Source organism: Streptomyces qaidamensis (assembly GCF_001611795.1).
In the GTDB taxonomy this organism is placed as follows: Bacteria; Actinomycetota; Actinomycetes; order Streptomycetales; family Streptomycetaceae; genus Streptomyces; species Streptomyces qaidamensis.
This window is the reverse complement of record NZ_CP015098.1, coordinates 3,707,697-3,765,367: the sequence shown is the minus strand read 5'-3', so window position 1 is coordinate 3,765,367 and position 57,671 is coordinate 3,707,697. Positions and strand designations below refer to the sequence as shown.

The following is a 57,671-nucleotide window of genomic DNA, read 5'->3' as shown; positions in this document are numbered from 1 at the left end:
CGACGAACTCCGCGGCTTCCTCTCCAACTCCATCCGCTACGCCGGCGCCACCGAGGAACTGCTGACCTCCCTCCAGGCCGACCTGGAGAACCTCCCCGAGATCAGCCCCCGCTACAAGCGCCTCAACGCCGAAGAGCCCTACCGGCTCAAGGCCACCTGCATCCGGCAGAAGCTGGAGAACACCAAGAAGCGCCTCGCCAAGGGCACCCCCCACCGCGACGGCCGCGACTACCTCGGCACCAGCGAACTCCTCGACGACCTGCGGATCATCCAGCGCTCCCTGCGCGAGCACCGCGGCGGCCTCTTCGCCGACGGCCGCCTCGCCCGCACCATCCGCACCCTCGCCGCCTTCGGCCTCCAGCTCGCCACCATGGACGTCCGCGAACACGCCGACGCCCACCACCACGCCCTCGGCCAGCTCTTCGACCGGCTCGGCGAGGAATCCTGGCGCTACGCCGACATGCCCCGCGACTACCGCGCCAAGCTCCTCGCCAAGGAGCTCAGGTCCAGAAGGCCCCTCGCCCCCACCCCGGCCCCCGTCGACGCGCCCGGCGAGAAGACCTTCGGCGTCTTCGGCACCGTCAAGCGCGCCCTGGAGGTTTTCGGACCCGAGGTCATCGAGTCCTACATCATCTCCATGTGCCAGGGCGCCGACGACGTCTTCGCCGCCGCCGTCCTCGCCCGCGAAGCCGGCCTCATCGACCTCCACGCCGGCTGGGCCAAGATCGGCATCGTCCCGCTGCTGGAGACGACGGACGAGCTCAAGGCCGCCGACACCATCCTCGAAGACATGCTCTCCGACCCGTCCTACCGGCGCCTCGTCGCGCTCCGGGGCGACGTCCAGGAGGTCATGCTCGGCTACTCCGACTCCTCCAAGTTCGGCGGCATCACCACCAGCCAGTGGGAGATCCACCGCGCCCAGCGCCGCCTGCGCGACGTCGCCCACCGCTACGGCGTACGCCTGCGCCTCTTCCACGGCCGCGGCGGCACCGTCGGCCGCGGCGGCGGCCCCACCCACGACGCCATCCTCGCCCAGCCCTGGGGCACCCTCGAAGGCGAGATCAAGGTCACCGAGCAGGGCGAGGTCATCTCCGACAAGTACCTCATCCCGTCCCTGGCCCGGGAGAACCTCGAACTCACCGTCGCGGCCACCCTCCAGGCCTCCGCCCTGCACACCGCCCCCCGCCAGTCGGACGAGGCCCTCGCCCGCTGGGACGCCGCGATGGACGTCGTCTCCGACGCCGCCCACGCCGCCTACCGACGCCTCGTCGAGGACCCCGACCTGCCGACGTACTTCCTCGCATCGACGCCGGTGGACCAGCTCGCCGACCTGCACCTGGGCTCCCGGCCCTCCCGACGCCCCGGCTCCGGCGTCTCGCTCGACGGACTGCGCGCCATCCCCTGGGTGTTCGGCTGGACCCAGTCCCGGCAGATCGTCCCCGGCTGGTTCGGCGTCGGCTCCGGCCTCAAGGCCCTGCGCGAAGCCGGCCTCGACACCGTGCTCGACGAGATGCACCAGCAGTGGCACTTCTTCCGCAACTTCATCTCCAACGTCGAGATGACCCTGGCCAAGACCGACCTGCGGATCGCCCAGCACTACGTCGACACCCTCGTCCCCGACGAGCTCAAGCACGTCTTCGACACCATCAAGGCCGAACACGAACTGACCATCCGCGAAGTCCTGCGCGTCACCGGCGAAACCGAACTCCTCGACGCCGCACCCGTCCTGAAGCAGACCTTCACCATCCGCGACGCCTACCTCGACCCCATCTCCTACCTCCAGGTCGCCCTGCTCAAGCGGCAGCGCGACGCGGTCGCCGCCGGCGAACAGCCCGACCCGCTCCTCGCCCGCGCCCTGCTCCTCACCGTCAACGGCGTGGCAGCCGGCCTGCGCAACACCGGCTGAACCGGCCCCGCACACGACCGTGCCCCCGGACCTCGCTCAGGTCCGGGGGCACGGTCGTGCCGTACGTCAGCCGCGGCCGGCCCGCCGGCGCCGGACCACCAGGAAACCGCCCGCCGCCAACAGCGCCGCCGCGACACCCGACAGCACACCCACCGGGGCCCCATTGCCCGTCTCGGCAAGGTCACCGTCCGTACCGCCCTGCGGGGACGGCGACGCGGACGCCGGCCCACCCCCGCCCACCGACGAACTCGGCGACGCCGACCCGTCCGGCTCACCCGACGGCGCCTCGGACGCCCCCGACGAGGACGACGGCGAAGCCGACCCGGACGGCGTCGCACCACCCGGCTCCTGCTCGTCCTCACAGTCCGTCCAGAACACCTTGTGCTTGGCCGAGCCCTTCTCGCCCTCGAAGTTCCAGAACAGCTTGTAGTGCCCGTCGGGCAGCGACAGGTCCCCACTGCGGCCGTGACCCTCGGCGTCCAGCGTCAGCGCACCGGACTTCACCGTCTCCCCCTTGTTCTCACTCGGAGGGATCGCATCGATGTGCCAGTCGACCTCCTGACCACCGTCGAAACCGAAGGCATCCAGGTAGAACGTGCACACATGCGGCTCGTTACGGCGCAGCTCCTCGCCCGTCGAGGCGTCATGGATCTTCACCGTCCCGTTGTCACCGGGAGGACTGGCCTGAGCGGCCGGAGCGATCAGAAGGACCGCGGAAGCGGCGGCGCACACAGCGCCGAAACGCGAGAGGGTTCGCATGGGGAGGTAGTCCATCTTCGAGAAGTGAGCGGGAAGATGTGGAGGGGGCGGCTCAGCTTCCAGCCTCGTCCGCCGACACGTCAATCACGAACACACAACGCTCGCCCCACCACGAAGAAGAGAACGACCCAACCCCTCAAACGGCTACGAACGCCGCCGTCAGCAACGCCACCCCCGACAACGCCAGCACCCACGCCGCCCGCGTCCGCAACAGACCACCCGCCACCACGACCGACGCCAGCAACAGCGCACCACCCAGCGGAACCCACGCGTACAACACCCCCGCCGGGCCCGAACGCACCGCGTCGTCACCGCCGGGCTTCACGACCACCGTGTAGGTCCGGCCCTTCTCCACCGCGACCGACTTCTCCAGCACCACCCGCGACCGCGGCTGCGACCCCTCCGACAACGGCGTGAACCGCCCCCAGCACGTGTCCGGCCCACACCGCGCCACCTCGACCGTGCCCCGCTCCCGGCCCTTCGTCAGCATCACGTGCTGCGCCGTACCCCACGACGCCCACACACCCGCGATCAGGATCAGCACCGCGACCGTACCCATCGCCGCGAACCGCCCGAACCGCAACACGACGGCCGAGGCCGGGGACGAAGACGCGGCATGGGCAGGCATGGCCGGGATCATTGGCCATGCCTGAACGACCCGTCAACCTCGCCGGGGGACAAGTCAGGAGTTGTACGTGCTTTGCGCCCGCTCCAACCCATCGATCACCAACGACTCCACCGCATCCGCCGCCCGGTCCACGAAGTAGTCCAGCTCCTTGCGCTCCGCCGACGAAAAATCCTTCAGCACGAAATCCGCCACCGGCATCCGCCCCGGCGGCCGCCCGATCCCGAACCGCACCCGGTGATAATCCGACCCGAACGCCTTCGTCATCGACTTCAACCCGTTGTGCCCGTTGTCGCCACCACCGAGCTTCAGCCGCAACACCCCGTAATCGATGTCCAACTCATCATGAATCGCCACCACATGAGCCACCGGCACCTTGTAGAAATCCCGCAGCGCGTTCACCGGCCCACCCGACAGATTCATGAACGACATCGGCTTCGCCAGAACCACCCGCCGGTTCGACGGCCCCGGCGGCCCGATCCGGCCCTCCACTACCTGCGCCTGCGCCCGCCCGGCCCGCTTGAACCTCCCCCCGGCCCGGTCCGCCAGCAGATCGGCCACCATGAAACCCACGTTGTGCCGGTTCCCCGCGTACTCCGGCCCCGGATTGCCCAGCCCCACGATCAACCAGGGAGCGGCCGCATCGGTCGTCACGTCCATGTCTCCTTCATACGCGTCGGCCGCTGCCCCGCACGGGAACAGCGGCCGACAAACGACGACGCAGAGGATCAGGCCTCGGCGGCCCCGTCCTCAGCGGCCTCCTCGCCCTCCGCGGCCTCCTCGGCCTGCGCGGCCAGGACCTGAAGGACGACGGTGTCCTCCTCGACGGCCAGGGTCGTGCCCTTCGGCAGCGTGATGTCCTTGGCGAGGATGGAGTCACCGGCCGCCAGACCCTCGATGGAGACGGTCACGGACTCCGGGATGTGCGTCGCCTCGGCCTCGACCGGCAGCGCGTTCAGCACGTGCTCCAGCAGGAAGGCACCCGGGGCCAGCTCACCCTCGGTGTGGACGTAGACGTCGACGTTGACCTGCTCGCCGCGCTTCACCAGCAGCAGGTCCACGTGCTCCAGGAAGCCCTTCAGCGGGTCACGCTGCACCGACTTCGGAATCGCCAGCTCGTTCGCCTTGCCGTCGATGTCCAGCGCGATCAGCACGTTCGGCGTACGCAGCGCCATCAGCAGGTCGTGACCCGGCAGGGTCAGGTGCAGCGGGTCCGAACCGTGCCCGTACAGGACACCCGGAACCTTGTCTTCACGACGGATACGGCGCGCGGCACCCTTGCCGAACTCGGTGCGCGTCGCGGCGGAGATCTTCACCTCGGACATAGTCACTCCTCGAAGTCAGAAACCAACGTGGTCACCCGGCCACGAACGGCCTGCTACGAAGAGCGCGTCGATAACGGACAACCGCATCCCGAAACGGAAACGGCCTCCCTCGCCGAGCAACTTCAGCAGTCTACTCGGAAAGGGAGGCCGCACCCAAAACGATCTACACAAGCCCGACCAGGGGTTCTTACTGGTCGTCGAACAGGCTCGTCACCGAACCGTCCTCGAACACCTCACGCACCGCATTCGCGATCGTCGGCGCGATCGACAGCACCGAGATCTTGTCCAGGTCCGCGCTCAGCTCACCCGGCGTCGGCAGCGTGTTCGTGAACACGAACTCACTCACCCGCGAGTTCTTCAGGCGATCGCTCGCGGGGCCCGACAGCACACCGTGCGTCGCCGTCACGATCACGTCCTCCGCACCGTGCGCGAACAGCGCGTCCGCCGCGGCACAGATCGTCCCACCCGTGTCGATCATGTCGTCCACCAGGACACACACGCGCCCCTTCACCTCACCCACGACCTCGTGGACGGTGACCTGGTTCGCCACATCCTTGTCACGCCGCTTGTGCACGATCGCCAGCGGCGCACCCAGCCGGTCGCACCAGCGGTCCGCCACCCGCACCCGGCCCGCGTCCGGCGACACGACCGTCAGCTTCTCCCGGCTCACCTTCCGGCCCACGTAGTCCGCCAGCAGCGGCAGTGCGAACAGGTGATCCACCGGACCGTCGAAGAAACCCTGGATCTGGTCCGTGTGCAGATCCACGGTCAGGATCCGGTCCGCACCCGCGGTCTTCATCATGTCCGCGATCAGACGCGCCGAAATCGGTTCACGCCCACGGTGCTTCTTGTCCTGCCGCGCGTAACCGTAGAACGGCACGATGACCGTGATGGAGCGGGCCGACGCACGCTTCAGCGCGTCGATCATGATCAACTGCTCCATGATCCACTTGTTGATCGGAGCCGTGTGGCTCTGGATCAAGAAGCAGTCCGCGCCACGCGCCGACTCCTGATAACGCACATAGATCTCACCGTTGGCGAAGTCGAAGGCCTTCGTCGGGACAACCCCGACACCCAACTGCTGGGCGACCTCCTCCGCAAGCTCGGGGTGGGCGCGGCCGGAGAAGAACATCAACTTCTTCTCGCCGGTCGTCTTGATCCCGGTCACAGCACTGTCTCCTCAGAGGTGTCGCAGCTGGGTGGCGAGAGACCTCGCAGCCGGCTTGCCGGAGGCCGTCTCAGCTGGTGGGGGTGCGGGTGTGCACTTATCACCGTACGCCGTGTTTGAGGCATCGGTTTCCGGTCAGCCCTCGCCGGCCGACTCCCGGGAAGCCGCCTCCGCCGCCTTCGCGGCCGCACTCCCCGGACGCTTACGAGCCACCCAACCCTCGATATTCCGCTGCTGACCACGGGCCACGGCCAGCGAACCGGGCGGCACATCCTTCGTGATCACAGACCCCGCAGCGGTATACGCACCGTCCCCCACCGTGACAGGCGCCACAAACATGTTGTCCGAGCCCGTCCGGCAGTGCGAACCGATCGTCGTGTGGTGCTTGTCCTGCCCGTCGTAGTTCACGAACACGCTCGCCGCACCGATGTTGGTCTGCTCACCGATCGTCGCGTCACCCACGTACGACAGGTGCGGCACCTTCGTCCCGTCCCCGATCGACGCGTTCTTCGTCTCCACGTACGTACCGATCTTGCCCTTCGCACCGAGCCGCGTCCCCGGACGCAGATACGCGTACGGCCCCACGGTCGCCTCCGGACCGACCTCCGCGCCGACGGCCACGGTGTTGTCCACCCGCGCACCCGCACCCACACGCGTGTCGGTCAGCCGGCAGTTGGGCCCGACCTCCGCACCCGCCGCCAGATGCGTCACCCCGAGCAGCTGGGTGCCCGGGTGAACGACGGCGTCCTGCTCGAACGTGACCGTGACGTCGACGAAGGTCGTCGCGGGATCGATGACGGTCACACCCGCGAGCATCGCCTCCGTCAGCAACCGGTCGTTCAGGATCCGGCGGGCCTCGGAGAGCTGTACACGATTGTTGATCCCGGCGATCTCACGGTGGTCGCCGGCCCCGGACGCCCCGACCCGGTGCCCGGCCTCGCGCAGGATGCCGAGCACGTCGGTCAGGTACTCCTCGCCCTGGCTGTTGTCCGTCCGCACCTTCTTCAGCGCGTCCGACAGCAGCTGCCCGTCGAACGCGAACACACCCGAGTTGATCTCACGGATCGACCGCTGCGCGTCGGTGGCGTCCTTGTGCTCCACGATGGCGGTGACGGCACCCGTGGCGTCGTCCCGCACGATCCGCCCGTACCCCGTCGCGTCCGGCATCTCGGCGGTCAGCACGGTGACCGCGTTGCCGTCCGCGGAGTGCGTTTCGGCGAGGGCCCGCAAGGTGGCGCCGGTGAGCAGGGGAGTGTCCCCGCACACGACCACGACGGTCCCGTCGACGGCCCCGCCCAGCTCCTCCAGGCCCATCCGCACGGCGTGCCCCGTACCGTTCTGCTCCGCCTGCACGGCGGTACGGACGTCGGGCGCGATCTCACCGAGATGCGCGGTGACCTTCTCACGGGCGTGGCCGACCACGACGACCAGGTGCTCGGGGTTCAGCTCGCCGGCGGCGGCGAGCACATGCCCCACGAGACTGCGGCCGCAGAGCTCGTGCAGGACCTTGGGTGTGGCCGACTTCATACGGGTGCCCTCACCCGCTGCGAGAACGACGACGGCTGCCGGGCGGTTGGCGCTCACGGGATGCCCTTCGGCTGTGGATGGGGTGGGGTGACATCCGCAGGATACCGGGGGGTTTTGTGGGGGGCATGGGTGCGGGTCCTGACCGATGGGTTGTGGGTCAGGACCCGAACTGAGGTGAACGGTTCTATGGGCTCCCCCGCAAGGATTCGAACCTTGTCCTGCTAGATCCAAAATCTAGTGTGCTGCCAGTTACACCACGGGGGACAGCGCCTCAGACCTTACCGGAGACGTGCTTCGGCATGGGCCACGATGCCGCTCCACCAGCCCTCGATGCGCCGATACAGCTCCGCGCTACGTTGCACCGTGAGTACTAGGCATCCCCGGTACTCATCACCGGTGTTCTTGCGCACCGTCTTCGGGTTGTGCCGCTTCACTGTCGTCTTGCCGAAGGAGTCACGGTGCGCCTCTGTGATCTCTGCCCAATACGTCTCGGCCGCCTCGATGTCAGCCGACTCGTGGATCATCACTCGGTAAGTGATGTGGGAGCGATCGACTTCGAGCAGGTCGAGCCAGGCGAGGAACACGCGAATCATGTTCGGGTCGCTGTTGACGAACGTGACTCGCTCGCGCCGCGCATGGGGTTTGTCCTTGGTCCCCTCGGCCCAGTACAGGCCGACCCCCAGCAGGAAGAGTTCACGCTCCGACAGTTGGCCGACCTCTTCAGCGGCCCTTCGCTTGGTCCGCTGTCGCGCGTCCTCCCGTACCGCTAGTTCGTGCTCCCATCGCTTTCGTGCGGCCAGCTTCGCTTGCTCCGTCGGGTCGCGACGCTCCGGCTTCGGCAGATCCCGCACCCACAACGAGATCGAACTCTTGGAGCACCCCAGCTCCACCTGGATCTGGTCGTACGTCCAGCCCTGGAGACGAAGCTCCCTCGCCCTCTCCCTGAGGTCGTCCTTCGCCCGGGGGCGCTTCGTCCAGGCCGGGGGCGGTTCGCCCTTGACCAGTTGGTTGAGGATGTCGTTGTTGAAGATCTTCAGCTCGTCGCGGATCTGGCGGAGGCTGAGGCCCTGCCGGCGTAGCGCCACCGCCCTCTCCCGTAGTCGCTCGAAGTCCGCGTACTTGCCGGGTGCATGTGTCATACGCATACCGTCCGGGCGGAATGACGGGTTCCAGGGTCGAACGGTGAGCGATTCAGCAGTTCGAGGGATATCGGGTGGTTTCGCAGCCGAACGGTCACCCTGTGTGGTGTAGGTCAGTCCGGGAAATGCGCCGGAAAACCCGCGGGGGGCGCCTTTAGGCTGGGAGGCATGACCGCGACGGGGGAAGAGCATGTGACGGCCCGGGGAGGGCCTTGGTGGTGGGCCAGGCGGCGTAGTGCCGTGTTCGATGTGAGCCTGGCCGTGGTGTCCGCGGTGGAGTGCGCGCTGGAGGGGATCCCGTTCGCCCGGGAGGCGGGGATCCCGGTGGCGGCGGGGGTCGTGTTCGGGTTGCTGGCCGGTTCCGTGCTGGTGGTGCGGCGGCGGTGGCCGATCGCGGTCGTGCTGGTGTCGATCGCCATCACGCCCGCCGAGATGGGCTTCCTGATGGGCGTCGTCGGTCTGTACACGCTGGCCGCGGCCGAGCTGCCCCGGCGGATCATCGCGTCGCTGGCGGGGATGTCGCTGGTGGGGACGCTGATCGTGACGTTCGTGAAGACGCGGCAGGACATGTCGCGGGGGGACCTGGACATAGGGGACTGGTTCGTGCCCTTCGCAGCGATCACGATGTCGCTGGGCTTCACGGCGCCTCCGGTGCTGCTCGGGCTGTATGTGGGGGCGCGGCGGCGGTTGATGGAGAGTTTGCGGGAGCGGGCGGACAGTCTGGAGCGGGAGCTTCAGTTGCTCGCGGAGCGGGCGGAGGAGCGGGCCGAGTGGGCCCGGAACGAGGAGCGGACGCGGATCGCGCGGGAGATGCACGACGTGGTCGCGCATCGGGTGAGTCTGATGGTGGTGCATGCGGCGGCGCTGCAGGCGGTGGCCCGGAAGGATCCGGAGAAGGCGGTGAAGAATGCCGCGCTGGTGGGGGACATGGGGCGGCAGGCGCTGACGGAGCTGCGGGAGATGCTCGGGGTGCTGCGCAGCGGTGGGGAGGGGCGGCGGGAGCGTGCCGCGTCGGTGCCGTTGGTGGCGGTGGGGGTGGCTGCTGCGGCGGCGGCTTCGCGGGCGGCGGATGACGAGGGGCCGTGTCTGGCGGAGATCGAGGAGCTGGTGGGGCAGTCGGCTGCCGCGGGGATGGTGGTGGCGTTGTCGGTGGAGGGGGATGTCCGGTCGTATGCGCCTTTGGTGGAGCAGACGGCGTATCGGGTGGTGCAGGAGGCGTTGACGAACGTCCACAAGCACGCGGCCGGGGCGAAGACGTATGTGCGGTTGGCGCATCGGGTGTCGGAGATCGCGATGCAGGTGGAGAACGAGCCGCCGGAGGAGGCGGGGTCCTCGGCGCGGTTGCCGTCCGGGGGGAACGGGCTGGTGGGGATGAAGGAGCGGGTGTCGGCGTTGGGCGGGGTGTTCGTGTCGGGGCCGACGGATGCGGGGGGTTTCCGGGTGTCGGCGGTGATTCCGGCGTCGTAGCCCCGTTGCGGGTGGGGGCCCTGGGTCAGTCTGTGGTGAGGCGTGCGGGTTCGGTGCCGGTGATGAGGGTGGCCAGGGCGTGGTCGATGTCGGGGCCGAGGTACCAGTCGCCGGTGTGGTCGAGGGTGTAGGCGCGGCCGTCGGTGTCGATGGCGAGGAGGGCCTGGCTGTCGGTTTCGGCGCCGAGGGGGCAGACGTCGGTGCCGAGGGCGCGGCCGAGGTCGGCGAGGGTGCGGGCCATGTGGAGGCCGTGCAGCGGGTCGAGGTGGAGGTTGGCGGGGGCGACTTGGCGGCCGGGGCCGGTGGGGGTGATGTGGAGTCCGCCGAATTCTGCCCAGGCTTCGACGGCGGCGGGGAAGACGGTGTGGCGGTGGCCTGCGGGTGAGGCGTGGTCGCGCAGTGTGTCGGCCCAGATTTCGGCTTGCTTGATGTCCCAGCGTCCGGGTTGCCAGCCGGCGGCGCGCAGGGCGGCGTCGACGGGTACGGCGAAGCGGGTGGTGGAGGTGCGGTCGGTGTGCATCTGCCCTTCGTCTCGTCGAGGTCATGGCGCGCGTGAGGGTGCGCCGTGCTGCCGTGGTGCTGGGGGGGGGGGTGGGCGTCAGCCGTTCTGGGACGCCGGGTCGACTATGCGGACCCCGAAGTGGGCGCTGAGCGCGGTGCAGGCGCGGCAGGGGGTGGCGAAGCTGCCGTGGAGGGGGTCGCCGTCCTCGCGGATGCGTCGGGCGGTGAGTTTGGCCTGCTTGAGGGCTTTGCGTGCCTCGCCGTTGGTCATGGGTTTGCGTGCGGCGCGTTTGCTGCGGGCGGTGTCGGCGGCGGCGATGTGGCGGGAGATGAGGATGGTTTCGGCGCAGCGGCCGGTGAAGCGGTCGCGTTGGGCGCTGGTGAGGGTGTCGAGGAAGTCCTGGACGAGGGGGTGCAGGGTGGGGGGTGTGTCGCCGCGGGCGGCGGTGCCGGTGAGGGTGGCGCCGCGGACGGAGAGGGCGGCGGCGACGGTGGGGAGGATGCCGTCGCGGCGGTGCCGGAGGGCGGGGGTGGGGGCCGCTTCGGTGGTGCTCCAGCCGATGCGGGGGTCACCGCTGCGGGGGGCGGTGGCTCGTGGGTCGCCGGCCAGGGGGCCGGTGTCGCGGGCTGCGCCTCTGGGGTCGCCGTTTCGTGGGTCGGCGGACCGGCCGGTGTGTGGTCCCGTCTGCGTGGCGTTCATGATCGTCTTCCCCTCCGTGCATCCCCCCGGGGGTCACAGACTGCCAAATGCCGTGGCTGGTGCGGAAGCTGGGGCGCGGCGACACGCCCGGAGCGGGGGGTGCCGTCACGGTGGGGTGACGGCTGGTCACGGAAGCGGAGGGGGTGCCGACCGGCGCCGGTGACCGGTGTCGTCGTACCGCATAGGCTGTCGGCACCGCGGGCGATGCGGTGATCCGTTCGGGGTTCGATGCAGTGAACCGGAGGGTGATCCGCGGGGTCGGGGCGTGCAGTGAGGTGCGGTGACGTGCGCCGAGGTGCAGTGGAGTCGAGAAACAAGACGTGACAGTCGATACGGGTCGTAGTGTGCCGAGGGTGGGCAATACGGGTCGTACAGAGTGCCGCAGGGGGCAACCGCCATGACGACAGGTCGGCTCGGGCAGCAAGCCGCGCCGCCGAACGCGGCCTACGCCGGGCAGGTCGTGCATTTCCCGGATCCGGTCCGGGCGGCGCGTCACCCGAGAGGGGTACGGGTCGATGAGCATGGTTACCCCGACTTCTCGGCTTACGCGCGTGCGGCCGCGGAGATCGCGGAGCCGCCGGAGGGTTTCGGCGTCGACGAGTTGCGGCTGACGGACTACGTGTCGGCGAACATGGCGTTGTCGGCGTCCGGGCACGAGTTGTGGGACACGGTGCCGGCGGTGGCGACGCCGCACGGCTGGACGTGGCATCACGTGGTGGGGTCGCGGCGGCTGGAGCTGGTGCCGGTCGAGGTGAAGGCGCTGCTGCGGCATCACGGGGGTGTGGCGACGTCGGGTGTCGACCACTCCAAGCGGGGGACGCGGCCGTTGCAGGAGACGCGTCCGGCGCACTTCGGGCTGCCGAAGTCGGGTGTGGCGGTGACGGAGTCGCAGGTGCAGGGCGTCGAGGAGGAGCTGGGCTATCGGCTGCCGGGTGCGTACCGGTCGTTCCTGAAGGCGGCGGGTGGCTGTGCGCCGGTGAGTGCCGCGCTGGACGCGGAGCTGGGGCTGCTGGTGGACCAGCCGTTCTTCACGGTGCGTGACGAGGCCGCGGTCAATGACCTGGTGTACGTCAACAAGTGTCTGCGTGACCATCTGACCAAGGACTACCTGGGGGTCGCTTTCGTCCAGGGCGGGCTGCTGGCCGTGAAGGTGAAGGGCGAGCGCATCGGGTCCGTGTGGTTCTGCGCGTACGACGACGCGCGGGACGTGGACCCCTCGACGCCGCCTGCGGAGCGGGTGGAGCGGCTGCTGCTGCCGTGCGGGGACGACTTCGATGTCTTCCTGTCGCGGCTGGCGGGCAATCCGCCGGAGTTGGAGACGGTGGCGAACCTGATGGTGGACGGCGGGTTCGCGCGTGTGGTGCCGGTGGGCGCGGTGTCGTCCTCGGCCGTGGGGGAGTGAGGTCGGCGATGGTGACCTTCGCGCAGGCGCAGGAGCGCGCGGAAGAGTGGATCAACGGGGATCTCCCGGCGTACCAGCATCGTGAGGTGCGGGTGCGCGAGTTCGATCTCGGGTTCGTGGTGTGGGCCGAGGACCGGGCGGACGGGCCGCGGTCGGACGGTGGTGCGCAGCGGCTGGTGATCGCGCGGGACAGCGGTGAGGCGACGTTGTGGCCCGGGCTGCCGGTGGGTGAGGTGATCCGCCGGTACGAGGAGGAGTACGGCCGTCCGGACGCGGCGGAGGAGCCGGCACCGGCGGCGTCTGCCGCGCGGGTGGATCTGAATCAGACGTCTTTCCTGTTGACTCCGCCGGAGTGGTTGCAGGATGCGGCGGACAAGCTGGGGATTCCGGATCGGCGGGGTGCGGGGGCCGGTGAGACGGGTTCGGCTCCGGCGGCTCCTTCGGTTCCTGCGTCTCCCGCGGCCTCTGCCGGTGTCGCCGGTGGTCCGCCTTCTTCCGGTGGGCCGGCTTCCGGTTCCGGTTCCACTTCTGGTGCCTCGGCCGGGGGCGCTGCGACCCCCGCCCAGGGGGCTCCCGTGGCGCCGGGGAGCGGTACGGCGTGGCCGGCCGCCGGGGGGAGTGACCCGGAGGCGGGCGACGGCTCGGCCGCCGGCCCGGGTGCTTCCGCCGCGCCGGGTGTGCCGGAGGGAGCGACGCCCTGGGCCGGTACGGACACCAACGGAGATGCCGGTGACGACCGTTCGGTATCGCTGCCCGCCACGGTCTTCGCGCCGCCGCTGAGCGAGGCCGACGGTGCCACGCCGCCGCCCGCGACGCCGCCCGACGCGCACACGGCCCTGATGTCGGGCGGCAGCCGGCTTCCGCCGACCGCGGTGACGCCGGCGGTGGACGGTCCGAACGCCCCGGGCTCCGGCCCGGCGGGTGGCCCGGGCTACGGCTACCCCTCGGGTCCGGCCACCGCGCCCGGTGTGCCGGGGACGCCGCCCGGTGGGGTGCCGCAGGGCGGTACGCCTGCGCCGGTGCCGGGTGGGCAGCCGTACGGCTATCCGCGGGGGGCGGGTGGCGGGGCCGCCGGTCCCGCCGACCCGGCCGGTCCGGGTGTGCCGGAGCGGCCGCTCGCGCCCAACGCCGGGGACATCGCCGACGCCGCGACCAGCAAGGCGGCTCCGCCGCCGGGCCGTGGGCGGGGCACGGGTCCGACCACGCCGCCTCCGCCGGGTGCTCCCGGTGCGCCGGGAGCGCGGCCGGGCAGCACGCCCCCGCCGTCGGGGCCCGGGGCTCCGGGTACTCCGGCGGGCGGTTACGTGCCTACGCAGCTTGTGTCGGCGCTCGGCCCTGACGGGCCGGGAGTTCCGGGAGCGTCTGGAGCGCCCGGCACGCCTGGAGGCCCTGGTTCCGAAGGTCCCGGTGTGCCCGGTGGCCCCGGGGGTTCTGCGGGGGCCGGTTCTCCGCAGGGGCCGAGTGCGCCGCTGCCTCCGCAACAGCCGACGGGGGCTCCGCATGCGCCCGGCGCGCCGCAGCCGCCTGGTCCCCCCGGCGCGCCGCAGCCGCCCGGCGCCCCCGGTGGTACGCCTCCGGGGGGTGTCCACCATGCCGCCACGATGTTTGCCGACCCCGGCCGGATGGGCCCGGGCGCGCCGCAGCCTCCGCAGCCGCCCGGTCCTCCTGGAGCGCCCGGCGCCCATCATCTGCCTGGCGCGCCGCAGCCGCCCGGCGCCCCTGGTGCTCCGGGTGTTCCTGGCGGCCCGGGCCCCGTGCATCATGCGGAGACCATGCTGGCCACACCGCCGGCGGGTGGCCCCGGCGTGCCTCCGCCGCCGCAGGCTCCCGGCGCGCCGCCCGCCGCGCCGGGAGCCCTGGGAGCACCGGGAGTACCTGGCGGGCCTGGTGGCCCGCCGCCCATGCCGCACGGCGGGGTGCCGGGGGCGGTGCCTCCAGGTATGCCGCCCGGCGCGATGCCTCCGGGCGCGATGCCGCCGCCGGGCCAGCCCGTCCCCGGGCAGCCGCCGGCGTACGGCTATCCGCAGCAGCCCACCGGGCAGCCGACGGTCGGCCCCGGCTACCAGGCCGTGCTGCGCTATCGCGCGCAGGACGGGTCCGAGCAGCAGCTGATCCGGCGTTCGGCGCCGGGCACTCCGCACCCGGAGTGGCAGATCTTCCACGAGCTGCGGGCCATGAACGTGCCCCCGGACCAGGTGCTGGAGCTGCACACCGAGCTGGAGTCGTGCGAGCTGCCGGGTGCGTACTGCGCGCGGATGATCCGGGAGCAGTGGCCGCAGGCGCGCATCACGAGCATCGCGCCGTACGGCACCGACCACGCGAGCCGGCAGCAGGGCATGCAGCAGCTGCTGGCCCACCAGGGCGAGTTGCACCAGGTGGCGGACGGCCCCGCGCGTCCGGCTCCGGTGCGCGCTCCGCTGCCGCCGGTGCAGCCGGTGCCGCCGATCCCGCCGGAGGCCATCGGGCAGGAACTGGGGGCCGCGTTCGGGCCGGGGGTGTTCCGGTTCGAGCAGGCCGCCGTGTCGCGGCAGGGTGTGCCGCCGGTGGTGGCGCACACGCTGGTGGCGGCCGGGCTGCCGATGGACATGGGCCCGTTCTTCTGGGCGCAGGCGCAGCCCGGGCGGCCGGTTCCGACGCTGGCGGAGCTGGCGGCCGAGCGCGGTGTGCAGCCGGCCTCGGACGCGGGCTCCTATCTGGTGATGGGCAGCGACTTCGGCAAGGCGATCTGCGTGCAGTACGGCACGGCGAACATCGTCGCCGTGCCGGTGGAGGCGGGGCCGGGCGGGGCGCCCGTGCCGCCGCAGTTCGTGAACACCGGGCTGCCGGAGTTCGCCCGCTGCCTGGCGCTGCTCGGGCGGATGTGGCGGCTGCGGTTCGGGCTGAACCAGGAGCAGGCGGGCCGCTGGACCGTCGACTTCCAGGCCCAGCTGGCCGCGCTCGACCCGGCGGCACTGGGCTCGCCGGAGAGCTGGTGGTCGGTGCTGCTGGAGCAGATGTGGGACGGACTGCTGTGAGCCGTCGCCGCTGAGGTGCCGCAAGGAGCCGGGTTCGGTCGCTCGTAGGACCGGGCCCGGCTCTTTTCATGCCCGTGCCGAAGATTCTTCGCGCGGGGCTGTCACACCTCCCTCCGCCGGTCCGTCAGTGCAGTGACAGCGACGCACGACGCACCGCCGACACAGGAGGCAGAGATCATGCAGGCACGGATGACGAACCCGGCGTACGTCCTTTCCGGCGCGATGAAGGGCATCGGCACCCTCTTCCAGGCGATCGGGGAGGGCGGCCTGGCACAGGACGTGGCGGAGATCGTCGGGCTGCGCGCCAGCCAGATCAACGGCTGCGGTGCGTGCGTGCACGGGCACGTCGCCAACCTCCGCAAGGCCGGGGTGAGCGAGGAGCGCATCGCGGCCGTCGCCGCCTGGCGGCACGCGCCCTTCTTCTCGGACGCCGAGCGCGCAGCTCTGAAGCTGACGGAGGCGATGACGCGGCTCTCCGACCTCTCGGGCGAGTCGGTGCCCGACGTGTTGTGGGACGAGGTGGCCGACCACTTCGACGAGAAGGAACTCTCCGCGCTGATCCTCACCGTCGCGGTCACGAACATGTTCAACCGCATCAACACGACGATCCAGGAGCCCGCGGGCACCACCTGGGGCTGACCATCGCCGCCCGTCCGGCCGCGAGGCCCTGCGCTCCGAGCGGAGTGTCGCGTTATGAACACTTCCGTCTGATCCACCAAGATGTGCGCTGAATCATCCCATTTCTGACGCGACTTCACGCGACTTCACGTCACTGTGGTGGAGAGGGGTCCGGATGAGCGGCGCGACGGCGTCACCGCACGGCTTCACGGCCGTGCGGGGGCGTGGCTACCGTTCCGAGCAGGTCGACGAGTACGCCGAGGCCCTCTCCGCGGACCGGGACGCGGCCTGGGAGAGAGCCGCCCGCCTGACGGTGCTCGCCCGGCGGATGGACGAGGAAGTGGCGCGGCTGCGCGAGGTTGCGACCCGGCTGGCCCCGCAGAACTACGAGACGCTCGGCGACCGGGCACGCCGGCTCTTCGAACTCGGCGAGCAGGAGGCCGCGGCCGTACGGGAGGGGGCGCGGGAAGAGGCGCGCCAACTCGTGGACGGGGCGCGGGCGTCCGCAGCCGGCGTGCGCGAATCCGCTCGGGCGCATGCCGAGGCCGTACGCGCCGACGCCGACGAGCGTGCCCGGCAGCGGCTGCTCGCCGCGCACGCCGAGGCCGACGAGACTCTGGGCGCGGCCCGGTGCGAGGCGCAGGAAGAGCGGGGCGAGGCCCTGGCCGCCTTGCGGGAGATGCGGCAGCGCACCTCCGGGATGCTGGCCGAGCAGGACAAGGAACGCGCCGAGCGGTGGGCGGAGACGGAGCGGGAGGAGGCCGCCCGCGAAGCGGCCCTCGACGCGCACCACGACGAGGCGGTGGCGCGCGCCGAGGCAGAACTGTCCGAGGCCGAGCGAACCTTCGCCGCCGCCGAGGACTCCGCCCGCGATCTGGAGGAAGAGGCTCACGCCCGTGCGGCGGAGCTGGTCGCCCGGGCGCGGGAGCACGCGGACGCCGCGGAGGCGGAGACGGACCGGCTCCTCCGCATGCACGCCGGGCAACGAGACGACGCCCTCGCACACATCGACCGCGTCCACACCAGCCTTACGGCGTGGGCGGGACGGGCGGCGGCGGAGTGACACCGTGGGCGGAGTGACACCGCCGACGGGTGCACACCTGCCGTTCGGCGCGCGGTCGGCGCCGCTGCCGCCCGTCGCCGCCGTCGCCGGTCCCGGGTGACGCGCCGGCGGCCGGGGTTCCGCCTCAGTTGTCCCTGCGTACCGCGCCCGCCAGGATCCAGCCCTCCACCGCCTCGTACTGGTGGCGCTGCTCCTCCGACTTCCGGCGGCCGGAGGCGATCGTGCCCAGCCAGCCGCAGGCGAAGCCCAGGGGTATCGAGAGCAGGCCCGTGGTGGTGAACGGGAACCAGTTGAAGTCGGCTTCGGGGAAGGCCGAGACGGGTGAGCCCGAGACCAGGTTGGTGCCCGGCATCAGCACCAGGACGGCCAGGGAGCCGCCGATGAGGGTGCTGAGCAGGCCCGTTCGCGTATAGCGGCGCCAGAAGAGGCTGTAGACCAGCGCGGGCGCGATGGCCGAGGCGCCCAGGCAGAAGGACAGCGTGACCAGCGGTTGCAGGCTGCGGTGCTGGACCTGGGTGGCCAGGAGGATCGCGGGGATGCCCACGGCCAGGGCCGACAGCCGTGCCACGGTCATCTCGCGCCGCGGCGACATCTCCTGCACCCGGGCCGCGAACACGTCGTGCGCGAGGGAGTTGGCGCAGGCCAGGATCATGCCGGCGACGGAGGCGAGCAGTGTGAGGAACACCGCCGTGGTGACGGTGGTGAACAGGAACGTCTCCGCCGACGACACGTCCCGCCCGAACGCGGCCTGCGAGCCCAGCAGATACGCCGTGTTGCCCTGCGGGTCGACCTGCGCGATCAGCTTCCGCCCGATCAGCGCGGTCGCGCCGAAGCCGACGACCGTGATGACCAGCACGAACAGGGCCACACCCGACACCGCCCAGGACATCGAGCGCCGCACCTGCCGGGCACTGGAGGCCGTGTACATGCGCATGGTGACGTGCGGCAGGACGCCACCGCCGAGGACCACCGTCAGCTGCGCGGTGATCATGTCCAGGTCGGGGCTGGGGCCGCCCGCGAACTGCAGGCCCGAGGAGAGGAACGCCGAGCCGACGCCGCTGTTCCGGGCGGCCGCGTCGAACAGGGCTCCCGGGTCCCAGTCGAACCGGTTCAGGATCAGGATCGCGACCACCATGCCGGAGCCGAGCAGCATCACGATCTTCAGGATCTGGATGAGGGCGGTGCCCTTCATCCCGCCGATCGCCGCGTAGCTGATCATCAGCGCGCCCACGCCGATGATGCAGCCCGTCTGCAGCGACTCGCCGGAGAAGCCGAGGATGAACGCCATCAACTGCCCGGTTCCCGCCAGCTGGACGAGCATCAGCGGCACCAGTGCGGCCAGGGTCACCGCGCAGGCGGCGATACGGACGGCGCGTCCCGGCATCCGGCGGGTCAGTGCGTCGCCCATGGTGAACCGGCCCGCGTTGCGCAACGGTTCGGCCAGCAGGAACATCAGCAGCATCAGGGACAGGGCCGTGCTCAGTGCCAGCACGATCCCGTCGTAGCCGAACAGGGCGATGACCCCGCCGGTGCCGAGGACGGTCGCGGCGGAGATGTAGTCACCGGCGATCGCCAGGCCGTTGCGCATGGGGGACAGGGAGCTGTAGCCGGTGTAGAACTCGTCCAGGTCGTCCCGGTCCGGGCCGGTCATCACGCACAGCAGCAGGGTGATGGTGGCGACGGCGGAGAAGCCGACGAGGGACATCGCCTGGGCGTTGCCGCTGAAGACGGTGTTCACCGTGCTCCCTCCCGCTTCGCGTCCAGTTCGGCGTGCCTGCGTATCCGGTCCGCGATCGGGTCGACGCGACGGCGGGCCGTCTGCTCGTACAGGGCGACCGCGAGCCAGGTCACGGGAACCTGGACGAGCGCCAGCAGCAGGCCGGTGGGCAGGCCGTCGGTGACGGTGCTCGTCATGAACGAGGGCGCGAACGCCGACAGGATCAGGAACAGGACGAAGTAGCCGAGTGCCGTGAGCGTGGCCACGCGCCGCTGCCAGCGGTAGGCGCTGCGCAATACCCGCAGGTCGCTGTGGTGTCCGAGCGCGGTGTGGCGTTGGGGGCGCCGTCCGGCCGGCTCGGGAGCGTCCTGCGGTGCCCAGGGATAGGTGTCGTACGTGTACGGATCGTGGGACGAGGGTGGATGGGGTGGCCGGTACGGGTAGGACGGGGACGGGTCGTAGGACATCCCGGTTCTCCTTGCGCGGGTGGGATCCGGTGCGGCGGGCCGCAGGGAGGTGGGGGGCGGGAGCCACGCACGCTACTTCGGAGTAGGGGTCCTGCGCGAGGGTTTCTGCAAACTGATCGGTCGGTATGCGCTTACCTTTCCGACCTCGGGTGTTACCCGCGGTGACTCGGCTTTTCGAGGTTCCCCGGTGCGTCAACCGCGGTGGATCAGCGCCACGGACGCGGGTACTTCGGCGTGATCGTCGGCGGTCGCCCGGAAGGCCGGTCGCCGGTCGGTCCGTCGCGGGACCGAACTCCCCGCGGGGGTCGTGAAGTTGACGTCGGCCCTCCCTCCGGCCGGCACGCGTATGCGTGTCTCCCGCTGTCCCTGGCCGGCCCGCACGGTCCATCCGCCGCCGACCGGTCGTGCCGAGACGGTCACCTCGAGGGCGTCGCGATCCGGGTGGCCCAGCGGGTCCTGGCGATGACTGCCGGGATCTGGCACAACCACCAGACCGGTGAACGCGTCACCCGCTCGCTGATCGCGTTTGACCACTGACGGCATTCGGCAGTGATTGCAGGCAGGCTCCTGCCGAGTCAGATGACCTCGGTCTGCTGCGGGGTCACGCAGTGGGAGTACTCGCCAACCTGGACGATGTAGCCCTTCGGCGGCTCCAAGGACGTCGTCCACCAAATCCCGGCGATTTCCCCGACAGCTTCCGTCGTCGCGCCCAGTGTGTCCGACTCCAAGCGGATTCGGACGCGAGTTCCTTCGGGCAGGTCGCTGCGATAGCGGGGCGGCATGTCGGGATGAAGCCCTCCACGGGAGACCAGGAACTCCGACCGCAGCCTCCAGGGGCTGCCGTCCTCGGTCTCCACCGCGTAGAGCGGTCCGACGTGGCCATCACGCTCGTCCTGCTCGATGACACACGCGACGATCACACCGCGGTTACCCACGATATCCGGCCCAAGCCAGCCCAGTTTCGGAATCGGTGGGTGTGGCGTCGCCAGTTCCACCATCTCGCCGTAGACCAGCGTGGCCTGCTCGGGCCAGGGAGTCTCGTCCAAAAGCCATCGATGCTCGACGGTCATGAGCCCCTCCTCTTCATAGCCTCGGCAGACCACCACACCATGACGACGAGGCGTCCGGACGGAGCGGTATGGCCAGTTCTCCAGTCGCGCGCTCATGAGGCTCCGGCCGGGCCGCGACCACCGTCACATCGGATCTACTCGTCTAGTAGCAGGGGCTGTCGGAGGCCGCGTCGAGGTGGTGGCGCTCGTAGCGGACTCCCGGCCGTCCGCTCACCGTGATGTTCTCCACCCGGATGAAGCCGCTGCGGGCCAGGACCTTCATGGAAGCGGGGTTGTCCAGGGTCGTGACCGCGGTGAGGGACGTCAGGCCGTATTCGGCGGCAGCCAGCCGGCACACCTGCGCCACGGCTGCCGTCGCCACGCCCCGGCCGGCCGCCTGTTCGCCGACGCGGTAGCCGAGTTCGGCGCTCCCGTCCACCAGGTCCAGCAGGTTCACCCGGCCGATCAGCTCGCCGTCCTCCCCGAGGACTACGTGGAAGCGGCACACGCGCGCGTGCTGCTCGTCGAGGAGCGCCCGAAGCCGTGCGGCGAACCCCGTCGCCGTGAAGAAGGCATCCCCGCGGTCCGGCACCGTGCGGGCGAAGTACGCCCGGTTCTCCCGCTCGAAGGCCAGCAACGCGTCCGCGTGTTCCGCCCGTAAGGGCTCCAAGGTCACCATGGGCGCGAGGATACGGACGCGCTCAGTCCTTCAGCACCGGAAACTTCCGGGGCGCGAGGAACAGCAGCACCAGGAACGCCAGGGCCGCCGCGCACGCCGCCCCAAGGTAGACCGCGTGCACGGCGTCGGCGATGGCCCGCCGGGTCGCCTCCGGCGCGCTGCCCGAGTCGAGTGCCCGCGTCACCGAGTCGAGGTCACCCGCGCCGCCGAGCCGCGAGGCCAGCACCCCGTTGGCGACCGCGCCGAACACCGCAGCGCCGATCGTCTGGCCGGTCTGGCGGCAGAACAGCACGGACGCGGTCGTCGTACCGCGCTCCGCCCATCCCACCGTCGACTGCACACCGACGATGAGCGGCAGCTGGAACAGGCCCAGCGCGGCGCCGAGCAGCAGCATCAGCAGGGTCGGCTGCCAGGCCTGTCCGGGGTAGGGCAGGAAGGGGAACGCGAACAGGATCAGTGAGGCCGTGCCGATGCCCAGCATCGCCGTGTTGCGGAAGCCGATCCTGCGGTACACGTGCTGGCTCAGCGCCGCCGACACCGGCCAGCTCAACGTCCAGACGGACAGGACGAATCCGGCGGCCACGGGCGCGAGGCCCAGCACCGACTGGGCGTAGGTGGGCAGGAAGACCGACGGCGCGACCATCAGCAGGCCCAGCGCGCCCAGGGCCAGATTGACCGCGGCGATCGTACGGCGCCGCCACACCCAGCCCGGGATGATCGGCTCCGCCGCCCGGCGCTCCACCAGCACCACGACCGCGACCAGGGCGAGTCCCGTACCGAACAGGGCCAGTGAGGGCACCGAGAGCCACGGCCATGCCACCCCGCCCTGCACCAGGGCGGTGAGCAGAACGCCGCCGCAGGCGAACACCGCGAGCGCGCCCGCCCAGTCCACGCGCGCGTGCGCAGTGGTTTCCCGCTCCGGCTCGTGGAGGTGACGCACGATCAGCCACAGTGCGAGCGTGCCGATCGGCAGGTTGATCAGGAAGATCCAGCGCCAGTCCGCGTACGCGGCGAGCACCCCGCCGAGCCCGGGGCCGGCGACCGCGGAGACCGCCCACACCGTCGACAGCTTCGACTGGATCTTCGGCCGGTCCTTCAGCGGGTACAGGTCGGCGGCGAGTGTCTGCACCGTGCCCTGGAGCGCGCCGCCGCCCAGACCCTGCACGATGCGGAAGGCGATGAGCGCCCCCATGTTCCAGGCCAGCGCGCACAGCAGCGACCCGAGGAGGAAGAGCACCGACCCCGCTATGAGGACCGGCTTGCGGCCGAAGGTGTCCGAGAGCTTGCCGTAGAGGGGCAGGGTGACGGTCACGGCCAGGAGATAGCCGGAGAACAGCCAGGAGAAGACGGAGAAACCGCCCAGGTCCCCGACGATCTGCGGGACGGCGGTCGAGACGATGGTCGCGTCGAGCGCCGCCAGCGCCATCGAGAGCATCAGCGCCGCGACGACGGCTCCGCGCCGGCCGGCCGCGGCGGGTCGTGCGGCCTCACGTTCCGCGGAACTGGTGCTGCCCACCCCGGCCCTCCCCCTCGCCCCGGCCACACCCTCGCCCCCGGGCCCGTCGCTCATGTCTGCCCCTTGCACCTACCTGCCGCGGACAGCTTCCCACTTGACCCTGACGCAGCGGGAGGGTGGAGCCTGAGTGAGCCCACGGGTGGAGCCGACCCTGAGACGGACTCCACCCTTCGGTGGACTGCCCCTAGGGGTACCTCCGTACTACGACCTGGGGAGGGTTCGTACCGGCGGAGGACGAGACGGGCAGGGGCCCGTCCTTAACCTGGCTTTACGCCGCCGGGGGGCGGTTGGCACACCTGCGGGGGTGGGGTTTTCCACAGCAAAAGACTGCGCTGAACACCAGGGCGCGGGACCCCTCCCCGCCGCGAGACTGAAACACGCCGGACCGGTTCCAGGTCCGGCACCGCGCACAGCGGTTGCCGCCGGGCGACCGTCTTCACCATCTGCTGACCGATATAGGAGACATACCGTGACTTCGGCTGTAACCATTCCCAGGCACGGGGGCACTGGAGGGCGTACGGCCGTTGCCGCGCGGGCGCGGCAGGTCGTGAAGGCGTACGGATCCGGTGAGACCCGTGTCGTCGCCCTCGACCACGTCGACGTGGACATCGCACGCGGCCAGTTCACCGCGATCATGGGCCCCTCGGGATCCGGCAAGTCCACCCTCATGCACTGCCTGGCCGGGCTCGACACCGTGACGGACGGCCAGATCTACCTCGACGAGACCGAGATCACCGGCCTGAAGGACAAGAAGCTCACGCGGCTGCGCCGGGACCGGATCGGGTTCATCTTCCAGGCGTTCAACCTTCTGCCGACGCTGAACGCGATCGAGAACATCACCCTGCCCATGGACATCGCGGGCCGCAAGCCCGACAAGGAGTGGCTGACCCGGGTCGTGGAGACCGTCGGGCTCGCCGACCGCCTCAAGCACCGGCCCACCCAGCTCTCCGGCGGCCAGCAGCAGCGCGTCGCCGTGGCGCGGGCGCTCGCCGCCCGGCCCGAGATCATCTTCGGGGACGAACCGACCGGAAACCTCGACTCCCGCGCCGGCGCCGAGGTCCTCGGCTTCCTGCGCCGGTCGGTCGACGAGCTGGGCCAGACCATCGTGATGGTCACCCACGACCCGGTGGCCGCCAGCTACGCGGACCGGGTGCTGTACCTCGCCGACGGCCGCATCGTCGACGAGATGTTCAAGCCGACCGCGGAGGCCGTCCTCGACCGCATGAAGGACTTCGACGCCCGGGGGCGCACGTCATGACCGTCATGAAGACCTCGATGCGCAACTTCCTCGCGCACAAGGGGCGGATGGCGCTCTCCGCGATCGCCGTCCTGCTGTCGGTCGGCTTCGTCTGCGGCACGCTCGTCTTCACGGACACCATGTCGACCACGTTCGACAAGCTCTTCGCTGCCACGTCCTCGGACGTGACGGTGAGTGCCAAGGGGGCCTCCGACGGCGGTGAGACGACCGCGGACAACGGCAAGCCGCCGGTCATGCCGGCCTCCGTGCTGGACGAGGTCCGCAAGGTGCAGGGCGTGAAGTCCGCCGAGGGCTCGGTGTTCTCCACCTCGGTCACCGTCGTCGACGCCGACAAGGACAACCTGTCGCCCTCCAGCGGCGCCCCGACCGTCGTCGGCAGCTGGAACGCCAACGAGGCCCGCACCATGAAGATCACCACCGGTGCGGCTCCCAGGAGCGCCGACCAGATCATGGTCGACGCCGACACCGCCGACAAGCACGACCTGAAGCTCGGCGACGAGATCGGCGTCATCAGCGCCGTCGGCACCCACACCGCGAAGATCTCCGGCATCGCCGACTTCACCGTGACCAACCCCGGCGCCGCGATCTTCTACCTCGACACCAGGACCGCCCAGCAGTCGCTGGTCGGCGAGAGCGACGTCTACACCAACGTCAACGTCACCGCGGCCGCCGGTGTCAGCGACGCACAGCTGAAGAAGAACGTCACGGCCGAACTCGGCGGCGGCTTCCAGGTGAAGACGGCCAAGGAGACCGCCGACGCCGGTCAGAAGGACGTGGCGGGCTTCATGAACGTCATGAAGTACGCGATGCTCGGCTTCGCCGGGATCGCCTTCCTCGTCGGCATCTTCCTGATCATCAACACCTTCTCCATGCTGGTCGCCCAGCGCACCCGGGAGATCGGCCTGATGCGGGCCATCGGCTCCTCCCGCAAGCAGGTCAACCGCTCCGTGCTGGCCGAGGCGCTGCTGCTCGGTGTGGTCGGCTCGCTGCTCGGCGTCGGCGCGGGCGTCGGCCTCGCCGTCGGCCTGATGAAGCTCATGGGCCAGATGGGCATGGAACTGTCCACCGACGACCTCACGGTGGCCTGGACGACCCCGGTGGTCGGCCTCGTCCTCGGCGTGGTCGTCACCGTGCTGGCCGCCTACCTGCCCGCCCGGCGCGCCGGCAAGATCTCCCCGATGGCCGCCCTGCGCGACGCGGGAGCCCCCGCGGACGCCAAGGCCGGCTGGATCCGCGCCGCGATCGGCACGGTCCTCACCGGGACCGGCGGCTTCGCCCTCTACCTCGCCGCGGCGGCCGACAAGGCCAAGGACGGCTCCCTGTGGCTCGGCCTCGGCGTCGTGCTGACGCTGATCGGCTTCGTCGTCATCGGCCCGCTGCTCGCCGGCGGTGTGGTCCGCGTCCTGGGCGCCGTGCTGCTCCGCATGTTCGGCCCCGTCGGCCGCATGGCCGAGCGCAACGCCCTGCGCAACCCGCGCCGCACCGGCGCGACCGGCGCCGCGCTGATGATCGGCCTCGCCCTGGTGGCGAGCCTGTCCGTGGTCGGCTCCTCCATGGTGGCGTCCGCCACCGACCAGCTCGACAAGACCGTCGGCACGGACTTCATCATCCAGTCCGACAGCGGCCAGCTGGTCACCCCGCAGGCGGTCAAGGCCGTGAAGTCGTCGCCGGACCTGGCGCGGGTCACCGAGTACAAGTGGACCAAGGCCGACTTCACCACCCCGGACGGCAAGACGCTCAAGGACACGGCGATCACGGCGGCCGACCCGTCGTACGCCACCGACCTGCGCACCGAGACCGTCGCCGGCAAGCTCCCCGACGCCTACAAGCCCGACTCGATGTCGGTCCACGAGAAGTTCGCCAAGGACCACGGCATCAGCCTCGGGTCCAAGATCAAGGTCGCCTTCAAGGACGGCTCCGCGGCCGACCTGACGGTCCGGGCGATCACCAGCAGCGACGTCGTGATCGACGCGGGCGCGATGTACACCTCCATCTCGACGATGGCCAAGTACGTCCCGGCCGACAAGATGCCGCTGGACTCGCTGGTCTTCGCCAGCGCCAAGGAAGGGCAGCAGGACGCCGCCTACAAGTCCCTGAAGACGGCGCTGCACGACTACCCGCAGTACACCGTGCGCGACCAGACCGACTACAAGCAGGCCCTGAAGGACCAGATCGGCCAGCTGCTCAACATGATCTACGGCCTGCTGGCCCTGGCGATCATCGTCGCCATCCTGGGCGTGGTGAACACCCTGGCCCTGTCGGTGGTGGAGCGCACCCGGGAGATCGGCCTGATGCGGGCCATCGGCCTCTCCCGCCGCCAGCTGCGCCGCATGATCCGCATGGAGTCGGTCGTCATCGCCCTCTTCGGTGCCCTGCTGGGCCTCGGACTGGGCATGGGCTGGGGCGCCACGGCACAGCAGCTGCTCGCCCTGGAGGGCCTGATGGTCCTGGACATCCCCTGGCCGACGATCATCGGCGTCTTCATCGGCTCTGCGTTCGTGGGCCTGTTCGCCGCCCTGATCCCGGCGTTCCGGGCGGGCCGGATGAACGTCCTCAACGCGATCGCCACCGAGTAGCCGGAGGCGCCCGAGACCACCGCACACGGGGGTTGCGGGGGACGGGCCCGCCCCGGAGGTCTCCGCCTCCGGGGCGGGCCCGACGGCTTGCAGGACGGGGTGGGTGTGCTTCGCGCCGTGCCGGCGAGTCACTCAGGGGGCGGGCCCATGCGGGGCGGGTGCGATGCCCCCGCTGCGTCAGACACCGGCCCTCGCCGTCCGGCGCTCCAGAACCACGTACCCGGCCGCCTCGCCCGCGACCGCGTACTCGGCGAGGGGATGCAGCGTCCGGGCGTACCCCACGGGGTCGCGGTACCTGCCGTCGATGTTCTCCAGGGCGATGTAGTCGGGGAGGACACCCCGCGTGTCGCCCAGCCAGAAGACCCGGCAGCGCGCGGTGAGGCGGCTGATCGGGCCGATGTTGGCCTCGACCGTGGCGTCGTCGGGAATCCGCGCCAGTAGCCGTTCCACATCGGACACCGCGGCCGGCCTGCGGTAGACCTCGGCCTCGGTGAGCTGCGCCAGCGGCAGTGACGTGGTCAGCGCCAGGGCCGCCGCGGCGACGGCGGCCGGCAGGTGAGCGGCGTAGGAACGCAGCCACGCGCGCGTGCCGCGGTGAACCGCCGGGAGCGCGTCGGCGAGGGCGAGGAAGACGACCGGCATCAGGACCGCGCTGTAGTGCCAGTCGGTACCCCAGTAGTGCTCGTCGCCGGAGAGGAACCGCCAGCCGAGCGTCGGCAGCGCGACCAGCAGCAGCGGGGAGCGCAGCGCGAGCAGGCCCGAGGTCGGGACCAGCAGCCAGGCGAGCGTGCGCAGCTTGCTGCCGGCACCGTCGAAGGGGCTGCCCGCACCGCTGACCTTGCTCCAGTAGTCGTAGCCGCCCGAGGTGTTGAACGCGGGGACGACCACCGTCAGGACGAGCACGGTCGCCGCCATGCCGAACACCGCCATGGCGAGCGCGTACCGGACCGTCCGCGGTGACGAACCGCGCGCCCGCCAGGCGACGACGAGTGCGATCGCGGTCAGCGTCAGCCCCAGGTCCTCCTTCACCAGCACCAGGGGAAGCGCCCACCCCAGGGCCGCGCGCGGGCGCCGCGCGAGGAGGGCCTCCAGGGAGAAGGCGATCAGCGGGACGGCGAAGCAGATCTCGTGGAAGTCGAAGTCGACGGCGCGCTGGATGCCCCACGACAGCCCGTACGCGAGGCCGAGCGCGAGCCCGCAGCGACCACCCAGGAGACGGGTGGCGGCCCGCGTCACCGGCACGGCGGACAGCGCGAAGAGCGCGGCCTGCGCGACCAGCAGCGTGACCGGCGAGGGGAAGAGCCGGTACACCGGCGCGAGCAGCGCGGTCACCGGGCTGAAGTGGTCCCCGAGGATGACGAACCCCGGCCCCTTGAGGTCGGCCACCGGCGCCCGCAGCCGCGCGTAGGCGCGCACGGCCTGCTCGAAGATGCCCAGGTCCCAGGAGAGGGTCGCCATGTGCCGGTAGCGGCCGACGGAGACGACCGTGTAGGCGGCGAAGAGCACGGCCGCGAGGGCCCAGGGCTCAGCTCGCACGCGGCCGGGCTGCCGGTCGCCCCGGGGGCGGGCGACCGGCGCCGGTATGCGGGGCTGCGAGACCTGGACGGGCATAGGGAAAGGACCCCTAAGGGGTGCGGGGAACGGCCTGAAGGACGTCCGGCCGATCATGCCGGGGCGGAAACAACGGGTGGGGATGATGTTGTGAAGGTTGGGCGGCCGAATCCCCACGTGGCCGCCGGCGTGCCGTGGGAGCCGGGACTTCCCCTGTCCGGCGCGCCCTCCCGGGGCCGCGCCGGACAGGGCGGCTGTTCGCCCCGGGGAGAACGGGCGTTATCCACAGGCCCGCCGCGCGGGCGCGCATCGTCGTACGCTGGAGACCCCCGGCCCGCGGCGCGCGTCAGGCCCGTCGTCTTGCCCACCCTCTGCTTTCGACTTGCCCACCCCCGCCCGTCGACTCGCCCACCCCCTGGACGGAAAGCCCCGAATGAGCCTGCACGGTCTGCTCGACGCCGTAGTCAAGGACGCCGCCCTCGCGGAAGCGATCAGGGCGGCCGCAGACGGCAACCGCATGCACGTCGACATGGTCGGCCCCCCTGCGGCCCGGCCCTTCGCGGTCGCCGCCCTGGCCCGTGAGACAGGCCGCCCGGTGCTGGCGGTCACGGCGACGGGCCGTGAGGCGGAGGACCTGGCCGCGGCCCTGCGCTCCCTCCTCCCGGCCGAGGGGGTCGTGGAGTACCCGTCCTGGGAGACGCTCCCGCACGAGCGGCTCAGCCCCCGCAGTGACACCGTCGGCCGCCGCCTGGCCGTGCTGCGCCGCCTGGCCCACCCCCGCCCCGACGACCCCGAGACCGGCCCCGTCTCGGTCGTCGTGGCGCCCGTCAGGTCCGTGCTCCAGCCGCAGGTCAAGGGCCTCGGCGACCTGGAGCCGGTCTCGTTGAGGGCCGGGCAGAGCACCGACCTCAACGAGATCGTCGAAGCCCTCGCGGCAGCGGCGTACGCGCGCGTGGAGCTCGTCGAGAAGCGCGGCGAGTTCGCCGTACGCGGCGGCATCCTCGATGTGTTCCCGCCCACCGAGGAGCACCCCCTGCGCGTCGAGTTCTGGGGCGACGACGTCGAGGAGATCCGCTACTTCAAGGTCGCCGACCAGCGCTCCCTCGAAGTCGCCGATCACGGCCTGTGGGCGCCGCCGTGCCGCGAGCTGCTGCTCACCGAGGACGTTCGCACGCGCGCGCGTGCCCTGGCCGAACAGCACCCCGAGCTCGGTGAACTGCTCGGCAAGATCGCCGAGGGCATCGCCGTGGAGGGCATGGAGTCCCTCGCGCCGGTCCTCGTCGACGACATGGAGCTGCTGCTCGACGTGCTGCCCAAGGGCGCCATGGCCGTGGTGTGCGACCCGGAGCGGGTCCGCACGCGCGCGTCGGACCTCGTGGCCACCTCACAGGAGTTCCTGCAGGCCTCCTGGGCGGCCACCGCCGGTGGCGGCGAGGCGCCCATCGACGTCGACGCGGCCTCCCTGTGGTCCATCGCGGACGTCCGGGACCGGGCCCGCGAGCTGGACATGATGTGGTGGTCGGTGTCGCCGTTCGCCGCCGACGAGGAGCTTGACGGAGACACCCTCAAGCTCGGCATGCACGCCCCGGAGACCTACCGGGGCGACACCGCCAAGGCCCTCGCCGACACCAAGGGCTGGCTCGCCGACGGCTGGCGCGCGGTGTTCGTCACCGAGGGCCACGGCCCGGCGGCCCGCACGGTCGAGGTGCTGGGGAGCGAGGGCATCGCCGCCCGCCTGGACGGGGACCTCGCCGAGATCTCCCCCTCCGTCGTGCACGTGGCATGCGGCTCGATCGACCACGGCTTCGTCGACGACACCCTCAGACTCGCCGTCCTCACCGAGACGGACCTGTCGGGCCAGAAGGCGTCCGGCCGCGAGGGCGCCCGCATGCCGGCCCGCCGCCGCAAGACCATCGACCCGCTCACCCTGGAGCCGGGCGACTACATCGTCCACGAGCAGCACGGCGTGGGCCGCTACATCGAGATGGTGCAGCGCACCGTGCAGGGCGCCACCCGCGAGTACCTGGTCGTCGAGTACGCCCCCGCCAAGCGCGGCCAGCCCGGCGACCGCCTCTACATCCCCACCGACCAGCTGGAGCAGATCACCAAGTACGTCGGCGGCGAGGCCCCCACCCTGCACCGCCTCGGCGGCGCCGACTGGACGAAGACGAAGGCCCGCGCCAAGAAGGCCGTCAAGGAGATCGCGGCCGACCTCATCAAGCTGTACAGCGCGCGCATGGCCGCCCCCGGGCACGCCTTCGGGGCGGACACCCCCTGGCAGCGCGAACTGGAGGACGCCTTCCCCTACGCGGAGACGCCCGACCAGCTCACCACCATCGCCGAGGTCAAGGAGGACATGGAGAAGACGGTCCCGATGGACCGCCTGATCTGCGGCGACGTCGGCTACGGCAAGACCGAGATCGCGGTCCGCGCCGCCTTCAAGGCCGTCCAGGACGGCAAGCAGGTGGCCGTCCTGGTCCCCACGACCCTGCTGGTGCAGCAGCACTTCGGGACGTTCAGCGAGCGGTACGCGCAGTTCCCGGTGAGCGTGAAGGCCCTCTCCCGCTTCCAGACCGACACCGAGGCCAAAGCCGTCCTGGAGGGACTGCGCGAGGGCTCGGTCGACATCGTCATCGGCACCCACCGGCTGTTCTCGTCCGAGACGAAGTTCAAGGACCTGGGCCTGGTCATCGTCGACGAGGAGCAGCGCTTCGGCGTCGAGCACAAGGAACAGCTCAAGAAGCTCCGCGCGAACGTCGACGTGCTGACGATGTCCGCGACCCCGATCCCCAGGACGCTGGAGATGGCGGTCACGGGCATCCGCGAGATGTCGACGATCACCACTCCGCCGGAGGAGCGCCACCCGGTGCTCACCTTCGTCGGCCCCTACGAGGAGAAGCAGATCGGCGCCGCGATCCGCCGTGAACTGCTGCGCGAGGGACAGGTCTTCTACATCCACAACCGCGTCGAGTCGATCGACCGCGCGGCGGCCCGGCTGCGCGAGATCGTCCCCGAGGCGCGCATCGCCACCGCCCACGGGCAGATGTCGGAGTCCGCGCTGGAGCAGGTCGTTGTGGACTTCTGGGAGAAGAAGTTCGACGTGCTGGTGTCCACGACGATCGTGGAGTCCGGCATCGACATCTCCAACGCCAACACCCTGATCGTGGAGCGCGGCGACAACTTCGGCCTGTCCCAGCTGCACCAGCTGCGCGGCCGGGTCGGCCGGGGCCGCGAGCGCGGCTACGCCTACTTCCTCTACCCGCCGGAGAAGCCGCTGACGGAGACCGCGCACGAGCGGCTCGCGACGATCGCCCAGCACACGGAGATGGGCGCCGGCATGTACGTGGCCATGAAGGACCTGGAGATCCGCGGCGCGGGCAACCTCCTCGGCGGCGAGCAGTCGGGCCACATCGCGGGCGTCGGATTCGACCTGTACGTGCGGATGGTCGGCGAGGCGGTCGCGGACTACCGGCGCCAGCTGGAGACCGGCGAGATCGAGGAGGAGCCGCCGCTCGAGGTCAAGATCGAGCTGCCCGTCGACGCGCACGTCCCGCACGACTACGCGCCCGGCGAGCGCCTCCGTCTCCAGGCCTACCGCGCCATCGCCTCCGCCAACTCCGAGGAGGACATCAAGGCGGTCCGCGAGGAGCTCGTCGACCGCTACGGCAAGCTGCCCGAGCCCGTGGAGAACCTGCTGCTCGTGGCGGGCCTGCGCATGTTCGCGCGCGCGTGCGGCGTCGGCGAGATCGTGCTGCAGGGCAACAACATCCGGTTCGCGCCGGTGGAGTTGCGCGAGTCGCAGGAGCTGCGGGTCAAGCGGTTGTACCCCGGGGTCGTCATCAAGCCGACGACGCATCAGGTGCTGGTGCCGCGCCCGAAGACGGCGAAGGTGGGCGGAAAGCCGCTGGTCGGCCGGGAACTGCTGGCGTGGGTGGGGGAGTTCCTGACATCGGTGCTGGGGTCCTGAAGTCCGGGCGCAGGCCGTGCAGGTCCGGCCGGACGGCACGGCCGGGGCGCGGACAGGGGACGCCGCCCGCAGGAGATCATGGGAAGCCGCCCGCAGGAGATGTGTCCGGGTCTCCGCGGACGGCCCCGGAGTGGCAGGCCTGACTGCCGCAGGCCCTACTGCTGTTCGGGCCGGTCCCGGTCGCGTTCCCTGCCCAGCGAGCCCTCGACGCGCTGCTGGCCGGAGTCGACCTGGTCCTCGTACTTGCCGCCGGTCCTCTCGTTGATCCGCTGTTCCGCGGTGTCAGAGCCTTGCTTGCCCTTGTTCCGCGCCTGGCTCTTGAACTTGTCGAAGATGCCCATGCAAAGCTCCCTCCGGAGGTGACTCAGAACCGACGATACGCGCGAGATGCGAAGTATGCGCATTGAGGCCCGATGTGGTCTGAACCTCTTCCTCGCTACCGTGGTGTTCCGGCACGGGCCGCCCGTGCCGGAGCGGAACACGCAGACAGAGGAGGGGCGCACAGTGACGCGTCTGAGGGGCGGGGCGGCACTGGCTGTCGCGATGGTGTTCACCGGTTCGGCGCTGGCCGGCTGCGAGGGCCTGGCGCCGCCCGCGGACGGCGGCGGAGCCTCCGCTTCCGGCGCCCCGGCCGCCGGCGACGGACGGGCCGCGAACCCGCTGGACAACCCGGACGGCACCAAACCGGGGCTGGCGGCGATCACTTCCGGCGCCGACAAGGAGCGGGCGCGTGCCCTGATCGAGAAGGTGGCGACAAAGGGCCGCGGCCCCAGGACGGGCTACGAACGGGACAAGTTCGGCTACGCCTGGATGGACTCGGCACCGCGCGACGTCCCCTTCTCCCGCAACGGCTGCGACACGCGCAACGACCTCCTGAAGCGAGACGGGGAGGATTTGCGCTTCCGGTCGGGGTCGGACTGCGTCGTCACCTCGCTGACGCTGCACGACCCCTACACCGGGGAGGTCATCGAGTGGACCAAGTCCCATGCGATCAAGGTCCAGATAGACCACGTCATGCCGCTGTCGTACGACTGGCAGATGGGCGCCTCGCGCTGGACGGAGGACAAGCGGGAGTCCATCGCCAACGACCCGCTCAACCTCGTCCCGGTGGACGGCCCGACCAACGGCTCGAAGGGGGACTCAGGACCGGCGTCCTGGCTGCCCCCGAACAAGCGGATCCGCTGCGCCTACGCGGTGCGCTTCGCCCAGGTGTCACTGAAGTACGAACTCCCCGTGACGGCGCCCGACAAGGACATGATGCTGAAGCAGTGCAGTGGGTAGGAGCCTGCCGGCCGACCGGCCGCCGTGGCTCGGGGGGTGACAGGGTGTTGGCCCGGTAACCCCGTTCCGGGGGTTGGCCCGGTAGTCCCGTTCCGGGTGTTCGCCCGGTAACCCGGTTCCGGGTGTCCGCCCCCGTACCTACCCTGATCACATGCAGCCGAAGATATCGAGCCTCGCCGACCGCCCGGACATGCTGGAGCGGGTCGTCGGGATGGCGGACAGCTGGCCGGAGTTCGTGATCCAGGACCTCGTGGGGGCCGCCCACTTCCCGCGGATCGCCACCGAACTCCCGGAGTTCGTCCTGTTCGCCGAGGACGAGCAGGGTGAGGTCGTGGCGAACGCCTACAGCGTGCCGTTCGCCCTCGGCACCGAGAGCCGCGGCGGCCGGCTGCCGGCCAACGGCTGGGACGCGATGCTGGTGTGGGCCTTCTCCGACCTGCGGGGCGGAGTCCGTCCCGACACGGTCAGCGCCGTTTCGGTCTCCATAGCCCCGCAGGCGCAGGGCCGCGGCCTGTCCGCGCTGATGCTCTCGGCCATGCGCGACAACGCCCGGGCCCGTGGGTTCCGTGAGGTCGTCGCCCCGGTCCGGCCCAACGCCAAACATCTGGAACCCCGTACGCCGATGGAGGAGTACGCCCACCGCGTCCGCCCCGACGGCCTGCCCCAGGACCCGTGGCTGCGCGTCCACGCCCGCGCCGGAGCCACCATCGACTCGGTGGCACCGGCGTCCATGACGGTGTCCGCCCCGCTCGCCCACTGGCGCCGCTGGACGGGCCTGCCCTTCGACACCGACGGCGACATCGAGGTGCCGGGCGCCCTGGTGCCGGTGCGGTGCGAGGTGGAGCGCGGGTACGCGGTGTACGTCGAGCCCAACGTGTGGATGCGGCACCCCCTGTAGGGCGTGACGGACGGACGGCCTACGACGGGCCGGGAGCGGGCTGTGCACACGAAGTGATCAGCATGACAACGGTTCGGTACAACCCGTGACCGGTTGTCCGTGTCGGGCTATACGCTCGGATTCCCCAACAGGGTCTGTCACTCGCACGTCCGTCCCCATCGGCCACACCGGTCCAGGAGCAGTCATGTACGGCCACGGCGCGGCGCCGCCTCCCCGCAGCGCGGCAACGGTCATCTCCCTGCGTGTGCTGTTCGCAGCAGCCGGCTTCCTCACGTGCGGCGTGCTGGCCTGCGTACCGCTGTTCCGGGTGGCCGTGCTGCGCGGACGGGCCCTCGACTGGGTGCTGGCCTGGGTGAGTCTCCCGTTGTCCATCGCGTGCTTCGTCGTGATCGGCACACTGGAGGAGGGCGACTACCGGACCGACATCGCGCTGGCCATGATCCTGCTGCTCGGAGCGGCCGCCGCCATCTACTTCCTCGTCGTGGACATCGGACACCACGGCGAGCAGCGGAGGTTCCCCGGTTACGCGTCGCCCCACGCACCGACCGTCGCGCAGACCCCGTACGGCTATCCGCACCAGGCGCCGCCCTACGCCCCGGCGTCCACGCCCGTCCCGCAGCCGCCGGGATCCCACACACCCACCCCGCACGACACGCCCCCGGTCGCGGGCCCGATCCAGCCGCCCCCGTCGCCCCAGCGCCCCGCCCCCGCCCGCATCGACCAGGTCCGCGCCGAACTCGACGAGCTCAGCGACTACCTGCGCCGGCACGAGGGCGAAGGCCACCGGGACGGCAACCACGAGGGCGGACGGTGACCGGGACGACGGGACGTGTCGTCGCCGGCCGCTACGAACTGGCCACCGTCCTCGGGCAGGGCGGCATGGGCCAGGTCTGGACGGCGTACGACCAGCGGCTCGACCGTCGCGTGGCGGTGAAGCTGCTGCGCCCCGACAAGGTGGCCGGCCAGGACGCGGAGGAACTGCGCCGCCGTTTCGTGCGCGAGTGCCGGGTGACCGCGCAGGTCGACCATCCCGGCCTGGTGACCGTGCACGACGCGGGCAGTGAGGGCGAGGAACTGTTCCTCGTCATGCAGTACATCGACGGCGCCGACCTCGCCGGCCACCTCGCCGAGCACGAGCCGTACCCCTGGCAGTGGGCGGTCGCGGTCGCCGCGCAGTTGTGCGCCGTGCTGAGCGCGGTGCACGCCGTGCCGATCGTCCACCGCGACCTCAAGCCGCGCAACGTGATGGTGAAGCAGGACGGCACGGTCACCGTCCTCGACCTCGGCGTCGCCTCCGTCATGGACGCGGACACCACCCGCCTCACCCACACCGGCACGCCCATCGGCTCGCCCGCCTACATGGCCCCGGAGCAGGCCATGGGCGGCGCGGTCGGCCCCTACACCGACCTGTACGCGCTCGGCGTGGTCCTGCACGAACTGCTCAGCGGCGACGTGCCCTTCTCCGGCTCCACGGCCCTCGGCGTCCTGCACCGGCACCTGTACGAGCCCCCGCTGCCCGTACGTCGGACCCGCCCCGAAGTCCCCGAGGCGCTGGAGGCCCTCGTCCTGCGTCTCCTCGCCAAGGACCCGCAGCACCGGCCCGCCTCCGCACAGGAGGTCTACGAGCACCTGGAGCTGCTCCTGCCCGCGCGCGGGACGCCCAATGGGGCGGCCCTCGATCCCCCCCGCCCCCTCCTGCGCCCGCACGCCCCCTGGCCCGACCGTGCGCGCACCCCCGCGCCCCGGCCCACTCCCGCCACACCCGTCACCGAGACGCCGGGGCAGACGGACATCGTCCGCGCCGTCGACGAGGTCAAACGGCTCCTCGGCGAGGGCCGCGTCACCCAGGCCGTCGACATCCTCGGGGCGATCCTGCCCGCCGCCGCCGAACAGCACGGCGCGCACTCCCCGGTCGTCCGCACCCTGCGCAAGCAGTACGCGGCCACGCTCCTGGACGACGGCCAGTACCGGCGCGCCCTGCCCGAGCTGCGCCGGCTCGCCGACGAACGCGCCGCCGAGGCGGGCCAGGCCGACCCGCAAGCCCTGTGCCACCGCTACGAGGCCGCCCAGTGCCTCGAACAGCTGGGCGAAGCGGCTGCGGCGCTCGCCGAGTACCGGGCCGTGCTGCCGTACTACGAGAACCAGTACGTCGCCGCCGGCGGCCCGGAGCTCGCGCACGACGTCCGCCGCCGTATCGGGCATCTCCTGCTCGCTCTCGGCGACCGGGGCGCCGCCCACGACACCCTGGCCCGCCTGCTGCACGACGTGGAGCGCACCCATGGCCCCGGGCACCCGCTCGGTGCGGAGATCCGCAGGACGCTCCAGTGGCTGGGGCAGGTCCGAGGCTGACGACCGCCGTCCGGCCGCTTCCCGGTCGTCCCGCGGCCGCCTCCTGACCGCCGCCCGACCGCCTCCCGGCCGCCTCCCGGCCGTCCCGCGACCGCCTCCTGACCGCCGTCCGGCCGCTTCCCGGTCGTCCCGCAACCGCCGTCCGGCCGCCACACGACCGCCGCCCGCCGTCCCGCGACCGTCCCCCGGCCGCGCCACAGGACGCGCGGCGGTGCCGGAAGTCCCGGTGAATCGTTGGTCGAATGGGTTGGCCAGAGCTTGGCCACTGCCTACCATCGATCATCGCAAGACCTTGTGCACCGTCGCACAATCTCCTCGGGAGGTCTCCTTGCACCGCCGCCGTCGCACCGCGCTCGTCCTCACCGCCGCGATCGCCGCCGCGGCGCCCCTGCTCACCGCCTGCGGAAACGACGCGCATCCCGGCGCGGCAGCCGTGGTGGGCGGCCAGCGCATCACCGTCTCCCAGCTCGACGAGCGGGTCGGCGAGGTGCGCGCGGCCCAGCGGGCGGCCGTGCAGGACGAGGCCCAGTACCAGCAGGCCATCGCCAGAACCGGCACCCTCACGCGCGACACTCTGCAGACCATGCTCCTGGATCGGGTGCTGCACCGCGCCGCCCAGGACGCCGGCGTGACCGTCTCCCGCAAGGAGATCCAGGCGATGCGGTCCGGCCTGGAACAGCAGGCCGGCGGCGCCAAGGCGCTGGAGAGGACCTGGCTCCAGCAGTACGGCATCCCTCCGCAGCGCCTCGACGAGAACCTCCGCCTCCAGCTGGAGGCCCAGAAACTCGCCGAGAAGCTCGGCACGGACACCGGCCGCCCCGAGTTCTGGAAGGCCCTCTCCGACGCCTCCAAGGACCTGAACATCGACCTCAATCCCCGCTACGGCACCTGGGACGTCCAGAAAAGCAGCCGCGCGGACGCCAAGACGCCGTGGGTGCGGGACGTCACGGCGGCACAGACCCAGCAGGGCATGTAGAGCCCGCCGGGCCCGGCCCCCTCCGGGCCCGGCCCCCCCCGGGCCCGGCCCCCTCCGGGCCCGGCCCCCTCCGGGCCCGGCCCCCTCCAGGCCCGGCACCCCTCCCAAGTCCCGCCCCCCTCTGGGCCCCGCATCCCTCCCAAGCCCCGCACCCCTCCGGGCCCTGTGGATAACTTCGGGCTCTGTCGGCGGCGTGGGATAGCTTCGAACCGTGAACGCCAACAGCCCCGAAGCCACCCCGGGCCCCGAGCGGACCGCTCCCGACGCGGCCGCCGCCCCCGGCCGCATCGTCCTGCTCACCACCAGCCACCGCGTCGCCCCCGGTCTGCTCTCCTGGCCCGCCTGGCAGGCACTGCACGCGGCGGACCGGGTGCTGTGCGCGGACGGCGCCCACCCGCAGCTGCCGTATCTGCGTGAAGCGGGGATCACCGTCGCCGAGGCGTCCCCGATCGCCCAGGAACTGGTCGACGCCTGCGCCGGCGGACACACGGTGGTCGTGGTGGCGACGGGCGAGGGCGAACCGGTCCTGACGGACGGCCTGGCCCGCCTCGCCGGCACCGGCCGTATCGCCATGCCAGAGCTGGAGCTGCTGCCCGCCTCCTACGACCTCCCGGGCGCCCGGTTCCTCGACCTCGTCCAGGTCATGGACCGCATCCGCGCCGAATGCCCCTGGTCCTCCCGGCAGACCCACGAGGGCCTGGCCAAATACGGCATCGAGGAGGCGTACGAACTCGTCGAGGCGATCGAGGAGGGTGACCGCGACGAACTGCGCGAGGAGCTCGGCGACGTCCTCCTCCAGGTCGTCTTCCACGCCCGCATCGCCGAGGAGGGCCGCCCGGAGGACGGCGAAGAGGCCTTCTCCATCGACGACGTGGCCGGCGGCATCGTCGCCAAGCTGATCCACCGCCACCCGCACGTCTTCGGTGACGCGACGGCCACGACCCCCGAGGAGGTCAAGGAGCACTGGCTGCGCACCAAGGCGGTCGAGAAGCAGCGCACCTCGGTCACCGAGGGCATACCCCTCGGCCAGCCCGGCCTGGCCCTCGCCGCCAAGCTGGCCTCCCGTACCCGCACGGCGAACCTGGACGTACCGCTCCCACCCGTCGAGGGCATCGGCTACGACCTCCTGGCCCTGGCAGTCCGCGCCGAGTCGGAGGGCGTCGACCCGGAGGCGGCCCTGAGAGCGGCGGCCCGTGCGTACCGGGACGCGATCAGGGATGCCGAGGGCTGAGCGGCTCGGGGACGAAGGTGGGCGCTCCCGAAGCCGGGGGCCGGAGGCGAGGGCCGTCTGCAGCCGGGCCGGAAGCCGGAGCCCGGAAGCCGGAGCCCGGAAGCCGGAGCCCGGAAGCCGGAGCCCGGAAGCCCGGGGCCGGAAAGCCCGGGAGCCGGAAGCCCGGGAGCCGGAAGCCGGAGCCCGGAAGCCGAAAGCCCGGAAGCCGGAGCCCGGGAGCCCGGCAGCCGAAAGCCCGAAAGCCCAGAAGCCGAAAGCCCGGAAGCCGGAGTACGGAACCGCTCCCGGGAGCTCAGCCCAGCCATAACGGAGGCAGGAGCGCCCCCGGAAGCCGGATACGGTCGAGGCGTGACCGACCAGCCCCAGCCCAGCACACCCGCGACCGCTCCCGACCTCTTCACCTGGGAGTTCGCGAGCGACCCCTACCCCGCCTACGCCTGGCTCCGTGAGCACAGCCCCGTCCACAAGACGCGGCTCCCCAGCGGTGTGGAGGCCTGGCTGGTCACGCGGTACGCCGACGCCAAGCAGACGCTCGCCGACGGCCGGCTCTCCAAGAACCCCGCGCATCACGACGAACCGGCGCACGCCAGGGGCAAGACCGGCATCCCCGGGGAGCGCAAGGCCGAGCTGATGACGCATCTGCTCAACATCGACCCGCCTGACCACACCCGGCTGCGCCGGCTGGTGTCCAAGGCGTTCACCCCGCGCCGGGTCGCCGAGTTCGCGCCACGGGTGCAGGAGCTCACCGACACCCTCATCGACGGGTTCGCGCGGAAGGGATCCGCCGACCTGATCCACGAGTTCGCCTTCCCGCTCCCCATCTACGCCATCTGCGACCTGCTCGGCGTCCCGCGCGAGGACCAGGACGACTTCCGCGACTGGGCGGGCATGATGATCCGCCACCAGGGCGGGCCGCGGGGCGGCGTGGCGCGGTCCGTGAAGAAGATGCGCGGCTACCTCGCCGACCTCATCCACCGCAAACGCGAGGCGCTGCCCGCCGAGCCCGCCCCCGGCGAGGACCTCATCTCCGGTCTCATCCGCGCCTCCGACCACGGCGAGCACCTCACGGAGAACGAGGCGGCGGCCATGGCCTTCATCCTGCTGTTCGCCGGTTTCGAGACGACCGTGAACCTGATCGGCAACGGCACCTACGCCCTGCTCACCCACCCCGGGCAGCGCGCACGGCTCCAGGCGTCCCTCGCCGCGGGGGAGACCGGCCTGCTGGAGACCGGCGTCGAGGAACTCCTCCGCTACGACGGCCCCGTCGAACTCGCCACCTGGCGCTTCGCCACGCAGCCCCTCACCCTCGGCGGGCAGCGCATCGAGGCGGGCGACCCTGTCCTCGTGGTCCTGGCCGCCGCGGACCGTGACCCGGAGCGGTTCGCCGATCCGGACGTGCTGGACCTCGCCCGCCGTGACAATCAGCACCTCGGGTACGGCCACGGCATCCACTACTGCCTCGGAGCCCCGCTCGCCCGGCTGGAGGGCCAGAGCGCGCTCGCCACGCTCCTGACCCGCCTCCCGGACCTCCGGCTCGCGGCGGATCCGGCCGAGCTGAGATGGCGTGGCGGCCTCATCATGCGCGGGCTGCGCACGCTGCCGGTGGAGTTCGCACCCGTCGGACGTGACGAAACATCAGAGTTGTGATCTTCACGTGATCTGCGCGGCATGAACTTGTGACAAGTGATCGACTGCCGATACGTTCACCCATCAACGCGGCGGGGAATCGCGCCGCATCGGTCACTGCTGTCTCGCGAAAGGTCTCCGTATGCTCTCCGGGAACGGTCGGCACCGCCGCCCCCGTCAGGCTCCGGCTCTCCTCGTGGCGGCCGGGGTGACCGGCTCCGCCATCGCGATCCCGCTCCTCGGGGCCTCCGGTGCCAGCGCGGCCGACGGCACGACCTGGGACCGGGTCGCGGACTGCGAGACAGGCGGCGCCTGGAGCCAGAACAGCGGCAACGGCTACTACGGCGGCCTGCAGTTGTCCCAGGACGACTGGGAGAAGCACGGCGGCCTCGACTACGCCGCGAGCGCCGATCTGGCCAGTCGCTCCCAGCAGATAGCCGTGGCCGAGAGAATCCTCGCCGACCAGGGGGTCGGCGCATGGCGTACCTGCGGACTGCTCTCGGGGCTCCAGCAGGGCAAGGGTTCGGAATCATCCGACTCGTCCGAATCATCCGGTGAGGTGGACTCGCCCGGATTGCTCGATTCGCTGGGTTCATCCCCCTCTGGGAGTCCCTCTTCGTCCCCGTCACCTGACGTATCGTCGTCTTCGAAGGACGAAACGGCCAAGACCGACAAGTCGTCCCAATCCGACGGCTCGTCGCGGGATGAGCAGCCCGACGGCTCTCCGTCGGCCACTCCCGAGGGCGGCAAGCAGGGCAACTCGCGGAAGGGCGACGACTCCTCGGCCTCGGCCGAGACCGGCTCCGGCCGTCATCGCGGTCCCAGTGCCGACGAAACCCGCGCGCCCGGGAGCGACCGTACGGAGAAGTCCACAGGGCGTCACTCCGCGCCCGCTGAAGAGAGTTCCGGCGACGCGTCCGAGGGTGCCTACATCGTGGGCGTCGGCGACAGTCTCTGGTCCATCGCCGACTCCCTTCGGGTTGACGGCGGATGGCACGCGCTCTACGAGGGCAACGAGACGGCGGTCGGCGCCGACCCGGACCTCATCCATCCCGGTCAGACGCTCGCGGTCGAGGGCGAAGCGGACGAGAAGTAGCTGTTCGGGCAGTGCGGAAACGACGGTCGAAGTCACCCTCAAACCGGGTGAGTTCACGTCACGTTTTCGTGCTGAATGTCCCGTATAAGACCGGTGAGAGATAGATCTCAGAAGCCTTGATCGTCTTTGAAATTCCGTGGACCTCGTGTCTACGGTCGTGACCGCTCGTCACCGCGAGCCCCGGCTGCCGCAACGCCGAATCCTGCCAGCGGCCGTACGGGAACAGTCGTCGCGTCAAGCGCCGTAGGCAGGAGCGGGGGACCCAAGGTAGGTGCCCGACCGGACAGTTGTGCCGGAAGGGCTTGGGGTGAAGCCGTGTCCCGGGAGGGGCGCGGCCGGGCAACTCAACCGGCCCGAACCCGACAGCTCACCTCGCAGGCGTCGGTGAGGGGATCCTCCATGCTGTTTTCCGGCAAGGGCAAGCACCGTCGTCCGTCCAAGGCCACCCGTGTCGTCGCGCTCGCCGGCGTCACCGGTGCCGCCGTCGCCGCCCCGCTGATGGCGGCCGGCAACGCCTCCGCCGCCACCGCCTCCGAGTGGGACGCGGTCGCCCAGTGCGAGTCCGGCGGCAACTGGTCCATCAACACCGGCAACGGCTACTACGGCGGTCTGCAGTTCTCCGCCTCCACCTGGTCCGGCTACGGCGGCACCAAGTACGCCTCCACCGCCGACCAGGCCACCAAGGCCCAGCAGATCGAGATCGCCGAGAAGGTCCTCGCGGGCCAGGGCAAGGGTGCCTGGCCGGTCTGCGGCAAGGGCCTGTCGAGCGCCGGCTACACCGGCGGCGGCTCCTCCAGCGACTCGGGCAGCTCCTCGCAGAGCCAGCAGAGCACCGAGACCCGCGAGACCCAGCAGCAGCCGGCCTCCCGCTCCGACGAGCGCCCGGCGGCCAAGAAGACCGTCACCACCCCGACCGGCAAGAAGGTCAAGAAGGGTGACGGCGAGTACAAGGTCGTCAAGGGCGACACCCTGAGCTCGATCGCCGCGGACGAGAAGGTCAAGGGCGGCTGGGAGAAGCTGTACCAGCTGAACAAGGACATCATCGACGATGCCAACCTCATCTACCCGGGCCAGCAGCTGCACCTGAAGTAAGCAGCGGCCCACCCGGGCCCTCCAGGGCCCACCAGCTCCCCGCTCCGGCGCGTCATCCCCCGTACGCACCGGAGCGGGGTTTTTTCTGCCGGACTTCGCGAACCAGCTTTGTTCCGTTCGGAAACAATTTACTCTCGGTTCTGTCCATGGGGTGGGCGACCCGGTGGCCGATCGCCCGGAGCCGGTTAGGCTCATGTCGCGAGCCACCACGGCTCCGCACCTCGCCGGGTCCACGTGACCCGCGTACCCGCGTCACATGAAGAAGGAGATGCTCGTGCCGTCCATCGACGTCGTCGTAGCCCGGGAAATCCTGGACTCCCGAGGCAACCCCACGGTCGAGGTCGAGGTCGGCCTCGACGACGGCAGCACGGGTCGTGCCGCCGTCCCGTCCGGCGCCTCCACGGGTGCCTTCGAGGCCATCGAGCTCCGCGACGGCGACTCGAACCGCTACCTCGGCAAGGGTGTGGAGAAGGCCGTCCTCGCGGTCATCGAGCAGATCGGCCCGGAGCTGGTCGGCTACGACGCCACAGAACAGCGCCTGATCGACCAGGCCATGTTCGACCTGGACGCCACCGACAACAAGGGCTCCCTCGGCGCCAACGCGATCCTCGGCGTCTCGCTCGCCGTCGCCCACGCCGCCTCCGAGGCCAGCGATCTGCCGCTGTTCCGCTACCTGGGCGGCCCCAACGCGCACCTGCTTCCGGTGCCGATGATGAACATCCTGAACGGCGGCTCGCACGCCGACTCCAACGTGGACATCCAGGAGTTCATGATCGCCCCGATCGGCGCGGAGTCCTTCTCCGAGGCCCTGCGCTGGGGCGCCGAGGTCTACCACACGCTGAAGAAGGTCCTGAAGAGCAAGGGCCTGGCCACCGGCCTCGGCGACGAGGGCGGCTTCGCCCCGAACCTCGGCTCCAACCGCGAGGCCCTCGACCTCATCCTGGAGGCGATCAACGAGGCCGGCTACACCCCCGGCGAGCAGATCGCCCTGGCGCTCGACGTCGCCGCGTCCGAGTTCTACAAGGACGGCGTCTACACGTTCGAGGGCAAGGAGCGCTCGGCGGCCGAGATGACCGAGTACTACGCGGAGCTCGTCGGCGCGTACCCGCTCGTCTCCATCGAGGACCCGCTGTTCGAGGACGACTGGGACGGCTGGAAGGCCCTCACCGACAAGCTGGGCGACAAGGTCCAGATCGTCGGCGACGACCTGTTCGTCACCAACCCCGAGCGCCTCGCCCGCGGCATCGAGGAGGGCGCGGCCAACGCGCTCCTGGTCAAGGTGAACCAGATCGGTTCGCTCACCGAGACCCTGGACGCCGTCGAGCTGGCCCAGCGCAACGGCTTCAAGTGCATGATGTCCCACCGCTCCGGTGAGACCGAGGACGTCACCATCGCCGACCTGGCCGTCGCCACCAACTGCGGCCAGATCAAGACCGGCGCCCCGGCCCGCTCCGAGCGCGTCGCCAAGTACAACCAGCTGCTGCGCATCGAGGAGATTCTCGACGACGCCGCGGTGTACGCCGGCCGCAGCGCCTTCCCGCGGTTTCGCTCTGCGAACCATTAGGCACAGTAAGGGCTGACCCGGCCCGTAAGTAGCAGCGTCGTACGTACGTCCCCGTACCCGGTCCCGTACCGTGTCCGGGGACGTACGCGCGTATGACGGTGGAGCGGGAGGCGGACTGACATGGCCGTGAAGGACCGGGACCGGTTCTCCACCGCGACCAGGATCCGGTTGCTCGGCGAGCAGACCGCGGCCCGGGTCTACCGCTCCCAGACCAAGCGCCAGGCCCGCCGCTCGCGGCTGACCGGCCGGGCCGCGCTGCTCGCCCTGGTGATGTGCTCGCTGATCGTGGCCCTGGCCTACCCGATGCGGGAGTACGTCTCACAGCGGGCCGAGATCGACGACCTCCAGCGCGAACAGCAGCAGGCCCGTGAGCGCGTCGAACGGCTGCGCGACCTGAAGGCGCGCTGGCAGGACGACGCGTACGCCGAGCAGCAGATCCGCAAGCGGTTGCACTACGTCATGCCGGGGGAGACGGGGTTCATCGTCATCGACCCGCACGCGGCGAAGCAGTCGCGCACCGACCTGGGGGCGGCGGACCGCCCTTGGTACTCCAACGTCTGGGACGGCGTCGACAAGTCCGACGCCTCCGGCCAGTGACCTGGCCTCCCAGCCGGCGATCAGAGAAAGACAGCCTGAAGACAGTCATGGAAACGCCCCCGCCGACCACCCCGCGCACCGAGCCCACCGACGCGGACGTCGAGGCCTTCGAGCAGCAGCTCGGCCGGCCCCCGCGCGGTCTGCGCGCGATCGCCCACCGCTGCCCGTGCGGACAGCCGGACGTCGTCGAGACGGCCCCGCGCCTGCCGGACGGGACGCCGTTCCCCACGCTGTACTACCTGACGTGCCCGCGCGCCGCCTCGGCGATCGGCACGCTGGAGGCCAACGGCGTGATGAAGGAGATGACCGAGCGGCTGGCCTCGGACCCGGAGCTGGCGGCGGCGTACCGGGCCGCGCACGAGGACTACATCCGGCGGCGCGACGAGATCGAGGAGCTGAAGAACTTCCCGAGCGCGGGCGGCATGCCGGACCGGGTGAAGTGCCTGCACGTGCTGGTGGGCCACTCGCTGGCCGCCGGCCCCGGGGTGAACCCGCTCGGCGACGAGGCGATCGCGATGCTGCCCGAGTGGTGGCGCAAGGGCCCGTGCGTGACGCCCGTCGAGGAGGACGCCCAGTGACCCGGGTCGCCGCCGTGGACTGCGGTACGAACTCCATCCGGCTCCTGGTCGCCGACGCCGACCCGGCCACCGGCGAGCTGGTGGACCTGGACCGCCGGATGACGATCGTGCGGCTCGGGCAGGGCGTCGACCGCACCGGCCGGCTCGCTCCCGAGGCACTGCAGCGGACCTTCGCAGCGTGCCGCGAGTACGCCGGGATCATCAAGGAGCACGGGGCGGAGCGGCTGCGGTTCGTGGCGACCTCCGCCTCCCGGGACGCCGAGAACCGGGACGAGTTCGTGCGCGGGGTGCTGGACATCCTGGGCGTCGAGCCCGAGGTGATCTCCGGGGACCAGGAGGCCGCGTTCTCCTTCACCGGTGCCACCAAGGAGCTCGCCGGGGGCGACCACCTCCCCAAGCCTTACCTGGTGGTGGACATCGGCGGCGGCTCGACCGAGTTCGTCGTGGGCGACGACCGGGTCCGGGCGGCCCGCTCGGTGGACATCGGCTGTGTCCGCATGACCGAGCGGCACCTGGTCCGGGACGGGGCGGTGAGCGACCCGCCGTCCGCGGAGCAGATCGCGGCGATGCGGGCCGACATCGAGGCAGCGCTCGACCTCGCCGAGCAGACGGTCCCGCTGCGCGAGGCGCGCACGCTGGTCGGCCTGGCCGGTTCGGTGACGACCGTGTCGGCGATCGCCCAGGAGCTGCCCGAGTACGACTCGCAGGCCATCCACCATTCCCGTGTCTCCCACGACCGGGTCCGCGAGATCACCGAGTGGCTGCTGCGCTCCACCCACGCCGAGCGGGCGGCCGTGCCGTCCATGCACCCGGGCCGGGTCGATGTGATCGGGGCCGGTGCCCTCGTCCTCCTGTCGATCATGGAGCGGATCGGTGCTCAGGAGGTCGTCGTGAGCGAGCACGACATCCTCGACGGCATCGCGTGGTCGGTCGCGTAGCCCGCTTCTGAGCAGGCATGGATCACGAATGAGCGTCTCCCGGGGGGCCCGGACGCCCCCCGGGGGACAGCCCGCCGGAAAAGTTCGTGAAGTTCTTCACAAGGAATTCGGCCCTCTCGGGCGAAGAGAGGGGTCGCGTTGACCCGTCCGGGGGCTGAACAGGCCTTTGAACATGTTCAGAAGCATGGTATGGAGGTGTCCGGGAAGGGGCTCGCAGTGGCGCTCCGGAGGTTCTCACGGTGGCCTCTCGGGCACAGAGAGGCAGCTCACGCGCCATTGACAACCCTCCGCGGTACACAAAGGGGCCCGGTTGTCACCATGACATGGATCACGCGGGCCGCGGAGGATAGCACACACCCCACCCATGCTTGTGAAGGGGCGCACGAGCCACCCCCCTGAGTCGGGTGGATACTCGATGGCATGAGCACCACGGAGCGTCCCAGGATCCTCGTAGTAGGCGGTGGGTACGTAGGCCTGTACGCAGCTCGGCGCATCCAGAAGAAGATGCGCTACGGCGAGGCGACCGTCACGGTCGTCGACCCCCGGTCGTACATGACCTACCAGCCCTTCCTCCCCGAAGCCGCCGCCGGCAACATCTCCCCGCGCCACGTCGTCGTCCCGCTGCGACGCGTGCTGCCCAAGGCGGAGGTCCTCACCGGCCGGGTCACCACCATCGACCAGGACCGCAAGGTCGCCACGGTCTCCCCGCTGGTCGGCGAGGCCTACGAGCTGCCCTTCGACTACCTGGTGATCGCGCTCGGCGCGGTCTCCCGCACCTTCCCGATCCCCGGCCTCGCCGAACAGGGCATCGGCATGAAGGGCGTCGAGGAGGCCATCGGCCTGCGCAACCACGTCCTGGAGCAGCTGGACAAGGCCGACTCCACCACCGACGAGGAGATCCGCCGCAAGGCGCTCACCTTCGTCTTCGTGGGCGGCGGCTTCGCCGGTGCGGAGACCATCGGCGAGGTCGAGGACATGGCCCGCGACGCGGCGAAGTACTACAAGAACGTGTCCCGTGAGGACATGCGCTTCATCCTGGTCGACGCCGCCGACAAGATCCTCCCCGAGGTCGGCCCCAAGCTCGGCAAGTACGGCAAGGAGCACCTCGAAGGCCGCGGCGTCGAGGTCTACCTGTCCACCTCCATGGACTCCTGCGTCGACGGCCACGTCGTGCTGAAGAACGGCCTGGAGGTCGACTCCAGCACCATCGTCTGGACCGCCGGGGTCAAGCCGAACCCGGCCCTGGCCCGCTACGGCCTGCCCCTCGGCCCCCGGGGCCACGTCGACTGCGAGCCGACCCTCCAGGTCAAGGGCACCGACTACATCTGGGCCGCCGGCGACAACGCTCAGGTTCCGGACCTCGTCGGCCGCAAGGCGGGCAACGAGAACGCCTGGTGCCCGCCCAACGCCCAGCACGCGCTGCGCCAGGCCAAGGTCCTCGGCGACAACGTCGTGTCCGGCATGCGAGGCTTCCCGCAAAAGGACTACGCCCACGCCAACAAGGGCGCGGTGGCCGGTCTCGGCCTCCACAAGGGCGTCGCGATGATCGTCATGGGCAAGATGAAGATCAAGCTCAAGGGCCGTCTCGCCTGGTACATGCACCGTGGCTACCACGGTCTGGCGATGCCGACCTGGAACCGCAAGATCCGCGTCTTCGCCGACTGGACCCTGGCGATGTTCCTCAAGCGCGAGGTCGTCTCCCTCGGCGCGATGGAGACGCCGCGCGAGGAGTTCTACGAGGCCGCCAAGCCGGCACCGGTCGCCGCCGCGCCGAAGGAGAAGACCGAGGAGAAGGCCAAGGCCTCCTGACCTCCGGTCGGTCAACCGCCTGACGAAGGGCCTCCCGCCATCCGTGGTGCGGGAGGCCCTTCGGCGTGTCAGGGGCCGCGTCCGGGCGGGCGAAGGGGCGGTTTTGCCCAGTCCTGACGCGTGCCGGGGACTGCGCAGAAGCCCCGCAGGTGTTTACGTGGTGTCGGACATTCCGGGATTCCTTGTCACGGAGGTGTACACCATGGCAGACGCCGCGCCGCGGCTGCAGGGCCTCTTCACACAGTTGCTGGGAGCACCGCTCCCGGTGCGCATCCGCGCCTGGGACGGTTCGCAGGCCGGCCCGCCGGGCGCGCCGACCCTGGTCGTACGCAACCGCCGCGCGCTGCGCCGCCTGCTGTGGAAGCCGGGCGAACTGGGCCTGGCCCGCGCCTGGGTGGCGGGCGACCTCGACATCGAGGGCGACCTCTACACGACCCTCGATCGGCTGGCCGGTCTCATCTGGGAGCGCGGCGAGGACGCCCGCACCCTCGCCCAGGCGCTGCGCGACCCCGAGGCCCGCGCCGCCGTCCGCGGACTGGTCCGGCTCGCCGGACCCCCGCTGCCGCCCGCCCCGCCCCGCGAAGAGGCCCGCAGTCCCCGCCGCCACCTGCACACCAAGCGCACCGACCGCCGCGCCATCAGCCACCACTACGACGTCGGCAACGACTTCTACGAGATCGTCCTCGGCCCGTCCATGGTGTACTCCTGCGCCTACTGGCCCACCCCGGACAGCACCCTCGAACAGGCCCAGCGGGACAAGCTCGAACTCGTCTGCCGCAAGCTCGGTCTGAGACCCGGCCTGCGGCTGCTCGACGTCGGCTGCGGCTGGGGCTCCATGGCCATCCACGCCGCCCGCGAGCACCGCGTGAACGTCGTCGGCGTCACGCTCTCCCAGGAGCAGGCCGCCTACGCCCGCAAGCGCGTCGCCGACGAGGGGCTCACCGACAAGGTCGAGATCCGCGTCCAGGACTACCGCGACGTCCGCGACGGGCCCTACGACGCGGTCTCCTCCATCGGCATGGCCGAACACGTCGGCGCCGAGCGGTACCTGGAGTACGCCGACGACCTGTTCAACCTGCTCAAGCCCGGCGGACGGCTCCTGAACCACCAGATCGCCCGCCGCCCGCAGCGCGACGAGTCGACGTACAGCGTCGACGCGTTCATCGACTCCTACGTCTTCCCCGACGGCGAGCTCCAGCCGATCGGCAGCACCGTGGCCCAGCTGGAGCGCGCCGGGTTCGAGGTGCGCGACGTCGAGGCCATCCGCGACCACTACGCCCTCACCCTGCGCCAGTGGGTGTCCCGACTGGAGGCAGACTGGCAGCGTGCCGTCCAGCTGGCCGGCCCCGGCCGCGCCCGCGTCTGGCGCCTGTACATGGCGGCGTGTGCGCTGGCCTTCGAGCGCAACCGCATCGGCGTCAACCAGGTCCTGGCCGTCCGCACCCCCGAAGCCGGGACGTCGGGCATGCCGCTGCGCTCCCGTACCTGGAACTGAGAACGGGGAAGGGCCCCTCTCCCACCCGGGGAAGGGGCCCTTGGCGCATCCGCCGGATCACTCCGCCTTGATGGCGTCCAGCATGTTCAGCCGCGCCGCACGCCGGGCCGGCCACAGCGCCGCGAGGACACCCACCGTCGCGGCCAGCAGCAGGAAGACGCCCATCCGGGCCCAGGGGAGGACCAGTTCGTAGGTCGTCAGCTGCGTGGCCAGCAGCTCACCGGCCGCCCAGCCGAAGAACACACCCAGGCCGATGCCCAGCACCCCGCCGAACAGGGAGATCACCAGGGACTCCAGGCGGACCATCTGCTTGATGCCCTTGCGGTCCAGACCGATCGCCCGGAGCATGCCGATCTCCTGGGAGCGTTCGAAGACCGACATGGCCAGGGTGTTGATGACGCCGAGAACCGCCACGATCACCGCCATGGCGAGCAGGCCGTAGAGCATGTTCAGCATCAGCGTGACCATCTGCGCGATCTCGTTGGAGATGTCCGCCTTGGACTGGACCTTGATGCCCGGGTTGGTGCCAAGGGCCTTCTCCAGCTTGTCCTGCACCGCGCCGGACGTGCCGTCCGCGGTCTTCACCATGACCTTCATGTTGTACGGGTCCGACGTGTGCGGGGCGAGGGTCTTCTCGTCGAGCAGGATGCCGCGCAGGAAGTCGTTGCTCTCGTAGGTCCCGGCGACCGTGAGCTTCTGCTTCTTGCCGTCCTCGTAGGCGAGGGTGAAGGCGGAACCGGCCTTCCAGCCGTAGGACTTGGCCGTCTCGCTGTCCACGACGACGTCGCCGCCGCCGACCTTGAAGGCGCCTTCGTCCACCTTCGGACCCACCAGGTCGCCGATCGCGCCGCCGTTCACACCGGTCACGTACTCGCTCTGCCCGTCGATCCGGGTCTCGGCGTTGAGCATCGGGCTGGTGGCGGTGACGTCACCGGCCTGCTTCAGCTTCTTCTCGACGTCCGGCGACAGCGGGTTGCCGTTCGCCATGGACACCACGTAGTCGGCCTTGATCGACGCCGACGCCATTTTCACGATGGCCTGCTGCACGCTGCTCGCCGTCACCGTCATGCCCGTGATCAGGGTCAGGCCGATCATCAGCGCGGAGGCGGTGGCGGCCGTACGGCGCGGGTTGCGCACCGAGTTCTGCCGGGCCAGTTTGCCGGAGATGCCGAAGGCGCGCAGCACCGGCGCCGCGGCGGCGATCAGCGGGCGGGACAGCAGCGGCGTCAGGATGAACACGCCGATGATCAGCAGTACCGCGCCGAAGCCCATCGGTATCTGGCCGTCCGAGCCGTCCATGGTCGTGGCCACGAGGACCACGGCGATGCCCGCGGCCGAGACCAGGGTGCCCAGCGTGTTGCGCAGCACCAGCGACTTGGTCGTGGCCTTGGCGTGCACGCTGCTCATGGCAGCCACCGGCGGGATCTTCGCGGCCCGGCGGCCGGGCAGCCACGCCGCCAGCATGGTCACCAGGATGCCGACCGCGAGCGCGGCGACGATGGTCGTCGGCTTGATCACCAGCGGACCGTCGGGCACGGTCGCGTCGAACGTGCCCATCAGGGAGCGCAGTCCGGCCCCGATGCCGATGCCCGCGATCAGCCCGGTCACGGCGGCGACCGCGCCGACCACGAACGCCTCGATCAGCACCGAGCGCGTCACCTGCCGGCGCGAGGCGCCGACCGCGCGCATCAGCGCCAGCTCCCTGGTGCGCTGGGCGACCAGCATGGTGAAGGTGTTGGCGATGATGAACGTGCCGACGAACAGGGCGATGCCGGCGAAGACCAGCAGGCCCGTCTGCATGCCGCTCATCGACCGGGCGATCATCTGCGCCTGGTCGTCGGCGAGTTGCTTGCCGGTGGTGGTGGAGACGGTGCCTTCGGGCAGTGCCTTGTCCAGCTGCGCCTTCAGCGCGGCCTGGGTGACGCCCGGCTTGGCCTTGACGTCGATCTCGTCGTACACGCCCGGCTTGCCCAGCAGTTTCTGGGCGGTCGCCGTGTCGAACAGGGTGAGGCTGCCGCCGGCCGCGACGTTGCCGTCGTCGGTGGTGAAGATGCCGGTGATCTTCGGTGTCAGGACCGGCCCGTCGACGGACATCCGTACGGTGTCGCCGACCTCGTAGCCGGCGCGCTTCGCCGTCGCGGAGTCGATGAGGATCTCGCCCGGGCCCTTGGGGGCGTGCCCGCTGACGAGCGGGTAACGCGGGTCCTTGGTGCCCCAGTAGTTGCCGCCCTGCGACTGGAAGCCCTGGCCGATCAGCTTGCCGTTCTTGTCGGCGACGGCGGTGAAGTTGTGCACGACCCCGATGGCGGACGCGGCCCCGGGCACCCGCTCGCTCTTGTCGAGCGTGGCCTGGTTCAGCTCGTGGAGTTTGCCGACCCGGTCGCCCTCGGAAGCCTCGTACTCCGCCGTCATGGCGACGTCGACGTGGTCGAAGCCCTTCGCCGAACTCTTCTGGTAGGCGTCGGAGATGGTGTTGGTGAAGACCAGGGTCCCCGACACGAAGGCCACGCCGAGCATCACGGCGAGCACGGTCATCAGGAGCCGGGCCTTGTGCGCGAGCACGGTGCGCAAGGCGGTACGGAACATGGGTTCTTCTTCTCAGTCCTGTCGGTCCTGACGGGGGATCAGCTGGTGCGGCCCTTGGCGTCGAACGCCTTCATGCGGTCGAGCACCAAGTCGGCCGTCGGCCCGTGCATCTCGTCGACGATCCGGCCGTCCGCCAGGAAGATCACCCGGTCCGCGTAGGCCGCGGCCACCGGGTCGTGCGTCACCATCACGACCGTCTGGCCCAGCTCCCGCACGGAGTTGCGCAGGAAGCCCAGCACCTCGGCGCCGGAGCGCGAGTCGAGGTTTCCGGTGGGCTCGTCGCCGAAGATGATCTCGGGCCGGGAGGCCAGCGCCCGGGCCACGGCGACGCGCTGCTGCTGTCCGCCGGAGAGCTGGGACGGGCGGTGACCGAGCCGGTCCGCCAGGCCGACCATCCGGATGACGGAGTCCAGCCACTCCTTGTCCGGCTTGCGCCCCGCGATGTCCATCGGAAGGGTGATGTTCTCCAGGGCCGTCAGGGTCGGCAGCAGGTTGAACGCCTGGAAGATGAAGCCGATCTTGTCCCGGCGCAGCTTGGTCAGCTGCTTGTCCTTCAGGGAGCCGAGCTCGGTGTCGCCTATGCGCACCGACCCGGAGGAGAAGGAGTCGAGGCCGGCCACGCAGTGCATCAGCGTGGACTTGCCGGAACCGGAGGGGCCCATGATCGCGGTGAACTCCGCCTGCCGGAAGTCCACAGAGACCCGGTCCAGGGCGACCACCTGGGTCTCACCCTGTCCGTAGATCTTCGACAGATCCGTGGCGCGCGCGGCCGCGGTGGTGGCCCGGTCGGTGAGGGGTGCGGTGGTCACGGGATGGTTCTCCTGTCGGACGGCTGGGGTCGGGGAAGGACGTGTTCCATCGTCCAGGTCCCACGCCGCCGTGTAGTCACCCGTTGTTCCGGTTCCGAAGGCCGTCTGCGGTCTGACCGCGCGGCGCAGTGTCATACCTGGGGATGACGAACGCCCCTGAGGGGCCGCGGTGTCGGGAACCGATGAGTCCGGGTGTCGAGAACAGGTGGAGTGCCCTCGTTCAGGCGGTGAAATTCCGTCATTCCGCATGCGCGGCCGACCGTCGCACGCAAGGCTATTGGCAAGTGCGGATGGCGTGTTCCGTGTGCTGATGCACCCTCAGACGTCAATAAAATAAGACAACATCGGTCCACGCTTCCGCTGTTCGGGGGACCCGTCCGGATAGTCTCGGAACCTCGATGCGGAGCCCACGGCCTGCCCGGATGGTGGAATGCAGACACGGCGAGCTTAAACCTCGCTGCCCCTTCGCGGGCGTGCCGGTTCAAGTCCGGCTCCGGGCACCTTCCGATCCCTGCGTGGTCCATTGAAGAGTTCACGGCGTGCCCGTTGACAGCGGTCGCATGCCGTCGGACACTCACAGGCACATGGTGAAGGAAATTTCACCTGACGAACGCAGATGCACGAGAAGAGGTCGCCCGATGCGTACCACCGTCGGCATCATCGGAGCGGGCCCGGCCGGCCTCCTCCTCGCCCGGCTGCTCCACAACGCCGGCATCGACTCCGTCGTCCTGGAGGGCCGCGACCGCGCCTACGTGGAGCGGCGGCAGCGGGCCGGGATCCTGGAGCAGGGCACGGCGGACGTGCTGCGCGCGGCCGGAGCCGGGGAGCGCCTGGATCGCGAGGGGCTGCGCCACGACGGCATCGAACTGCGCTTCGACCGCACGCGCCACCGCGTCGACTTCCCCGCCCTCACCGGCGGCCGGTCCGTGATGGTCTACGCCCAGACCGAGGTGTGCAAGGACCTCATCGCCCTCCAGCTCCGGGAGGGCGGGCCCCTGCTCTTCGAGGCGGAGGCGCTGGCCGTGGAGGACGCCGGCACCGACGCCCCGCGGATCCGCTTCCGCCACGAGGGCCGCGAGGACGTCCTGGAGTGCGCCTACGTCGTCGGCTGCGACGGCTTCTGGGGCGTGGCCCGCAAGGCGATCCCCGCCGCACTCACCCAGGTCTTCGAACGTACGTACCCCTTCGGCTGGCTCGGCATCCTCGCCGACGTGCCGCCCTCGCACGACGAACTGGTCTACGCCCGCCACGACCGCGGCTTCGCCCTGCTGTCCATGCGCTCGCCGTCCGTCTCCCGGCTCTACCTCCAGGTGCCCGACGGCACCGACCCCGGGGCCTGGAGCGACGAGGAGATCTGGGACGAGCTGGAGCGCCGGTTCGAGACCGACGACGACTGGCGCCTGGAGCGCGGCCCGATCACCCAGAAGACGGTCACCCCCATGCGCTCCTACGTCCACGAGCCCATGCGCCACGGCCGCCTCTTCCTCGCCGGCGACGCCGCGCACATCGTGCCGCCGACCGGCGCGAAGGGGCTGAACCTCGCCGCCGGTGACGTCGCCACCTTCGCCCGGGCCCTCGTCCACCAGCAGGAGACCGGATCGCCCGAGCTGCTCGACGCCTACTCGCGGACCTGCCTGCACCGCGTCTGGCAGGCCGAGCGGTTCTCCTACGACATGACGGCCCTGCTGCACCGCGCACCCGGCGCGACGGCCTTCGAGGACCGGCTCCAGCTCGCCCGGCTGGAGCGGATCGCCTCCTCCCGCGCCGCGGAGACGGACCTGGCGGAGGCGTACACCGGCTTCCCCTTCGGATGAGCCGGTGAATGGCCCCCTCCGGTGAGGGGAATCACGAAGCCACGTAGCGTGTTGCGCAGCACGACGAGGGAAAGATCCTCCCCAAGCAGTAGGGTCATTCCTTTGCCTACCTATTACTCTTGAGCCAAGGCCACGCCTGGTGGCCATGGAGGAGTGAAATGAGGAGCAGAAACCCGGTCTTCTCGCGACGGGGGTTCAGCCGCGACAACGGCTACGCGGGCTTCAACACCGCGCCGCAGGCCGGGGGTCCCGCTGTCGCCACCCAGGGCAACCCGTACGCGCAGCCGACGGGCGACCAGTACGCGCAGAACCCGTACGCGCAGAACCCTTACGCCCAGCAGGACCTGCAGCACGGCGCACCGCCGCAGGCACCGGCCACCACCGGCCGGATGACCATCGACGACGTCGTCCTGCGCACGGCGAGCACGCTCGGCGTGCTCATCGTCACCGCGGCGCTCTCCTGGGCGCTGCTGCCGGTCGACGACGCCAACATCAGCCGCAGTTACGGCATCGGCATCGGTGCCGCGCTGATCGGCATGGTCCTGGCGTTCGTGCAGTCCTTCAAGCGCAAGGCCTCGCCCGCGCTGATCCTGACGTACGCCGCGTTCGAGGGTGTCTTCCTCGGCGTCATCTCCAACATCGTCGACAACCGCATCGCCGATGGCGCGGCCATGCAGGCCGTGATCGGCACCATGGCGGTCTTCGCCGGTGTGCTGATCGCCTACAAGGCCGGCTGGATCCGCGTCAACCGCCGCTTCTACGGCTTCGTGATGGCGGCCGCGCTCGGCTTCATCCTGCTGATGACCGTGAACCTGCTGTTCGCGGTGTTCGGCGGCGGTGACGGTCTCGGCTTCCGCAGTGGCGCCCTCGGCGTCGTCTTCGGCGTCATCGGCATCATCCTCGGCGCCTGCTTCCTCGCCCTGGACTTCAAGCAGGTCGAGGACGGCGTCGCCTACGGCGCCCCGCGCGAGGAGGCCTGGCTCGCGGCCTTCGGCCTCACGCTGACGCTGGTGTGGATCTACCTGGAGTTCCTGAGGCTTCTCTCGATCCTCAACAGCAGCGACTAGTTCCGACGGTCGTAGCGCGAAGGGCCCCGGCTCCGGCCGGGGCCCTTCGTCGTCCAGGCGTACGGGCCCGGAGCGGTGCGCGCTTAGGGTCTGTCGTCTGGATCAGGCCCTAGAGCAGTTTGCGCGCGGCCCTCCTCAGGTCGTACTCGTGGATGATCGCCTTCGCGTGGCCGTACGCGAGGTTGTGCTCGTGCCGGAGCCAGCTGACTTTTTCCTCGAAGCGGAAGAGTGACGGGCCGTCCTCGACGGTGCGCAACCAGTCGGAGATCTCACGACCGGTGCAGTGGGGGATGCGGGCGAGCATGTTGCGATGGGTCTCTTCGGAGAAGACTTGGGACATCGGCGCCTCCGGACGCTGGGATGTAAGCCGGTCCTTCAGGTCACCGTGCCTGAGTGTTCGCCCGTTGGCAACAGTCCCGGTGCGACGCGTACGCTCGCGGCGTGGTTGATACGACGCCTCTGACCCGTGCGGTGGAACACTTCGCCGATCGTTTGAGGGCCGCGCCCCAGAGCCGGTTGCAGCGGGGAGCTGCCGCTGAAGCGCTGGCGCTGGCCCGGCAGCTCGCTCGTTGGGCGCAGGAGCTGGAGGAACCGGGCGTGGAGCCTCGGGAGATGCCGGATGCGGGGATGTTCGCGGCGGCGGATCAGATCACCGTGGCCGGGAATGATCTGGCCGTTGCGCTTCGCAGCGATGCCGACCTCGATGGAGCGCTGACGTTGGTGGAGGAGGCGCAGAAGCGGGCGGGGGTCTGAGCGACGTTTGCGGATGCAGGTTTCGTGTGGTTGCTCGCGCGGCTTCCCGCGCCCCTGAAGCACTACAGGGACGCGATGACCCGGTCGGCCAGGATGTAGACGTTCTCCTCGCCGCACTCGAACGTCAGGGTGTAGGCGCCGGAGATGCCGGAGCCGCCCAGGAGGACGGGGGTCTTGCCCGTGCGCAGGGCCGCGGCGAGGTGTTCCGCCGTCTCGCGGTGGCCCGGGGTCATGCACAGGGTCGTGCCGTCGGCGAACACGTAGACGTCCAGGGTGCCCAGCGGGCCGGGGCGGACGTCCGTCAGCTCGACGCGGGAGGAGGCCAGCTCCTCCAGGGTGGCGACGGTGCGCTCGTGGTCGTTCACGACGGGCGACTGCGTCGGCACGAAGTCCGGGTGGGAGGGGTGGCGGCGGCGGGCCGCGGCCAGCTCCGGGGACTCGGCGGCCGGCTCCTCGGCCTCCGCGCCGGGCTCGGACACCGGCTCCAGACCCGCGAAATCCGCCTGGCGGGGCAGGAACAGATCGACCTCGGGCAGGCCCAGCAGAGAAGGCGCGTCGGAGGCGTCACGGGCCTCCTGGGCGGCCCAGAACGCCCGCGCCTCGGCGAGCTCCCGCTCCCGCTCCTCGGCGAGCGCGGCCGCCACGGCGGCACGTATCTCATCGGTGTCGGCAGCGGTACGAGCGGCGGGCAGCAGCGCACGGGTGGTGGCGGCGCGGCTCTCGGCCAGCGCGGTGTGCAGGGCCGCGACCTGTCGGCGCAGCTGCAGGACGGTGCGCAGGACGGCGACGCCCACGGCGCCCGTGGCGGCCGTGGTGACCAGCAACGCGATCGGCATGGCGCTCACTGACGTACTCCCGGTTCAAAGTCGACCCCCGACTTCCTACATCAGCTTGAAGGGCGGACTAACCAGCTGTCAGTGCGTAAGGTCACGAAACGGACAGGGCTTCGGTGTCGGGGGAGAGGGTGGGGCTGCTGTGACCTGGGGTTCTCCCCTGGCGGAGGGAGATAGGTCACATCCTGGGGGAGATTGGATCACAAAACAGCCCAGAACCCTGGTGTTTCCAGGGTTCTGGGCCGGTAGCTCACAGCGGGTGCTATGGCGGCTACGGTGCGCCGC

At 70.7% G+C, this 57,671-nt stretch carries 47 protein-coding genes, 2 tRNA genes, 1 pseudogene and 1 riboswitch (1 of these 51 only partly in view); of the genes and pseudogenes, 29 read left to right on the top strand and 21 right to left on the bottom strand.

Going from position 1 to position 57,671, the window contains the following annotated elements; all coding sequences use genetic code 11:
- Positions 1-1,906: the 3' portion of a phosphoenolpyruvate carboxylase gene (gene ppc / locus A4E84_RS16450; protein WP_062927309.1), read on the top strand. The gene continues 827 nt to the left of window position 1, outside the view; only the last 1,906 of its 2,733 coding nucleotides appear in the window; the start codon falls outside the window, past its left edge; the stop codon is at positions 1,904-1,906.
- Positions 1,907-1,972: 66 nt separating this feature from the next.
- Here the strand turns inward: ppc and A4E84_RS16445 are convergent, their stop codons facing one another.
- From A4E84_RS16445 to A4E84_RS16410, 8 genes are all read right to left on the bottom strand, one after another.
- Entirely contained in the window at positions 1,973-2,665 is a 693-nt protein-coding gene (locus A4E84_RS16445; protein ID WP_062927308.1) for an LPXTG cell wall anchor domain-containing protein, read from the bottom strand.
- A 136-nt stretch (positions 2,666-2,801) separates the two neighbouring features.
- A complete protein-coding gene (locus A4E84_RS16440) occupies positions 2,802-3,293 on the bottom strand; it encodes a hypothetical protein (RefSeq protein WP_062927307.1) in 492 nt (163 codons plus the stop codon).
- Positions 3,294-3,347: 54 nt separating this feature from the next.
- Entirely contained in the window at positions 3,348-3,950 is a 603-nt protein-coding gene (pth, locus tag A4E84_RS16435; RefSeq protein WP_062927306.1) for an aminoacyl-tRNA hydrolase, read from the bottom strand.
- A 68-nt stretch (positions 3,951-4,018) separates the two neighbouring features.
- Positions 4,019-4,615: a 50S ribosomal protein L25/general stress protein Ctc gene (locus A4E84_RS16430; protein WP_062927305.1), complete on the bottom strand. Its 597-nt coding sequence runs from the start codon at positions 4,613-4,615 to the stop codon at positions 4,019-4,021.
- A 187-nt stretch (positions 4,616-4,802) separates the two neighbouring features.
- Positions 4,803-5,783: a ribose-phosphate diphosphokinase gene (locus A4E84_RS16425; protein WP_062927304.1), complete on the bottom strand. Its 981-nt coding sequence runs from the start codon at positions 5,781-5,783 to the stop codon at positions 4,803-4,805.
- A 135-nt stretch (positions 5,784-5,918) separates the two neighbouring features.
- The gene (gene glmU / locus A4E84_RS16420) at positions 5,919-7,367 is read right to left on the bottom strand and encodes a bifunctional UDP-N-acetylglucosamine diphosphorylase/glucosamine-1-phosphate N-acetyltransferase GlmU (RefSeq protein ID WP_079128987.1); all 1,449 of its coding nucleotides are present in this window, start codon (positions 7,365-7,367) and stop codon (positions 5,919-5,921) included.
- Positions 7,368-7,501: 134 nt separating this feature from the next.
- Positions 7,502-7,574 (bottom strand) — tRNA-Gln (locus A4E84_RS16415).
- 14 nt (positions 7,575-7,588) lie between these two features.
- Positions 7,589-8,449, bottom strand: a complete 861-nt coding sequence (locus tag A4E84_RS16410; protein ID WP_062931472.1) for a hypothetical protein — start codon at positions 8,447-8,449, stop codon at positions 7,589-7,591.
- 168 nt (positions 8,450-8,617) lie between these two features.
- On the opposite strand from A4E84_RS16410, the gene A4E84_RS16405 reads away from it, so the two are divergent.
- Positions 8,618-9,916, top strand: a complete 1,299-nt coding sequence (locus A4E84_RS16405) for a sensor histidine kinase (RefSeq protein ID WP_062927302.1) — start codon at positions 8,618-8,620, stop codon at positions 9,914-9,916.
- Positions 9,917-9,941: 25 nt separating this feature from the next.
- Here A4E84_RS16405 and A4E84_RS16400 read toward each other — a convergent pair whose 3' ends face one another.
- Together A4E84_RS16400 and A4E84_RS16395 are read right to left on the bottom strand one after the other, a co-directional pair.
- Positions 9,942-10,436 carry an SUKH-3 domain-containing protein gene (locus A4E84_RS16400; RefSeq protein ID WP_062927301.1) on the bottom strand — a complete coding sequence of 165 codons (495 nt, stop codon included), beginning with the start codon at positions 10,434-10,436 and terminating at the stop codon, positions 9,942-9,944.
- A 78-nt stretch (positions 10,437-10,514) separates the two neighbouring features.
- Positions 10,515-11,117: a YwqJ-related putative deaminase gene (locus tag A4E84_RS16395; RefSeq protein ID WP_062927300.1), complete on the bottom strand. Its 603-nt coding sequence runs from the start codon at positions 11,115-11,117 to the stop codon at positions 10,515-10,517.
- A gap of 397 nt (positions 11,118-11,514) precedes the next feature.
- Between A4E84_RS16395 and A4E84_RS16390 the strand changes: the two genes are divergently transcribed.
- The 4 genes from A4E84_RS16390 (at position 11,515) to A4E84_RS16375 (ending at position 17,214) form a co-directional block, all read left to right on the top strand.
- Complete coding sequence (locus A4E84_RS16390) at positions 11,515-12,519, top strand: SMI1/KNR4 family protein (RefSeq protein ID WP_062927299.1); 1,005 nt, start codon at positions 11,515-11,517, stop codon at positions 12,517-12,519.
- An 8-nt stretch (positions 12,520-12,527) separates the two neighbouring features.
- Positions 12,528-15,533 (top strand): SUKH-4 family immunity protein, encoded by a 3,006-nt coding sequence (locus tag A4E84_RS40775; protein ID WP_079128986.1) that lies wholly within the window; start codon positions 12,528-12,530, stop codon positions 15,531-15,533.
- 177 nt (positions 15,534-15,710) lie between these two features.
- Positions 15,711-16,172, top strand: a complete 462-nt coding sequence (locus A4E84_RS16380; RefSeq protein WP_062927297.1) for a carboxymuconolactone decarboxylase family protein — start codon at positions 15,711-15,713, stop codon at positions 16,170-16,172.
- A 154-nt stretch (positions 16,173-16,326) separates the two neighbouring features.
- On the top strand, positions 16,327-17,214 hold the full coding sequence (locus A4E84_RS16375; RefSeq protein WP_062927296.1) for a hypothetical protein: 888 nt from the start codon (positions 16,327-16,329) through the stop codon (positions 17,212-17,214).
- A 124-nt stretch (positions 17,215-17,338) separates the two neighbouring features.
- On the opposite strand, the gene A4E84_RS16370 is transcribed toward A4E84_RS16375, so the two are convergent.
- Positions 17,339-18,919 (bottom strand): sodium/solute symporter, encoded by a 1,581-nt coding sequence (locus A4E84_RS16370; RefSeq protein ID WP_062931471.1) that lies wholly within the window; start codon positions 18,917-18,919, stop codon positions 17,339-17,341.
- A 29-nt stretch (positions 18,920-18,948) separates the two neighbouring features.
- Entirely contained in the window at positions 18,949-19,398 is a 450-nt protein-coding gene (locus A4E84_RS16365) for a DUF485 domain-containing protein (protein WP_062927295.1), read from the bottom strand.
- Positions 19,399-19,821: 423 nt separating this feature from the next.
- On the opposite strand from A4E84_RS16365, the pseudogene A4E84_RS45945 reads away from it, so the two are divergent.
- Positions 19,822-19,935, top strand: a pseudogene (locus tag A4E84_RS45945) (IS982 family transposase); the annotation flags it as partial.
- Positions 19,936-19,973: 38 nt separating this feature from the next.
- Here A4E84_RS45945 and A4E84_RS16355 read toward each other — a convergent pair.
- From A4E84_RS16355 to A4E84_RS16345, 3 genes are all read right to left on the bottom strand, one after another.
- Positions 19,974-20,468 carry a hypothetical protein gene (locus A4E84_RS16355; protein WP_062927293.1) on the bottom strand — a complete coding sequence of 165 codons (495 nt, stop codon included), beginning with the start codon at positions 20,466-20,468 and terminating at the stop codon, positions 19,974-19,976.
- A gap of 142 nt (positions 20,469-20,610) precedes the next feature.
- Positions 20,611-21,126: a GNAT family N-acetyltransferase gene (locus tag A4E84_RS16350; protein WP_062927292.1), complete on the bottom strand. Its 516-nt coding sequence runs from the start codon at positions 21,124-21,126 to the stop codon at positions 20,611-20,613.
- Between the two features lie 22 nt (positions 21,127-21,148).
- Positions 21,149-22,642, bottom strand: a complete 1,494-nt coding sequence (locus A4E84_RS16345; RefSeq protein WP_062927291.1) for an MFS transporter — start codon at positions 22,640-22,642, stop codon at positions 21,149-21,151.
- Positions 22,643-23,111: 469 nt separating this feature from the next.
- Here A4E84_RS16345 and A4E84_RS16340 point away from each other — a divergent pair, with 469 nt between their 5' ends.
- Both A4E84_RS16340 and A4E84_RS16335 read left to right on the top strand, forming a co-directional pair.
- A complete protein-coding gene (locus A4E84_RS16340) occupies positions 23,112-23,900 on the top strand; it encodes an ABC transporter ATP-binding protein (RefSeq protein WP_062927290.1) in 789 nt (262 codons plus the stop codon).
- The gene (locus tag A4E84_RS16335; protein WP_062927289.1) at positions 23,897-26,476 is read left to right on the top strand and encodes an ABC transporter permease; all 2,580 of its coding nucleotides are present in this window, start codon (positions 23,897-23,899) and stop codon (positions 26,474-26,476) included. Before A4E84_RS16340 ends, A4E84_RS16335 begins: the two co-directional genes overlap by 4 nt.
- 177 nt (positions 26,477-26,653) lie before the next feature.
- Here the strand turns inward: A4E84_RS16335 and A4E84_RS16330 are convergent, their stop codons facing one another.
- On the bottom strand, positions 26,654-28,087 hold the full coding sequence (locus A4E84_RS16330) for a DUF2079 domain-containing protein (protein WP_062927288.1): 1,434 nt from the start codon (positions 28,085-28,087) through the stop codon (positions 26,654-26,656).
- A gap of 373 nt (positions 28,088-28,460) precedes the next feature.
- On the opposite strand from A4E84_RS16330, the gene mfd reads away from it, so the two are divergent.
- On the top strand, positions 28,461-31,994 hold the full coding sequence (gene mfd / locus A4E84_RS16325) for a transcription-repair coupling factor (RefSeq protein WP_062927287.1): 3,534 nt from the start codon (positions 28,461-28,463) through the stop codon (positions 31,992-31,994).
- 155 nt (positions 31,995-32,149) lie between these two features.
- On the opposite strand, the gene A4E84_RS16320 is transcribed toward mfd, so the two are convergent.
- Complete coding sequence (locus A4E84_RS16320) at positions 32,150-32,335, bottom strand: antitoxin (RefSeq protein WP_062927286.1); 186 nt, start codon at positions 32,333-32,335, stop codon at positions 32,150-32,152.
- 163 nt (positions 32,336-32,498) lie between these two features.
- On the opposite strand from A4E84_RS16320, the gene A4E84_RS16315 reads away from it, so the two are divergent.
- The 15 genes from A4E84_RS16315 to A4E84_RS16245 all read left to right on the top strand — a co-directional run bounded on the left by A4E84_RS16315 (position 32,499) and on the right by A4E84_RS16245 (position 49,524).
- Positions 32,499-33,275: an HNH endonuclease family protein gene (locus A4E84_RS16315; protein WP_237304927.1), complete on the top strand. Its 777-nt coding sequence runs from the start codon at positions 32,499-32,501 to the stop codon at positions 33,273-33,275.
- Between the two features lie 151 nt (positions 33,276-33,426).
- Positions 33,427-34,173: a GNAT family N-acetyltransferase gene (locus A4E84_RS16310; RefSeq protein WP_062927285.1), complete on the top strand. Its 747-nt coding sequence runs from the start codon at positions 33,427-33,429 to the stop codon at positions 34,171-34,173.
- Positions 34,174-34,357: 184 nt separating this feature from the next.
- Positions 34,358-34,987: a hypothetical protein gene (locus tag A4E84_RS16305; RefSeq protein WP_062927284.1), complete on the top strand. Its 630-nt coding sequence runs from the start codon at positions 34,358-34,360 to the stop codon at positions 34,985-34,987.
- A 38-nt stretch (positions 34,988-35,025) separates the two neighbouring features.
- Positions 35,026-36,522 (top strand): serine/threonine-protein kinase, encoded by a 1,497-nt coding sequence (locus tag A4E84_RS16300; protein WP_257784368.1) that lies wholly within the window; start codon positions 35,026-35,028, stop codon positions 36,520-36,522.
- Between the two features lie 328 nt (positions 36,523-36,850).
- Entirely contained in the window at positions 36,851-37,498 is a 648-nt protein-coding gene (locus tag A4E84_RS16295; protein WP_062927282.1) for a SurA N-terminal domain-containing protein, read from the top strand.
- 211 nt (positions 37,499-37,709) lie between these two features.
- Complete coding sequence (locus tag A4E84_RS16290) at positions 37,710-38,729, top strand: nucleoside triphosphate pyrophosphohydrolase (protein WP_062927281.1); 1,020 nt, start codon at positions 37,710-37,712, stop codon at positions 38,727-38,729.
- A gap of 348 nt (positions 38,730-39,077) precedes the next feature.
- Positions 39,078-40,376 carry a cytochrome P450 family protein gene (locus tag A4E84_RS16285; protein ID WP_062927280.1) on the top strand — a complete coding sequence of 433 codons (1,299 nt, stop codon included), beginning with the start codon at positions 39,078-39,080 and terminating at the stop codon, positions 40,374-40,376.
- A 121-nt stretch (positions 40,377-40,497) separates the two neighbouring features.
- Positions 40,498-41,451 (top strand): LysM peptidoglycan-binding domain-containing protein, encoded by a 954-nt coding sequence (locus A4E84_RS16280; protein WP_062927279.1) that lies wholly within the window; start codon positions 40,498-40,500, stop codon positions 41,449-41,451.
- A gap of 229 nt (positions 41,452-41,680) precedes the next feature.
- A riboswitch (cyclic di-AMP (ydaO/yuaA leader) is annotated at positions 41,681-41,847 on the top strand.
- A 3-nt stretch (positions 41,848-41,850) separates the two neighbouring features.
- Positions 41,851-42,543, top strand: coding sequence for a LysM peptidoglycan-binding domain-containing protein (locus A4E84_RS16275; RefSeq protein ID WP_062927278.1), 693 nt, complete (start codon positions 41,851-41,853; stop codon positions 42,541-42,543).
- Between the two features lie 274 nt (positions 42,544-42,817).
- Positions 42,818-44,107: a phosphopyruvate hydratase gene (gene eno / locus A4E84_RS16270; protein ID WP_062931469.1), complete on the top strand. Its 1,290-nt coding sequence runs from the start codon at positions 42,818-42,820 to the stop codon at positions 44,105-44,107.
- A gap of 120 nt (positions 44,108-44,227) precedes the next feature.
- Positions 44,228-44,704, top strand: a complete 477-nt coding sequence (locus A4E84_RS16265) for an FtsB family cell division protein (RefSeq protein WP_062927277.1) — start codon at positions 44,228-44,230, stop codon at positions 44,702-44,704.
- A 47-nt stretch (positions 44,705-44,751) separates the two neighbouring features.
- Positions 44,752-45,282: a DUF501 domain-containing protein gene (locus tag A4E84_RS16260; protein WP_062927276.1), complete on the top strand. Its 531-nt coding sequence runs from the start codon at positions 44,752-44,754 to the stop codon at positions 45,280-45,282.
- A complete protein-coding gene (locus A4E84_RS16255) occupies positions 45,279-46,220 on the top strand; it encodes a Ppx/GppA phosphatase family protein (protein WP_062927275.1) in 942 nt (313 codons plus the stop codon). Before A4E84_RS16260 ends, A4E84_RS16255 begins: the two co-directional genes overlap by 4 nt.
- Positions 46,221-46,640: 420 nt before the next feature.
- Entirely contained in the window at positions 46,641-48,029 is a 1,389-nt protein-coding gene (locus A4E84_RS16250; RefSeq protein WP_078625500.1) for an NAD(P)/FAD-dependent oxidoreductase, read from the top strand.
- Between the two features lie 202 nt (positions 48,030-48,231).
- Positions 48,232-49,524: a class I SAM-dependent methyltransferase gene (locus A4E84_RS16245; protein WP_062931468.1), complete on the top strand. Its 1,293-nt coding sequence runs from the start codon at positions 48,232-48,234 to the stop codon at positions 49,522-49,524.
- A 57-nt stretch (positions 49,525-49,581) separates the two neighbouring features.
- On the opposite strand, the gene A4E84_RS16240 is transcribed toward A4E84_RS16245, so the two are convergent.
- Positions 49,582-52,110: an ABC transporter permease gene (locus tag A4E84_RS16240; RefSeq protein ID WP_062927274.1), complete on the bottom strand. Its 2,529-nt coding sequence runs from the start codon at positions 52,108-52,110 to the stop codon at positions 49,582-49,584.
- A gap of 38 nt (positions 52,111-52,148) precedes the next feature.
- Positions 52,149-52,919 carry an ABC transporter ATP-binding protein gene (locus A4E84_RS16235; protein ID WP_062927273.1) on the bottom strand — a complete coding sequence of 257 codons (771 nt, stop codon included), beginning with the start codon at positions 52,917-52,919 and terminating at the stop codon, positions 52,149-52,151.
- Positions 52,920-53,335: 416 nt separating this feature from the next.
- On the opposite strand from A4E84_RS16235, the gene A4E84_RS16230 reads away from it, so the two are divergent.
- The 3 genes from A4E84_RS16230 to A4E84_RS16220 all read left to right on the top strand — a co-directional run bounded on the left by A4E84_RS16230 (position 53,336) and on the right by A4E84_RS16220 (position 55,800).
- Positions 53,336-53,419: transfer RNA gene (locus A4E84_RS16230), tRNA-Leu, on the top strand.
- A gap of 138 nt (positions 53,420-53,557) precedes the next feature.
- Positions 53,558-54,733, top strand: a complete 1,176-nt coding sequence (locus tag A4E84_RS16225) for a 4-hydroxybenzoate 3-monooxygenase (protein WP_062927272.1) — start codon at positions 53,558-53,560, stop codon at positions 54,731-54,733.
- Between the two features lie 158 nt (positions 54,734-54,891).
- Complete coding sequence (locus tag A4E84_RS16220) at positions 54,892-55,800, top strand: Bax inhibitor-1/YccA family protein (RefSeq protein ID WP_062927271.1); 909 nt, start codon at positions 54,892-54,894, stop codon at positions 55,798-55,800.
- 109 nt (positions 55,801-55,909) lie between these two features.
- Here A4E84_RS16220 and A4E84_RS16215 read toward each other — a convergent pair whose 3' ends face one another.
- Complete coding sequence (locus A4E84_RS16215) at positions 55,910-56,140, bottom strand: DUF4287 domain-containing protein (protein ID WP_033312036.1); 231 nt, start codon at positions 56,138-56,140, stop codon at positions 55,910-55,912.
- A gap of 101 nt (positions 56,141-56,241) precedes the next feature.
- Between A4E84_RS16215 and A4E84_RS16210 the strand changes: the two genes are divergently transcribed.
- Positions 56,242-56,553 (top strand): hypothetical protein, encoded by a 312-nt coding sequence (locus A4E84_RS16210; RefSeq protein WP_079129370.1) that lies wholly within the window; start codon positions 56,242-56,244, stop codon positions 56,551-56,553.
- Positions 56,554-56,615: 62 nt separating this feature from the next.
- On the opposite strand, the gene A4E84_RS16205 is transcribed toward A4E84_RS16210, so the two are convergent.
- Positions 56,616-57,398 carry a hypothetical protein gene (locus A4E84_RS16205; protein ID WP_062927270.1) on the bottom strand — a complete coding sequence of 261 codons (783 nt, stop codon included), beginning with the start codon at positions 57,396-57,398 and terminating at the stop codon, positions 56,616-56,618.
- Between the last annotated feature and the right edge of the window lie 273 nt (positions 57,399-57,671).

Excerpts from the sequence above, each read along its gene's own strand:
- A4E84_RS16445 (WP_062927308.1), bottom strand. The coding sequence starts at position 2,665 with ATGCGAACCCTCTCGCGTTTCGGCGCTGTGTGCGCCGCCGCTTCCGCG.
- A4E84_RS16440 (WP_062927307.1), bottom strand. The coding sequence starts at position 3,293 with ATGCCTGCCCATGCCGCGTCTTCGTCCCCGGCCTCGGCCGTCGTGTTG.
- pth (WP_062927306.1), bottom strand. The coding sequence starts at position 3,950 with ATGGACGTGACGACCGATGCGGCCGCTCCCTGGTTGATCGTGGGGCTG.
- A4E84_RS16430 (WP_062927305.1), bottom strand. The coding sequence starts at position 4,615 with ATGTCCGAGGTGAAGATCTCCGCCGCGACGCGCACCGAGTTCGGCAAG.
- A4E84_RS16410 (WP_062931472.1), bottom strand. The coding sequence starts at position 8,449 with ATGACACATGCACCCGGCAAGTACGCGGACTTCGAGCGACTACGGGAG.
- A4E84_RS16405 (WP_062927302.1), top strand. The coding sequence starts at position 8,618 with ATGACCGCGACGGGGGAAGAGCATGTGACGGCCCGGGGAGGGCCTTGG.
- A4E84_RS16400 (WP_062927301.1), bottom strand. The coding sequence starts at position 10,436 with ATGCACACCGACCGCACCTCCACCACCCGCTTCGCCGTACCCGTCGAC.
- A4E84_RS16395 (WP_062927300.1), bottom strand. The coding sequence starts at position 11,117 with ATGAACGCCACGCAGACGGGACCACACACCGGCCGGTCCGCCGACCCA.
- A4E84_RS16390 (WP_062927299.1), top strand. The coding sequence starts at position 11,515 with ATGACGACAGGTCGGCTCGGGCAGCAAGCCGCGCCGCCGAACGCGGCC.
- A4E84_RS40775 (WP_079128986.1), top strand. The coding sequence starts at position 12,528 with ATGGTGACCTTCGCGCAGGCGCAGGAGCGCGCGGAAGAGTGGATCAAC.
- A4E84_RS16380 (WP_062927297.1), top strand. The coding sequence starts at position 15,711 with ATGCAGGCACGGATGACGAACCCGGCGTACGTCCTTTCCGGCGCGATG.
- A4E84_RS16375 (WP_062927296.1), top strand. The coding sequence starts at position 16,327 with ATGAGCGGCGCGACGGCGTCACCGCACGGCTTCACGGCCGTGCGGGGG.
- A4E84_RS16370 (WP_062931471.1), bottom strand. The coding sequence starts at position 18,919 with ATGTCCCTCGTCGGCTTCTCCGCCGTCGCCACCATCACCCTGCTGCTG.
- A4E84_RS16365 (WP_062927295.1), bottom strand. The coding sequence starts at position 19,398 with ATGTCCTACGACCCGTCCCCGTCCTACCCGTACCGGCCACCCCATCCA.
- A4E84_RS16355 (WP_062927293.1), bottom strand. The coding sequence starts at position 20,468 with ATGACCGTCGAGCATCGATGGCTTTTGGACGAGACTCCCTGGCCCGAG.
- A4E84_RS16350 (WP_062927292.1), bottom strand. The coding sequence starts at position 21,126 with ATGGTGACCTTGGAGCCCTTACGGGCGGAACACGCGGACGCGTTGCTG.
- A4E84_RS16335 (WP_062927289.1), top strand. The coding sequence starts at position 23,897 with ATGACCGTCATGAAGACCTCGATGCGCAACTTCCTCGCGCACAAGGGG.
- A4E84_RS16330 (WP_062927288.1), bottom strand. The coding sequence starts at position 28,087 with ATGCCCGTCCAGGTCTCGCAGCCCCGCATACCGGCGCCGGTCGCCCGC.
- mfd (WP_062927287.1), top strand. The coding sequence starts at position 28,461 with ATGAGCCTGCACGGTCTGCTCGACGCCGTAGTCAAGGACGCCGCCCTC.
- A4E84_RS16320 (WP_062927286.1), bottom strand. The coding sequence starts at position 32,335 with ATGGGCATCTTCGACAAGTTCAAGAGCCAGGCGCGGAACAAGGGCAAG.
- A4E84_RS16310 (WP_062927285.1), top strand. The coding sequence starts at position 33,427 with ATGCAGCCGAAGATATCGAGCCTCGCCGACCGCCCGGACATGCTGGAG.
- A4E84_RS16305 (WP_062927284.1), top strand. The coding sequence starts at position 34,358 with ATGTACGGCCACGGCGCGGCGCCGCCTCCCCGCAGCGCGGCAACGGTC.
- A4E84_RS16280 (WP_062927279.1), top strand. The coding sequence starts at position 40,498 with ATGCTCTCCGGGAACGGTCGGCACCGCCGCCCCCGTCAGGCTCCGGCT.
- A4E84_RS16275 (WP_062927278.1), top strand. The coding sequence starts at position 41,851 with ATGCTGTTTTCCGGCAAGGGCAAGCACCGTCGTCCGTCCAAGGCCACC.
- A4E84_RS16265 (WP_062927277.1), top strand. The coding sequence starts at position 44,228 with ATGGCCGTGAAGGACCGGGACCGGTTCTCCACCGCGACCAGGATCCGG.
- A4E84_RS16260 (WP_062927276.1), top strand. The coding sequence starts at position 44,752 with ATGGAAACGCCCCCGCCGACCACCCCGCGCACCGAGCCCACCGACGCG.
- A4E84_RS16250 (WP_078625500.1), top strand. The coding sequence starts at position 46,641 with ATGAGCACCACGGAGCGTCCCAGGATCCTCGTAGTAGGCGGTGGGTAC.
- A4E84_RS16245 (WP_062931468.1), top strand. The coding sequence starts at position 48,232 with ATGGCAGACGCCGCGCCGCGGCTGCAGGGCCTCTTCACACAGTTGCTG.
- A4E84_RS16240 (WP_062927274.1), bottom strand. The coding sequence starts at position 52,110 with ATGTTCCGTACCGCCTTGCGCACCGTGCTCGCGCACAAGGCCCGGCTC.
- A4E84_RS16225 (WP_062927272.1), top strand. The coding sequence starts at position 53,558 with ATGCGTACCACCGTCGGCATCATCGGAGCGGGCCCGGCCGGCCTCCTC.
- A4E84_RS16220 (WP_062927271.1), top strand. The coding sequence starts at position 54,892 with ATGAGGAGCAGAAACCCGGTCTTCTCGCGACGGGGGTTCAGCCGCGAC.
- A4E84_RS16215 (WP_033312036.1), bottom strand. The coding sequence starts at position 56,140 with ATGTCCCAAGTCTTCTCCGAAGAGACCCATCGCAACATGCTCGCCCGC.